Genomic DNA, 57,671 nt, shown 5'->3' with positions numbered 1-57,671 from the left:
CGCACTGATAGTATCGCGCGTCGCTCGGCGCAAACTGCGATGTACCATATCGGCGAGGCGCTGGTGCGCTGGATTGCGCCTATCCTCAGTTTTACCGCCGAGGAAATCTGGGAAAATCTGCCGGGTGAGCGCAGCGAGTCGGTGTTCCTGGAAACCTGGTACGAGGGCCTTTCCATCCTGGCGGACGATCAATCCATGGGCCGCGAGTACTGGCGCCAGATGGTAGCCGTGCGCGCCGCTGTGAACAAGGAAATGGAAGCGCGTCGCGCGGCCGGAGAACTGCGCGGATCGCTGGACGCGAATGTAACCCTCTATGCCGACACCGAGCTGGCCGAGCAACTCGCTGCGCTGGGTGATGAGTTGCGCTTCGTGCTGATCACGTCTGGCGCCAGCATCGCTGCGCTGGCTGAAGCCCCGGAAGGGGCCGCCTTTAGTGACGTTGAGGGGCTGCGTATCCTGGTTGATGTTTCCACTGCCGAGAAGTGCGAGCGTTGCTGGCATCGCCGTGAAGATGTTGGTCAGCACGCGGCACACCCGACCCTGTGTGGTCGCTGTGTTGAGAACGTGGACGGCGATGGCGAGCAGCGTAGCTTTGCGTAGCGGGGTAGGGGCGTGGCCCTGGTACGTGCTGGCCGCAGTAATTGTGATGCTGGATCAGTACACCAAGGGGCTGGCCAGCAATCAGCTCCACTACGGCGTTCCGGTCGAGGTGTTCTCCTGGTTTAACCTGACGCTGCAGCACAATACCGGCGCGGCGTTCAGTTTTCTCAGCGAAGCCGGTGGTTGGCAGCGCTGGTTTTTCACGGTGCTGGCATTGGTTATCAGTGTCGGGCTGGTGATCTGGTTGTTTGTCGCCGAGCGTAGTCAATGGCTATTGTCACTCAGTCTGGCATTAATCCTGGGCGGCGCGATTGGCAATGTCTGGGACCGGATGGTCCTCGGTTACGTTGTCGATTTTATCTCGGTCCATTACGGCGGCTGGTACTTCCCCGCCTTCAATATTGCGGACTCGGCCATCACCGTAGGTGCAGGCTGTATGCTGCTGGAGAGCTTTATGGTAGGTAGAACCAAAGAATGAGTACTGTAAACGTCCCCGTCAGTGAAGGCACCCGGGTGTATCTGAACTTTTCCGTGAGCCTGGAAGATGGATCCGAGGTAGACTCCAACTTCGGGGGTGACCCGGTAGACTTTGCCGTGGGTGATGGCAGTTTGCTGGCCGGTTTCGAGCACCGTCTTTTTGGCATGGTGGCGGGCGAGCGCAAGATGTTTGAAGTCCCCCCGAAGACGCATTTGGTCAGCCCAATGAAAACAACGTCCAGCGCATGAACGCGTCCCAGTTCGACGACGACGTCAACCTGGAGGTTGGTCTTGTGTTTTCATTTGCCGATGCCGGTGGTGGTGAGCTCCCCGGCATGGTGATCGCCATTGACGGCGACGAGGTAACCGTGGATTTCAACCATCCCCTGGCTGGCCGTACTATACTTTTCGATGTCCATATTCATCGGGTAGAACCGGCGGAGCTGCACTAATGGAAATTCAACTGGCCAACCCGCGCGGCTTTTGTGCCGGCGTAGATCGGGCCATTGATATTGTTAACCGGGCGCTGGAAGTGTTTGGCGCACCGATCTACGTGCGCCACGAGGTGGTGCACAATAAATTTGTGGTGGGTGATCTGCGTGAGCGGGGCGCCGTGTTTGTCGATGAGCTCGATGAAGTGCCCGACGACTGCATTGTGATTTTCAGCGCACACGGTGTATCCCAGGCGGTGCGCAATGAAGCCCAGCGTCGCCAGCTAAAGGTGTTCGACGCGACCTGCCCGCTGGTAACCAAGGTACACATGGAAGTCGCTCGCTACAGTCGCGAAGGTCGTGAGTGCATTCTTATCGGCCACGAGGGACACCCCGAAGTTGTAGGTACGATGGGGCAGTACGACCACACTGCGGGCGGCGAGATTTATCTTGTCGAGGACGAAGCGCAGGCTGCGACGTTGCAGGTAAGGGAGCCCGACAGTCTGTCTTATGTGACCCAGACCACCCTGTCGATGGACGATACGGCGCGAGTCATCGATGCACTGCGTGAGCGCTTTCCCCGGATTGAAGGGCCGCGCAAGAACGACATTTGCTATGCCACCCAGAATCGCCAGGACGCGGTCAAGGACCTCGGTGCCGGCTGTGACCTTATGCTGGTCGTGGGCTCACCCAATTCCTCTAACTCCAATCGCCTGCGCGAACTGGCCGAGCGTATGGGCGCTGAGGCCTATCTTCTCGACCGGGCAGCGGATATCGATCCCACCTGGCTGCAGGGCAAGCAGCGCATCGGTGTGACCGCCGGGGCCTCCGCACCGGAAATTCTGGTCCAGGAAGTGATCGATCGTCTTCAGGCCCTGGGTGCCGAGGCGCCTGTTGAAGTGCAGGGTATCCCTGAAAAAGTCACCTTCTCGCTGCCCAAAGAGCTGCGCATCGACGCCGTAAACCTGTAATACAGGAAATCGCGGCAGCAATAACGACCATCGTCGGTCGTATTCAGCCAATCACTCGAATCTGCACCTCCACTGAGCCATGCTTGGCTCAGCGGGAGGTGTATTGTGAAACGGAAATCGCGACCACTGGCTCAGGCCGGATTTACTCTGATCGAGTTGCTCGTCAGCCTCATTATCGTGGCGGTGCTGTTGGCAATATCACTCCCCGGGTTTGAGCGCCTGTCCACGCGCTATCAGATGCGCACCATTGCACTACAGCTTCACAGTGCTATGGAATATGCGAGGGTGGAGTCGATCATTCGCGGAGCGCCGGTTGAACTTTGCCCGCGCGCACCGGAGCCGGGTGTGTGCGGAGAGGACTACCGCCAGGGGTGGGTAGTGCGGGTCGCCTCACCTGGTGCGTCAGAGCTGCTGCGCATTTCGGATTCTCTTGCCTCAGGTATTTCAGTCAGCAATCGACAGGCCAGCCGCCCACTGCATGACGCTGTCCGGTGGCGGCCAGATGGCAGCGCCAATCGGAATGTCAGTTTTCAGCTGTGTGCCAAAGGTGTGAGCGGCAGTGATGCATTCGCCGTCGTACTCTCCCGGGCAGGGCGCAGTCGGGTTGCTCGCGGTGAGGGCCTTTGCCCCGGGGGAGCAGCGTGAACAGGCAGCGCGGGGCCGGACTTTTTGAAGTGAGTATTGCACTCTTGTTGGTGGCGCTTGCGACACTGGGATTGGCCCGAGCTCTGACTACCTCGCGTGAGTTGGGCGCGCTGGCGCAACATCAGATCGACGCTATAAGGGGGCTGCGGACGCTGTTCGAACTCGAGCGTGGTGGGAGCGAGTATGCCGATCTCCAGGGTCTGGTTGTAGTGCCCGGCGCTAAGCGTTGTATTTGGCGTGATTCGGGCACTCTGGAAATTAGCATCGCCTGGCCAGAGACGCCGCAGGCGGCGCAGTCCACATACAGTTGTGCGATACCGACACCGCCAGGTTGGCATCAACTCGCTGTGCAAACGACGCCAGGCACCGGTTGGTAATGCACATGCGTCGCGCCCAGAGTGCGGGCCTGGGCCTGATCGAGTTAATGGTGGCAGTGGCTCTGGGCGCGTTACTTTGCCTGGGCGTTGCCAGCTTGCTGCTGGCCGTGATGCGGCAGTACTGGCATGACGAGCAGCTTGCCATGATGCGTGACAATGGTCGTTACGCTATTCAGCTACTGGAGCGTGAGTTCAGTATGGCGGGCTTTTATGGACATGTCTGGCCCGCGGACGTGAAGCGGGTAATCGACAGTGATGATGGCTGTTACTCCTATCTGCTCGGACCAATGTCCATGTTGGAGCACTTTGATGACCTGGATAGTCACGGTGTAAGCCCTGGGGGTGAGAGTATTCCCGAGGTTTGTCGGCGCGAGAATTATTACCAGCCAGGGAGCGATGCTGTGCTACTGCGCCGGGTACTGGACCATCCGCTGCGCCTGCGCGGAGAGAGCCTCGGCACAGTGACAGACGGAGAAACCTACCTGCAGTCAGGCAATCATGAGCCTCGCCTGTCGCGAGGGGGTGGTGTGTCCCGGGACCTATGGCGTTTTGTGCCATCACTTTGGTTTGTTCGAAATTATTCTGTCAGGCCCGGTGATGATTTGCCAGGGCTGTGTCGCCTGCGATTGTCGCGGACCGCAGCACTCACCGCGCCTATCGAGTGTCTCGTAGAGGGCGTAGAGCAGCTGCAGATTGCGTATGCACTGGATGCGAATGGCGATCGGCGCGCCGACATGTGGAAGAGCACCCCTGATGTGGATCAGTTTCAGCAAACACTGCTTGTGAGCATTCGTCTTGGTATGCGTAGCCCCTTACCGCTATCACTTTCGGGAGATTTTCTCCGCACTGAGATGACGTCTGTTGTGTTGTTGAGAAACAGCGATGCGTGGCGTGGTTAACCCCCTGACTTTGAGGCAGCGCGGTACCGTTCTGATGTTTGCGCTCGTCTATCTTGGTCTATTGGCCATGGCCGTGGCCGCCGTTAGTGAGACCCATCTATTCCAGGTCCGGATTACACCGGCTCTGGAAGCTCGCTTACAGACGCGGCAGAAAGCACTGGGGCTTATCGAACAGTGGCTTACCTGTCTGGGATTGGAAGTGCCCCGCGGTAACCCCGGAACACGCTTCTTAACCATGCCCGGTTGTAGTCACCTTGAGGGGACAGCGAATGAACATGCACAGGCATACCTGAAGATCCTTAGCGATGATGGTGGTATCCCACCTCGACTCGGTGAAGCTAAGGCAAGCAGTGCCATTCATTACGAGGCTGTGCGCTATGAAGTTGTTGTGCGTGCGAGTGTCCCTCCTGCGATCTCCACATTGCACCAGGGGATAGTGGTGTTAGCACCGAGGTCGGATCAATGAGACCACTCTGGGTCTGCCTGGCCATTGTTGTTCTCGTGCAGTCGGCAAGTGCCGATGATGTCGATATTTATCTGCGTGAAATGAAGCGTGATACCGGTGCGCAGGTCGTTGTTGCAGTTGACTGGGCTGGTCTTGAGCAGGCCGGCCTGCTGGGCAAGTTACCCGTTGTACTCACTGATGCCCTGCGCCAGATAGGTCTCTCTGAAGAATGGCCGTGGGGGCCGCCGGCAATTGCTGTGAGTTTGCTGGCGCCCCGCGTTAGCGACTGCGATGGCCAAGTCTGTGACGGTTCGCAGTGGTTGCTGCGCAGTGTCTCTAATTTGCGCGATGAATCTTCACTGCAGGAGCTTGAGACATTCTTGGGGCGTGTCATTGCGACAGGCGTTGCAGCCCAGTTGCCCCGCGAACTGCCGACGGTTTTCGAACGAAGAATCAGCAGCATGTTAGCGAATGAGGCGATCGGTACGCGCTGTGCACCGCCGGTTGTCGTACACATCGGGAGTGAGGATCTGGTCCCGGGTGATGCAGAGATGAGCATTGCAGCCAAACTCTCAACTGGGTGGGTGACTGCGGTGACGAGAGGGGGTGGGCTCAATGCTGTGAGCTTTGCCGGTGTTGGCCTAAGTCCGGGGACGGTGCGCTTTCAACCGTTTTTTCGGCCGTCGCCGTCCAAGTTGTGGATGGGTGGCTTGCGGGTTACTTCAAGCGCTGGCGAGCAATTGATTGATACGGTGCAGGATCAGGCTCTGGGGGCGATAATGCACTCTCAGCCTATTCTTATTGATTACGGGGTGCCAGAGGACGCCCCCGCTCCGTCTGATATGCGCCTCGTTGTCGGCAGTAATACCGGTGCACTATTCATGCTGAAAGTATCTGAAACTGGCCTGCGGACGGATGCGTTGGCGTGGGCTTATGTGCCGCAGGCCTTACACCAACGCACTGACGACAGTGGTCCTGGCCAGTCTGACAAGGCGCGGCTGTACGGGATCGATGGATCACCGACGGTGTATCGTCAAGATCGGAACCGCGATGGCTTCATTGATCCCGAAGCGGGTGACAGGGTCTGGGTGTTTTTTGGTTTGCGACGCGGTGGCGCGGGGGTGTTTGGCATCGACGTCAGCCGCCCGGATTTACCTACGCCACTGTGGGAAATTACGGCAGATACGCCTGAGTTTGAAAATCTGGGGCTGACCTTTTCTGTGCCACAGCTGGTGCACCTGGATTTGGGTGAATCAAGCTTGCGGCCGGCCCTGCTGTTGGGCGGTGGCTACAACTTTGCGCGCGAGAGTGAGGTGACGTCTGCCGTCAAGGGCAATGCTGTCTACCTGATAGATGCCGAATCTGGTGCATTGCTTTGGCGTGCAAGTGGCGCTAGTGAGATAGACGCTGACTTAGCTCCGCCGGGGATGGATAGCGGTTTCGCCGCGCCAGCGGCGGTGCTGGACAGCGACGATAGCGGGGCGACAGATCGCGCCTACATCGCTGATCTGGGAGGGCAGTTATGGCGAATTGATTTTCCCGAGGCCGGCGCAGCATGGACTGGAGAAATCGCTGAACTATTGGCGGAGACGAGCATTCGACGCATCGCACGTCTGGGTTCTGACAGACCTGTTTTTCACCGGGCTGATATTGTCCGCGCCCGCGATGGTCACGGCGACTACGACGGCGTGCTACTGGTATCCGGAGATCGTGCCAGGCCGCTGGATACCGTCAGGGAGAACTTTGCCTATCTGATCAAGGACCGCGGTCAGTCCGGGACGGTCAGCCACACGGAGCTAGTAGACGTGTCAGACATTTGCCGCCAGCCAGCGAGTGAAGAATGTACCGGGGCCGATCTGGAAGCGGGTTGGTCTCTGTCTTTGATGCATGAGGGGGAGAAGGGGTTCTCGGAGGTGCTGACCAGGAGTGGGAAGGTTTTTTTCAGTACCTATACGCCAGCATCGCTACCCCTCGAGCGCTGCGAAAGCGGCCTTGGCCAGGGCCGTTGGTACGCGATCGACTTACACAACGGCGCGCCAGCGCTGCGTGAAGTACTGCGAGCTCGGTCCTGGGATGAGGATGCCACCCTCCCAATGGAGCTTGATCGTAGCTATGTGCTTGGCCATGGAATACCGGGGCGTGTCCTGCCCTACCGTGATGGATTGTTGCTGCCGCAGGCAGGGGAGAACGGTGGCGTGGTTATCGAGCCTGCCGGTGCGCTGCGATGGCGTGCGCACTGGCGTGAGAGCGGATTGGACAGCCGGTGAGACTGCAGCTCGGTTTCTCGCTACTTGAACTGCTCATTGCGCTTGTTATCACGGCCATATTGATGACGATAGCACTACCGGCTTATCGCCACATCCAGATCAGGTCTCATCGCGTGATCGGCATTGCGGTACTGCAGGACTTGGCAGCGCGACAGGAGCGTTTCTGGCTGGAGCACCGTCGCTATGCTCTTTCCCTGGTTGAGTTGGGGTTGGTGGAAGACTATTTCATTGACGGTGGTGCGAATCTCGTCCGCCCCTCACAAGCCGTATACCGAGTCGAATTGAAAATATCGGAGGGAGATTTTCTGGCAGTGGCTGCATGGCCACAAAATGACCAGCGCCTTGACCGCCAGTGCGGTATTCTCACGCTGGGTCGAGACGGCCAGCGCTCAGTGAGTGGTGAGCTGGCAGCGCATCCTCAGCAATGCTGGTAATCCGTGACGGGGCTAATCGTCGAGGCCCAGCTTCTTCAGTCGGTAACGCAGTGAGCGGAAGCTGATTCCCAGCTGTTTTGCAGCAGCTGTCCTATTCCAACGATTCTCTTCCAGCGCGGATGACAATACCTTGCGCTCGATGTCTTCGAGAAAACCTTCAAGGTCGCCGTCTGCGTCGCTGATGTTCCATATTTCGCTCCCGGGCCGATCGGTTTTGCGGGTGCGGGTGCCCGGGCTGCGCATGACCGGCGCGTTACTCGGGAATTGTAAATCATCGCCGGTAATGGTACCGCTGTCCGAGAGGGCGAAAGCGCGTTCCAGCACGTTCTCGAGTTCGCGAACATTGCCGGGGAAATCGTACGATGCCAGAGCGTCCAGAGCGCTGGCATCCAGAGTCGCCTTTGCCGTGCCTTCTTCGCTGGATATCCGTCCGAGTATGGTCTTGGCCAGTGCGGGCAGATCTTCGCGTCGCTCGCGCAGACTGGGCACCTGTACATCAATGACGTTAATTCGATAGTACAGGTCGTTGCGGAAACGCCCGACCTCAACCTCGGCAGCGAGATTCTTGTGAGTGGCGCTCAGCAGGCGAACATCCGTGGGCTGCTCTTCGCTGGCGCCCACCGGGCGCACCGATTTTTCCTGAATGGCGCGCAGCAGTTTGACCTGCATGCCCAGGGGTAGATCGGCCACTTCATCGAGAAACAGCGTGCCGCCCGCTGCCGCCTGGAACAGCCCCGGTTTGTCGCTGGTTGCGCCGGTGAAGCTGCCTTTGACGTGACCAAACAGTTCGCTTTCCATGAGGTCAGGGGGAATAGCGCCGCAGTTAACGGCGACGAAGCTGCCCGCTGCCCGCGGACCGTTATTGTGGATGAGTCGCGCGACAACTTCTTTACCACTACCGGATTCACCGCGGATATGAACCGGGGCCTGGCTGCGGGCAAGCTTGATGATTTGTTTGCGCAGCCTTTCCACTGACGGTGCAGAGCCAATCAGGTCGTGATCGACGGCGCTGTCAGCGCGACTGGTGTCGCCTTCCAGTTGCAGGGCACTGTTGACCAGGTTGCGCAGGGTCTCCAGTTCAATCGGCTTGGAAATAAAATCGAAGGCGCCTGCCTTGAGGGCGGAAATTGCCGTTTCCACGCTGCCATGGGCGGTAATCATCGCCACGGGCATCTGGGGAAAGTCGCGCTGAATATACTCAACCAGGCTGATTCCATTGCCGTCGGGTAGCTTCATGTCAGTCAGGCACAGGTCGGGAACAACCTCGCTGATCCGCGCCTGGGCTTCGCCCAGGCTCGCAGCGCTGTGGGTTTCGAGACCCATGCGGCTCAGGGTGATGTCCAGTAGTTCGCGAATATCAGGTTCGTCGTCAACGATGAGAACGCTTTGCGCTGCCATTTATCGTGCTCGCTGGCTAAGGGAAATGCGAAAACAGCTCGCGCCACTGTCGGTGGGGCGGTAGCTGAGGTTCGCATTGTTGATTTCACACAATTCTTTGCACAGGTACAAGCCCATCCCGCTCCCTTCTGCCACAGTCGTAAAGAAGGGTTCAAAAAGCTTAGCCTGATCAGCCGCCGGCACGCCGGCGCCGTTATCGACAATATCGATAATGCACAGGTGGTTAATGAAGTCGACTTCCACGCTGAGCTGCGCCGTTTCATGGCCGGTAGCCAGCTTGCTGTGGCGCAGCGCGTTGTCCAACAGATTGCTCATGACGCGGCGCAGGTTCTCCGGATCGAATTCGATCAACATGTCTTTAAACTGGCAATCGATAGTAATATCGGCAGGCCGGTTGAGGCTCTTCAGGTAGTCCTTAACATACTCCGTTATCCAGCTGTCCAGCTCAAGATACTCGGGTTTTGGCGGCGCCCTGCGGGAAATCTGCATGACACTCTCGACAATTTCGTTCACCCGCCCACAGTGGTGCTGGACGATGTCTGCCAGACGTTTGTCTGCCGTCGACAAATCATCGGATTCCTGCATGAGCTGTGCTGCATGGCTGATCGCGCCCAGAGGGTTGCGGATCTCATGAGCAATACTGGCAGTCAGGCGGCCCAGCGACGTGAGCTTGAGTGATTGGGCGTACTGGGTGACGGGAGAGTAGTCCTCGACGAAAATCAGCGCCTCACCGTGGGGGCTGGACTGTAGGTCGCGGAAGTTGGCGATCACGGGGGCTGAATCTTCTGCCGGTGAAAACGGCTGTGCGCGGTGCAGGCCCGTCTTGCGCCAGTTCTCGAACTGAAACGCCAGTTCCGGACAGTAGTCGGCGAGGGCGCGCCCCTGTTCCAGCAGCACCGGGCGGTCCGGCACCAGCAGGCTGGAGGCGGCCTTGTTCATCACCCGTACCACACTCTTGTCATCCACCAGCAGAATGCCGGTTTCCATGTGCTGGACAATTTGCTCGTTCAGCCGCTGCAGTTCATACAGGTCACTGGCCCGGTTGCGGGCGAGCTCCTCGGCTCTGCCCAGGCGTTGGGCCACAGCCTGCACCAGCAGGGACACAATAAAAATGAGCGCCCCGATAATGCCCGCCGGGAACAGGGCGTTCATATTGAGCTCGCCGCTATAGGCCAGCCATATCGTATCCAGCAGCAGCGCCATGGCACTGAGTGCGGCAATCAGTGTGGCTATGGTGCGATTGCTGATCAGTACTGCGCTGGCGGCCACCGTGATGACCAGCAAGACCGGCAGGCCGCTGGCGATACCGCCGGAAAAGTCCGACAGCAGGGTGATGGCAATAATATCCAGCACGAACACAGCGAGCATGACCCGCTGGTTCAGGTGACGGGAGAAAAAGCCTGCCAGGGGCACATTGGTCGCTAGATGTGCCAATGCCACCAGGGCATAGAGGGCCGGGTTAAGCGAGCCTACAAGCTGGCGGGTATTGGGGCTGACCAGCATGATGAGCAGCACCACCGACAGCAGCGAACGATAGGCAATATAAATCCTGAACAGGGTCAGGTTCTGTTGCGAGGTCGCTCCCGTGACGGGCTTGGTCAGGATAGCGGGCGGGTTCACGCGATGGCCTGGGCTCAGTAGCTGTTATTAAACTTAGTGTAACAGGCATTGTTGGCCGGGGGGCTGGCTTAAAGGGCTGGTTTTTCGGAAAATAGCGCCCCGTTTGTAGAGACAATGCAGTGAGATGGTAGCCCCATGACAACCCTGAATATCCTGATGGCCCAGATGAATACGCTGGTCGGTGATTTCGATGGCAACACCGAGCGTGTTATCGAGACCGTCCAGCGCGCCGAGCAGGAACACGCTGCGCCTGTGGTGGTTTTTCCTGAGCTGACGCTGAGCGGGTATCCCCCTGAAGACTTGCTGCTGCGGCCCAGTATCGAACTGCGGGTCAATCAGTCACTGGAAAAAATCTGTGCGGCGCTCAGCGGAGATGCCTATGCCGTTATCGGCTACCCCAGAAAAGACGGCGACGCTCTGTACAACGTGGCGGGTGTTGTGCACCGCGGTGAAATCATCGCCGAGTATCGCAAGCAATGTCTGCCCAATTACCAGGTATTTGATGAGAAGCGCTATTTTGAAGCCGGGCATGAGCCCTGCGTTGTTGATATCCATGGCATTCCGGTAGGTCTGTCCATTTGCGAGGATATCTGGGAAGAAGCCCCAACCCTCGATGTCGCCGAGGCCGGCGCCGCCCTGCTGCTCAACCTGAACTCCTCGCCCTACCACCGGGGCAAGCGCTCTGAGCGCTGGGAGCTTATCGCGGCGCGGGCCAAAGCCGCTGGATTCCCGATTGTCTACGTCAATCAGGTCGGCGGCCAGGATGAACTGGTCTTCGACGGTGGTTCATTTGCGGTGAGTGCGGAAGGCGAAGTGGTGGCCGCGGCCCCCAGCTTCGAAGAGGGCGAATACTGGCTGCACTACGATGCAGAACAGGCCGAGGCGCCCTTTAGTGGGGTGTCGGTGGTTGAGCCCCTCGAAGAGATGGAAGCAACCTGGCGCGCGCTGGTACTGGGCGTGCGGGATTACGTTAACAAAAACCGCTTCAAGGGCGTGGTACTGGGCCTGTCCGGCGGTATTGATTCGGCCCTGACACTGGCGGTGGCCGTTGAGGCCCTGGGGCCGGAGCGTGTTGAGGCGGTGATGATGCCCTTCCGTTACACCTCCCAGATGAGTGTTGAGGATGCGGCGGAGCAGTCGCGTACGCTGGGTGTGAGCCACAAGGTGATATCCATCGAACCGATTTACGAGTCGTTCATGGCGGCACTGGCGGATGAATTCGCAGGCGCCGCTGCCGATACCACCGAAGAGAACCTGCAGGCCCGCTGCCGCGGTGTGCTGCTTATGTCGATCTCCAACAAGAAGGGCTACCTGGTGCTCACCACCGGGAACAAGAGCGAAATGGCGGTGGGTTACTCCACCCTCTACGGCGATATGGCCGGTGGCTTCGATGCTCTAAAGGATGTTCCTAAAACGCTCGTGTTTGATTTGTGCCGCTACCGCAATACCCTCGGGCCCTGCATTCCCCAGCGTGTTATCGACCGGCCGCCCTCGGCTGAGCTGGCACCAGACCAGAAAGACGAAGATTCACTGCCGCCCTACGACGTGCTCGACCAGATTCTGGAGATGTACGTTGAGCAGGACATGTCAGCCGAGGCGATCATCGCCAGCGGCATGGACAGGGAACAGGTGCAGCGCGTGTTGCGCATGGTCGACATCAACGAGTACAAGCGCCGTCAGGCCCCGATCGGAGTGCGCATCACCCGGCGTGGGTTTGGTCGAGACCGCCGTTACCCGATTACGTCAGGCTGGCGGATTGGCGAATAATCGCGGGCGCATCTGCCGATGCGCCCCAAGGTAGGGTATTAGCTGTCGCGGGAGTCGAACTGCGGCGGGGTCGGCGGGAAGAACAGGCCGAAGGTGGCTTTGTTAATCCAGTTGCGCTGTAAGCCATCGAGCGTATACACGCTCTTGAACTCACCGTTTTCGTCGATGTTCGGGTGCTCCGGGTAATTCATGGCGAGCACTTCAATCGTGTCTCGTGCCAGGTCGTCCATACCCATCAGGATATAGCCCTGTGCCATCACCGCCAGGCCGTCGGCAACGGCCGGCGTGCGCTGGAAGTTTTCAACCACGTAGCGCCCGCGGTTGGTCGCTGCCAGCCACGCGCCGCGACGGAAGTAGTAGTTGGCCACGAGAATCTCGTGCCGAGCCAGCAGATTGCGCAGGTGTACCATGCGCGCCTTGGCATCGGCGGCGTAGGGGCTGTCCGGGAAGCGCGAGACCAATTGCGCGAACTCGGCAAAGGACTCTTTGGCAGAGGACACATCGCGCTCGGCCGCGTCGGTGGGCAGGAAGCGCGATAGCAGGTCTTCATTGGCAGAGTAAGCCGCCAGCCCCTTCATATAATAGGCGTAATCCACGTTGGGGTGCTGTGGGTGCAGGCGGATAAAGCGATCCGCGGCCTCAACGGCGGCCTCCTGCTCGTAGCCCTGGTAGTGGGCATAGATGATTTCCAGCTGGGCCTGCTCCGCGTAGCGGCCGAACGGGTAGCGCGATTCCAGCGTCTGCAGGCTGCGTACCGCCAGATCCCAGTTGCTGGCCCTCAGGTAGCGTTGAGCCTGCTCGTAGATTTGTTGCTCGCCTGTATCGGCAGCAATTTCAGGGGTTTCGTCGTTGCCCGCGCAGCCAACAATAGCCAGGCTGAGCAGCAGGACCAGGGCGTATTTCAAAGATCTCACCGGTGTTATTTCCTTCGGCGTGCTACCATGCACGCCTTAATCAAGGCGGCTATTTAACCACAGCCCGAAAGCGGCATAAACAGGAAAAGTCATGGGCGAAAGAATCCAGATATCGGCATCGGTGCCGGCTGAGATGGACGGCGACAGGCTGGACCAGGTGGCCGCGCGTCTCTTTCCAGACTATTCCCGCTCGCGCCTGCAGGCGTGGATCAAAAAAGGCGAACTGCTCGCCGATGGCAAGCAGCTGCGAACCCGTGAAAAGGTAGTCGAGGGCATGGAGCTGTCTATCGATACCGAGCCTGAGGAAGTCGTAGGCTGGCAGGCGCAGGATATCGCCCTGGATGTCATCTACGAAGACGAGCACATCATCGTTATCAACAAGCCCGCGGGTCTGGTGGTCCACCCGGCCGCCGGGCATGCCGACGGTACCCTGGTCAATGCCCTGTTGGCCCATGCGCCGCAGATGGCGCAGCTGCCCCGGGGCGGTATTGTCCACCGCCTCGACATGGAGACCTCGGGCATTATGGTGGCCGCCAAAAGCCTGCTCGCCCACGGCGACCTGGTTGCTCAGCTACAGGAGCGCACCGTCAGGCGCGAGTACTGTGCGGTGTGCATTGGCGTGATGACCGGCGGTGGGACCGTCAACGAGCCGATGGGTCGTCACCCCAAACAGCGCAAGAAAATGGCAGTGCTGGCGGTTGGCGGTAAACCCGCCATTACCCACTACCGTGTGGAGAAGCGCTTCGGCCATCACACCAGCATCGCGGTCAATCTGGAAACCGGGCGCACTCACCAGATCCGCGTGCACATGGCGCATCGTCACTACCCGCTGGTGGGCGACCCTACCTACGGTGGCCGCCCGCGTATTCCCAAAGGGGCATCGACCGAACTGGTTGAAGTATTGCGCGGCTTTCCTCGCCAGGCGTTACACGCCCGGGCGCTGGGCCTGTTTCATCCCGAAACCGGTGAAGAGGTGCATTTTGAGTGCCCGCTGCCTGAAGACATGGAGCAGCTGCTGGCAGTGCTCGAACGCGAAGACCCGGTTATCGCCAGTGACGATCCCCTGTATTGAGCCCGACTGGCCGGCGCCGCCCCGGGTAAGGGCGCTATCCACAACCCGGGCCGGAGGCGTCAGCATCGGCCCTTATCAGGGATTGAACCTGGGACAGCATGTGGGAGATGACCCCGCCGCTGTCGACGCCAATCGCGCCCTGGTTCGGGCGCATCTCGGTGGCGCGCAGCTACAGTGGCTGCAACAGGTTCATGGCACCGCTGTGGTGTTGGCCGGAAACCAATTTCTCCCTGAAGCGGATGCCAGCTGGGCAGCGACACCTGATTACGCCTGCGCCGTCATGACAGCCGATTGCCTCCCGGTATTGTTCTGCGACGAGGCCGGTACGCGGGTGGCTGCTGCGCATGCCGGCTGGCGCGGGCTGTGTGCGGGCGTTCTCGAGGCAACGGTGGCATCCATGGACTGCGCGCCCGAACGGACTCTGGCCTGGCTGGGGCCCGCCATCGGCCCGCGGGCATTTGAGGTTGGCCCGGAGGTCAAGGCGGCCTTTGTGGCGGCCGATAATAAACTGCCCCTTCGCGTCGCCGGTGAGGCTGGCAGCGCTGCGTGTTTCGTACCCAGTGAGGGGCGCCAGGGCGCGTTCATGGCCGATTTGTACGCGCTGGCGCGTCATCGCTTGCGTGTGGCGGGTGTGCAGCAGCTCTTTGGCGGGGATTTCTGCACCTTCAGCGACGGCGCGCGCTTTTTCTCCTATCGGCGCGACGGCCAAACCGGCCGGATGGCCAGCTTAATCTGGTTGTCGGATTGAATCTCCCCCCTTGAAGTCGGGTTATTTGGCCCAATATAACCCCCCCCAAGAGACAAATTTTGCCGGGGAGAATGCCCCGGGAAGGAGACTTCACACAATGCGTATGGACAAACTGACCAACCAGCTGCAGTCCGCGCTGGCGGACGCTCAGTCACTGGCACTGGGTAAGGATCATAACTTTATTGAACCCGTACACCTGCTCAGCGCGCTGCTGGAGCAGAGCGGTGGTTCCGCGCGCCCGTTGCTGCATAAGGCGGGTGCAGAGCTCACCGCTTTGCGAGCCGAGGTACACGCAGCGGTCGACGCGCTGCCCACGGTAAGCGGCGCCGCCGGTGAGGTGCACGTTTCCCAGGATCTGGGTCGCATACTGAACGTCACGGATAAGCTCGCACAGCAGGGCGGGGATGCCTATATCTCCAGTGAGCTGGTGCTGCTGGCTATGCTTGAGAGCAAGAACCGCGCCGGTGAATTGCTCAAACAAAGCGGTGTGACCGCAGCAGCACTGAAAACAGCGATTGAGGACGTGCGCGGCGGCGAGGCCGTGAGCAACCCTGAGGCCGAAGAGGCCCGTCAGGCCCTCGACAAGTTCACCATCGATCTCACCGAGCGTGCCGAATTGGGCAAACTCGATCCGGTGATTGGCCGCGACGATGAAATTCGCCGCACCATTCAGGTGCTGCAGCGTCGCACCAAGAACAACCCTGTGCTTATCGGCGAACCGGGGGTGGGTAAAACCGCCATCATCGAAGGCCTGGCGCAGCGTGTCATTAACGGTGAGGTGCCGGAGGGTCTCAAGGACAAGCGTATTTTGTCATTGGATCTCGGGGCGCTTCTGGCTGGCGCTAAATTCCGCGGTGAATTTGAGGAGCGCCTCAAGGCAGTACTCAATGAGCTCTCCAAGCAGGAAGGGCGCATCATTCTGTTTATCGATGAGCTGCACACCATGGTAGGTGCCGGTAAGGCCGAGGGCTCCATGGATGCGGGCAATATGCTTAAGCCTGCGCTGGCTCGCGGTGAATTGCACTGCGTGGGTGCGACGACGCTGGATGAATACCGGCATTACGTGGAGAAGGATGCGGCCCTTGAGCGGCGTTTCCAGAAGGTGTTGGTCGATGAGCCCAACGAGGAAGACACCATTGCCATTCTGCGTGGCCTGAAAGAGCGTTATGAGGTGCACCATGGTGTTGATATTACCGACAGTGCAATCATCGCCGCAGCCAAGTTGTCGCAGCGTTACATCACCGATCGACAATTGCCGGACAAGGCAATTGATCTTGTAGACGAGGCGGCCAGCCGCATCCGAATGGAGATTGATTCCAAGCCCGAATCCATGGACCGCCTCGAGCGGCGCCTGATTCAGCTGAAGATCGAGCGTGAGGCTGTGGCCAAGGACGAGTCTGCCAAGGAGCAGGTCAAGCATCTGGATGAGCAAATCGAGCTGGTTGAGCGAGAGTTCTCTGATCTCGAGGAAATCTGGAAGGCCGAGAAAGCGTCCTTGCAGGGCAGTGCCCAGATCAAGTCGGACCTGGAGCAGGTCAAGCTGGAGCTTGAAGCGGCGCGTCGCGCCGGAGACCTGACGCGCATGTCCGAGTTGCAGTACGGCAAGTTGCCTGAACTGGAAAAGCGACTCGAGCAGGCCGATGAGGCGGAGACCGTGGAGCGCACGTTGCTGCGCAACAAGGTGACTGAGGAAGAAGTCGCGGAAGTGGTGTCGCGCTGGACGGGTATTCCCATCTCCAAGATGCTCGAGGGCGACCGTGAGAAGTTATTGCGCATGGAAGAGGCGCTGCACAATCGCGTCGTCGGTCAGGATGAGGCTGTGGTGGCAGTGTCTAACGCTGTGCGTCGCTCTAGGGCGGGGCTCTCGGACCCGAATCGTCCTAATGGCTCGTTTCTGTTCCTCGGCCCCACCGGCGTGGGTAAAACCGAGTTGTGTAAGGCGTTGGCAGAGTTTCTGTTTGATTCTGAGCAGGCCATGGTGCGGATCGATATGTCCGAATTCATGGAAAAGCACTCTGTTGCTCGTCTGATCGGCGCGCCTCCCGGGTATGTGGGTTATGAGGAAGGCGGCTATCTGACCGAGGCTGTGCGCCGCCGTCCATACTCGCTGTTGCTGTTGGACGAGGTGGAGAAGGCGCATCCGGATGTGTTCAATATTCTCCTGCAGGTGTTGGAGGACGGTCGCCTGACTGATGGCCAGGGTCGTACGGTCGATTTTCGTAATACCGTAGTAGTGATGACCTCCAACCTGGGCTCGGAGTTTATCCAGGAGATGGCCGGCGACGAGAACTACGACGCCATCAAGGCGGCCGTCATGGGCGCGGTGGGCAACCACTTCCGTCCGGAGTTCATCAATCGTGTGGATGAGTCGGTGGTATTCCACCCACTGCAGCAAAGCCAGATCCGCGGTATTGCTGATATTCAGCTGCGCGGCCTTGAGGCGCGTCTGGCCGAGCGGGAACTCTCGCTGGATATTTCAGAGGCGTTCATGGAGTACCTCGTAGCTGCGGGCTTCGATCCTGTGTACGGCGCGCGCCCGCTGAAGCGAGCCATTCAGCAGGAGCTGGAGAATCCGCTTGCACAGCGAATTCTGGCCGGAGAGTATGCCCCTGGGCAGACGATTGCGGTGGATTACGACGGCGAGCAGGCGAGCTTCGACGCTCGCTAGTCGGTTCCCGAAAATGAAAAAGGCCCCGCTAGGGGCCTTTTTTTTGCCGGTGCTTTGGCGCTAGCAGTTCTGGTCGATTACCGCCTGGGCGCGGGTCATCTGGTCGGCTTTTTCTTCTTCGCTCAGGAAACGGAACTCGCCGTTCTCATCGCGCAGTCGAATGCGACCGCCGTTCTGCAGTGTCGCCAGGTTCTCCTGGGCGCGAGCGCACACCTCGGCGCTCTTCTTGGGTGCAGTTTCTTCCTTGGGGAAGGTTTCAAATTCGTTGCCAGGCTCGGGGGTCGTATCCAGTGGTACGGCGCCTTCATCGCCCTCGACGCGTCGGATATCGTACGATTTAGTGGACACAACTTCGTACTCCGTGCCCTTCGGCGGTGGCCGGTCGCTGTGGTAAACATTGCCGCGGTCGTCCTTCCAGCGGTAGTAGGTCTGGCCGGCGGCCATGCTGAGACTACTGGCGAGCATGCCTGCAGCGGTGGCAAGCACAATGGCTTTGGGAATAAACGAGGTCACGGTGCCCCCTTGGCTCCTGTGGGTCGATTCCTGAAACATATCCAAATTCCCGCGGGGGAGCAATCCCGCATTATTCACAGAACAAATACCATCCATCGCCGCCTGCGGTTGACTTTGCAGCCGGTTCTGCCAAGATTCCCCCGTCTTACAGATGGCAACGGCTAACGGCGAGTACCCTCGTCCCCTGGCCTACTGGCGTGATCCGATTATTTATGTCAGCTGTTTGTGAGTCCCGTATTCAGTCGCACAGTACCTGTGCGATTGAGGGCCAGACACTGCGCTACCCCGCAGGGCGACCGATACACGGGCTTCGTGGTCGATTTTTCCCTGGAGGAGCGTCTCCTCAGGGGGCGTTTGCGAAGTGTATCGAGCTGATAAAGGGGGTGGCGTGGAAAGTCGAATACCGGTTCCTGGTATTCGTTCTCGACATGTCCACACAAACTGAAGCAATGCACCGGCGAGGGTTACGCGTCGGGCAGCGTTTATTTTTGGAGATTTGCTGTGGAACTCTTATCCGGCGGTGAAATGATTGTCCGCGCCCTGGAAGACGAGGGCGTTGAGTACGTGTTCGGTTATCCGGGCGGTGCTGTACTGCACATTTACGATGCCATGTTCAAGGAGAACAAGGTCCCTCATGTCCTGGTGCGCCACGAACAGGCGGCTACCCATGCGGCTGACGCCTACGCCCGAGCCACCGGTAAGCCAGGCGTGGTGCTGGTGACCTCAGGTCCCGGCGCTACCAATGCGATTACCGGTATCGCGACTGCGTACATGGATTCCATTCCCATGGTGGTACTGTCCGGCCAGGTACAGAGCCACTTGATTGGCGAAGATGCGTTCCAGGAAACCGACATGGTCGGTATTTCCCGCCCAATCGTGAAGCACAGCTTTATGGTGCGCAAAGCCGAAGACATTCCCGGCATGATTAAAAAGGCCTTCCATATCGCCTCTACCGGCCGCCCCGGCCCAGTTGTGATCGATATCCCCAAGGATGTCACCCGGCCTGATGAAAAATTCGAGTACCAGTACCCCGAAGCGGTGAAGATGCGCTCCTATGCGCCCGCACAGCGCGGTCACACTGGCCAGATCAAAAAAGCGGTACGTATGCTCTTGGGCGCCAAGCGTCCCATGATTTACGCCGGCGGCGGTGTGGTGCAGGGCGAGGGTAGCGAATTGCTTACACGCCTGGCGAAAATGCTCAATTACCCAGTGACCAATACCCTAATGGGGCTCGGTGCTTATCCGGGAACGGATCGCCAGTTCCTGGGCATGCTGGGCATGCACGGCTTCTATGAGGCCAACATGGCAATGCATTACTCCGATGTGATCCTCGCCGTAGGCGCGCGGTTTGATGATCGGGTGACCAATACTGTGGCAAAGTTTTGCCCGGGCGCGAAAATCATTCATATCGATGTCGACCCGGCGTCGATTTCCAAGACTGTACAGGCAGATATTCCGATCGTGGGGCCGGTGCAATCGGTGCTCACCGAAATGATCGCCCAGATCGAGCAAGTTCAGGAGAAAGATGCGGACCTTCCCGATGCAGGTGCGCTGGCGAGCTGGTGGGAGCAGATCGATGATTGGCGCGCCAATCACGGCCTAATGACCGGCCGTCGCTATCGCGAGAGCGATATGATCATGCCTCAGCAGGTGATTGAGAGCCTGTTCCGGGCCACGAACGGCGATGCCTATGTCACGTCAGACGTGGGGCAGCACCAGATGTTCGCAGCGCAGTACTATCCGTTCGACAAGCCGCGTCGCTGGATTAACTCCGGTGGCCTGGGAACGATGGGTTTTGGTCTGCCTGCCGCTATCGGTGTAAAGCTCGCGTTTCCCGATGCTGACGTGGCCTGTGTCACAGGTGAGGGCAGTATCCAGATGAACATCCAGGAGTTGTCTACAGCGACCCACTACAACGCGCCAGTGAAGGTCATCAACCTGCGTAACAACTACCTCGGTATGGTGAAGCAGTGGCAGGACATGCAGTACGAAAGCCGTTACTCGCAGGTGACCTATGCAGATTCGCTGCCCGACTTCGTCAAGTTGATGGAGGCCTATGGCCACGTGGGTATTCAGGTCACTCGCCTGGAGGATCTGGACGACGCGATGAAAGAGGCCTTTGCCCTCAAAGATCGCACCGTATTCCTCGACGTGCTCATCGACCGGATGGAACACGTGTACCCGATGCACATTGCCCCGGAAGGCTCCATGAAAGATATGTGGCTTTCCAAGAACGAGAGGACCTGATCATGCGACGCATCTTATCAATGCTCATGGAAAACGAGCCTGGTGCGCTGTCTCGCGTGGTGGGTCTGTTTTCGCAACGTGGTTACAACATCGAGACCCTGAACGTGGCGCCGACGGATGACTCGACCTTGTCCCGTCTGACGCTCACCACCGTGGGTGACGATCTGCACATCGAGCAGGTCACCAAGCAGCTCAACAAGCTGGTAGACGTGGTCAAGGTGGTTGACCTCACCGAGGGTGCTCACGTGGAACGTGACCTGATGCTGATCAAGGTTCGCGCGACCGGTGCAGCCCGTGATGAGGTTAAGCGCACCACAGATATCTTCCGTGGCCAGATCGTGGACGTAGGCCCAAACGTTTACACCATTCAATTGGTGGGTACGTCAGACAAGCTGGATTCCTTTGTCGCCGCCATGGTCGACGTGGATATTCTCGAGGTCGTTCGTTCCGGTGTGGCAGGCATTGCCCGCGGCGAAAAAGTACTCTCTCTGTAAACTGCGCGCGGCGGGTAGCCGCGCTCAGACTTCCGGCGTCCGCAAGGGCGCCACAATCATCTGATCGAGCCGGCTGTCCCTGGTCTGGCGCATATACTCCAGTACCAACTCCATGTCCTGCTGCTCGTTCACCGGCCGCGTTCTGGCGGTGCCGAACAGGTAGTCGAACCAGGGCACCACACTGCCGTAGTTGCTGTTGGTGAACGATTGTTCTGAACAGTGGTGCACACGGTGAAAATCTGGCGTGAGAATAATACGGCGCAATATCTTCTGCGCAGTGGCCGGTATTTCCACGTTGCTGTGGCTGAAGACGGTTGCAGATATGCTGAACAGGTGCACAGCCATGGCGACCTCCATGGGTGCCCCCATGAACAGCGCTACGGGGCGAAGATGGGTAATGTGGCCAGTGCTTCGACCGGATGGTGACGGAAACTGGTGGTGACATCGATATCGGTATCAGTGTGATGCACCGCATGCAGACGCCACAGCAGGGGGAAGCGATGAAAGGTGTAATGCACCCAGTAGTTGATGAACTCAATCACCAGCAGCAAGAGTAGGCCGCTCAACGCCGGACCAGAGCCCAGCCGTGCCAGCAGCCCGAATTCATTGAGATGACTCCAGCCCGCCAGCCAGGTGATGAACAACGTGCCCAGCAAGAGATTGAGATACCAGGTCAGGCCGCTGAGACCGAGGTTGTTCAGCCAGCGCCAGGCGGTGTGTGGGCCAGGTTCGCGTCGCGGCGCGAACGTCTCGGCGGCAATACACAGGGCGAAGATCAAGGCGGTGGCAATGTAAGCCAGTTGGCTGTAGCTGTCTGTGGGTATCATGCATTGATGGTACACAAAAAAAAGGGCCCGAAGGCCCCTTTGAACGCATCTTGTAGTGTTACACGATTCGTTTCATGGCGGTCATGTAGCCACGCAGTTCTTCGCCGATGACTTCAACCGGGTGGGTGCGGATGGCTTTGTTGACGGCGATCAACTCCTGGTTGTCGACGCCGGTTTCACCGGCAATGCCCTTGCCGATAACATCGGTATCGATCTTGGTCATAAAGTCTGCCAGCAGCGGACGACAGGCGTGGTCGAAGAGGTAGCAACCGTATTCGGCGGTGTCGGAGATCACCACGTTCATCTCATAGAGCTTCTTGCGGGCAATGGTGTTGGCGATCAGCGGCGTTTCATGCAGTGACTCATAGTATGCAGATTCTTCCTTAATGCCTGCCTGAACCATGACTTCAAAGGCCAGCTCTACCCCGGCTTTGCACATGGCGACCAGCAGAATGCCGTGGTCGTAGTACTCCTGCTCGGGAATGTCCTGGTCCGTGTTCTCCTGCTTCTCGAACGCGGTGTCCTGGGTGGCGGCGCGCCAGCCCAGCAGGTTGGCGTCGTCGTTGGCCCAGTCGGCCATCATGGTGCTGGAGAATTCACCGGACATAATGTCATCCTGATGCTTCTCGTACAGCGGACGCATGATGTCCTTGAGTTCTTCCGCCAGGTGGAAACAGCGAATCTTGGCGGGGTTGCTCAGGCGATCCATCATGTTGGTAATGCCGCCGTGCTTGAGGCCTTCGGTGACAGTTTCCCAGCCATACTGGATCAGTTTGGAGGCGTAGCCGGGGTCGATACCTTTTTCTACCATCTTGTCGAAAGACAGAATGGCGCCTGTCTGCAGCATGCCGCAAAGAATGGTCTGCTCGCCCATCAGGTCGGACTTCACTTCCGCAATCGGTGAAGATTCGAGAACACCTGCGCGGTCGCCGCCGGTGCCTGAGGCCAGTGCCTTGGCGATGTCCATGCCTTCGCCCTTGGGGTCGTTCTCGCGGTGAACCGCAATCAGGGTGGGAACGCCAAAGCCGCGCTTGTATTCTTCGCGGACCTCAGTGCCGGGGCATTTGGGGCACATCATGACAACGGTCAGGTCCTTGCGGATCTGCATGCCTTCTTCAACCAGATTAAAGCCGTGGGCGTAGTCCAGGCACGCGCCTTCTTTCATCAGCGGCATGACGGCGGTGACAACGGCGGTGTGTTGCTTGTCCGGGGTGAGGTTCATCACCACGTCTGCCGTGGGAATGAGTTCTTCGTAGGTGCCCACGGTAAAGCCATTCTCGGAGGCATTTTTCCAGGACTGGCGCTGCTCGCTGATGGCGCTTTCACGCAGGGCATAGGAGACATCCAGGCCGGAGTCGCGCAGGTTCAGGCCCTGGTTGAGGCCCTGTGCACCACAGCCGACGATGACGATTTTCTTGCCCTTGAGATAGTCGCAGCCGTTGGCGAATTCGCTGCGGTCCATAAAGCGGCACTTGCCCAGTTCTTCCAGCTGCAGGCGCAGTGGAAGGGTGTTGAAGTAGTTCTGTCCCATGGGAATCTCCTGTAGGGGTGTTCAAAGCCTGCGCAGAATACGCATTTCTAATACTTGCGTAAAACGCTGAATAGGTAATACTGTGTTGCAATAAACGCAAAAGGTGGTGTGTGGATACGAGAGCCCTGACGGTCTTTCTCTCAGTAGCGGAGACCCTCAATTTTAGTCGCAGTGCAGAAAAGCTCCACATGAGCGTATCGGCCGTGAGCCGCGCGATTGCCCGCCTCGAAGAAGAGGTGGGCCAGCCGCTGTTGGAGCGCGATCGGCGCAGCGTGCGGTTGTCTCCTGCGGGCCGCGAGTTTCACGATTTTGCCCGCCGTTCGTTGGCGCAGTGGCAGGCGCTGCAGCGCAAGCTGGGGAGTGAGGGCGAACTCGCCGGTGAGGTGAGCTTGTACTGTTCGGTCACTGCCTCACACACCTTGCTGGCGCCCATTCTTGCAGCGTTTCGTCACGAGTATGCAGCGGTTGATATTATGATGCATACCGGTGACCAGGCCGATGGTGTTAACCGGGTTCTGTCCGGGCAGGACGATGTGGCGGTAACCATCAAGCCGTTACACTCGCCATCTCGATTGGAATTCCTGCCGTTGGTGGAGTCGCCGCTGCAATTCTTTATGCCGGCGGCCAATTGCCAGGTGCGTGACCGCGTGCTGGAAGCCCGCGACGGTCCCCTGGATTGGGGGGTGCTACCTCTTATTGTCCCCGAACGTGGAACCACCAAGGAATTGTTTGACGACTGGATTCGCGACCAGCGCATCAGGCCTCGAATTTACGCCCAGGTCGCGGGGCACGAGGCGATTGTAGCCATGGTGAGCCTGGGTCTGGGGGTGGGCATCGCCCCGCAGCTGGTGATCGAATCCAGTGGATTGCGTGACCAGGTGGAGGTTTTCGAGGTGGACGCTGCCTTGCCATCGCTGTCGATTGGTCTGGCGAGCCTGCGCCAGCGGCTGGCCAGCCCATTGCTGGGAGCCCTGTGGCGAGTGGCCGGGCAGACCTATCCGGGTTCGAATGATACAATCGCCGCGCTTACGCAGGGATATGACCAATGAGCGATAATCCAGATCAGCCAGAAGTTCCTCAGGCGCAGGACAGCCCCTCATCTGTGAGCGCGGCCCTCGACATTCTGATCGATGAACACGAAGAAGAAGTGTCAGAAAACGGTCAGGCCGTGCGTCGCCAGGGGATCTACCTGCTGCCCAACCTGTTTACCACCGGGGCTCTCTTTGCGGGTTTCTATGCCGTGATCGCCGCTATGCGCGGCGATTTCGAGAGTGCGCCCATTGCCATCCTCGCGGCACTGGTACTCGATGGCCTGGACGGCCGGATTGCGCGTTTGACCAATACCCAGAGCAAGTTTGGTGCCGAGTATGACAGCCTCGCGGACATGGTGTCCTTTGGTGTGGCGCCGGCACTGGTGATGTTCAGTTTTGCGCTTGGTGACTTGGGCAAATTTGGCTGGAGTGCCGCGTTTATATACGTTGCCTGCGCGGCATTGCGCCTCGCGCGGTTCAATACCCAGGTAGACACTGCAGACAAGAATTTCTTCACTGGCCTGGCCAGTCCCTCCGCGGCGTGCATCGTTGTCAGTGCCGTCTGGGTGTGCAATGACCTGGGGCTGACCGGAATGGCGCTCTCGCTGGAACTCAAAGTCGTACTGGCGGTACTCACCGCCGTCATCGGGTTACTGATGATGGCCAACTTCCCTTACTACAGCTTCAAAGACATTGATCTGCACGGTCGGGTGCCCTTTGTAGTGATGATCGCTGTGGTGTTGGTGTTCGGTCTGGTCACGCTGGACCCGCCGCTGATTTTGCTGCTGGGCTTCCTGGGTTATGCCCTGTCAGGTCCGGTCATGTTGTTGCTCAAGAAAAAATGAATCGCCGGGGGTGCCCGGCGATGTGCTACACAGATAGGTCGTTACACCTCACAGACGTCTTCCTCGATATAGTCTGGAATACAGGTCTGAGCCGTCTATAGAGCGGTGCCGGCGGGACAGGTGCCCTCTACGATCGAATCGCAGAACCTTGGGACCACCTCGTCCTTCTCTGTCACCTCATAAGTCTCGTCACAGGTGTTCTTGATCGGCGGCATGGTCGGATCGTAGGGGTTGTATTGAATTTATGTGACCGAACCACAATTTGGGTCCTCCGTCAGATACTTTTCAATTAACGCCTCTGCGTGACGGGCGCCAAATCCACCGATTGCAACCCCAGTGCACAGTACTGCTACCCCAAGCAGCTTGTCGGCGATGTTGGACTTGCGTAGCACCCGCACGGCAATCGTGACGAGGGTGATACCCAGCACTACCATTAACAGATCTGACATTACCGGTACGGGGGCGGCGGGGCGACAGCATCGGCGACGGGCGCTGCAGCTTCGGGCGGTGGAGCCGGTGGGTCTGCCTGTGGCGTCAGAGTGATCACAGGATTGGACACGCCCGCGAAGGAGCTGCTGGACGCTAGTAAGAGCAGGCCTGTTGTCACCGATTGGAGATGTAGGCAGGTGAGTTTCATGAGTGATTCCTTTCGCATTATTAGTTATATATTGATCAGGCCAGCGCTGAGCGGTCAGTCTTGCAATATCTGGCTGGTCAAAATGTAGGCAATATTGCCGCTCGCTGGTAGGCGCTTCTCGCCATCCAACGAGGTTGTGGAACCTTTAATGTTGGGCGGGTTCATAGTTTTATCGATAGTAGGGAGCAATGCTTGTGAGAGAGCGATTCAAGGTGCCGCACATTCCGTCTTCGGAAATTACTCCGGAGTCCATTTACATGCGCCGTCGGCAGCTGATGAAGGCTGCCGGTTTGCTCGGGGGTGTGGCAGCGGGTGTCGCTTTTGACGCCGGAGCTGCTGTAGCAACCGGTGGCAAACCGCTGCAGTTTGCCCCCGCAACAGCGGGCTCCGACGGCTTTCACACAGGCGAAGATCAGACTCCCTTCACTGATGCCAGCCAGTACTGCAACTTCTATGAGTTCGGTACCGGCAAGAGCGATCCGGCGGACTATGCCCATGAGATGAGCACGGACCCCTGGTCATTGGAGGTGACAGGTGAAGTAGCAAAACCTGGCAAGTTGAGCCTGGAGGATATTCTGGGGCGTTACCCTCTGGAGGAGCGGATTTATCGGCTCCGTTGTGTCGAGGCCTGGTCCATGGTGATTCCCTGGGTAGGTTTCCCCCTGGCTTCACTGCTCAGAGAATTTGAGCCCACCAGCAAGGCCAAGTACGTGGCCTTTGAAACCCTGTATCGCCCCAAGGAAATGCGTGGCACCCGTTCTTTCGGCAGTACCATTGACTGGCCGTATCGTGAGGGGTTGCGCCTGGACGAGGCAATGAACCCGCTGACCCTCATGGCGGTTGGCATGTATGGCAAGACCTTACCCAACCAGAACGGCGCCCCATTCGCCTGGTGGTGCCCTGGAAGTACGGTTTTAAGAGTATCAAGTCGGTGGTGCGGATTCATCTGACAGACAAGCAGCCCGCGACGTCCTGGCAGGACCAGAATGCGCGTGAGTACGGTTTCTATTCGAACGTAAACCCGGAAGTAGATCACCCCAGGTGGAGTCAGAAGTACGAGCGGAGGCTGCCCTCGAGCTTATTTAGCCCCAACCGCATCCCCACAACCATGTTTAACGGTTATGGGGAGCAGGTGGCCCATCTCTATACAGGGATGGATCTCAAGAAATACTACTAAATACAGACACCTGAGTCCTCTGGGGTGAAGATATCGGTCTCACAAATCTCGCCCGGGGCGAGTGTGAGGCCTGCTTCACATGTCCCCTCATTCTCCGGCCGGACCTGCAGCTCTGTGCACTCCTCGAAGTTCACGGTTTCGCTTTCTATGTTCAGGACCTCCTGATCGCTTTCGCAATTGTTGGTAACTGAATTGGCAGTCGTCGCATCGGAGACAGTGATATCAACGCCTTCACAAGTCGGTGCGATCGGGTTGTCCATGATCCCGTTAGCTATGGAGCGATCGGCGCCCACGCCGACCAGGGTCAGGCTGCCACCGAGGGCAGCGATGCTCAGTAACTTCTGAGCGTCTTTGCTGTAGCGCAGAGAACGGAAGGCGACGGCCATGAGCATCAACCCCACTACGATCAATAGCAGGTCGTCCATCACCGGAACAGGCAGTGCTGGTTCTATGGCACCTGCATTTGGTGCAGCTACCGGCGGCGCCGTGGGTGGTGGTTCCGGGGTTGGCGCCGGGGCAACGGTGACGGTGCTAACCGCGGTGCCCACAGGAGCGCTCGCGTGAGCGAGTGTACTGACTAGTCGCGTGGCCAGGGCCGGGATCGCCGTCAGAAGAACGCGTTTCATGATTATTCTCCTTTACTGAGGGCAGCTATTGTTGTCGGAATAACTGTAGGCGTCGTGCGTACACATTTCGTCAGGCGCCCGTTGGGTGCCTACCATACATGTGCCCTCGTCAGTGACTTCGAGATCGACGCAGGGACTGGTGAAATCCTCAATCTCGATGGCAGTAATTTCCTGGGGGTGCTGCAATCGTTTGTGATCTGGTAGAAATTGCTGATCAGATCGGGGGCGTTGATGTCTGTGCCATCACAGTCGGGCGCGATAAAGACGTCTTCATAGTCGATGAGCGCAATCGTTCGCTCAGCCCCAAGGCCGCCGACCAGCAGGCCGGTGCCGAGCACGGCAATACTCAGCAGCTTTTGTGCACCCTTGCTCTTTTGCACGAACCGCATTGCGATAACGACCAGTACGAGCCCGAGGACTATGAACAACACGCTGTCCATGACGGGAATGGGGGCTGCTGGCTCCATAGCGCCTGCGACGGGTGCGGCCGCTTCGGGTGGGGTTCCGCGGGCGGCGGTGGTGGGGGTGCCGGCGCCATCGTAATGATAGCGTTGGCGGAATTTCCTGCGTGGCTGAGCATGGCGGTGCATTGCAGAGCGATAGCGTTGCTCAACGCTAAGATGTGCTTGACACTCATGGTGGACTTCGTTGTTTATTGGTTATTTCTTACGCGCCATAGCGCACCAAACGGCGTGGATTGGCCAGTGGGGGAACCTATAGCGGGGCCCGTGTTCTTACAGTTATGGCAACTTTATTTGATGGAGCTGGCGGTGGGCGCTAATAGACTGCCCTTGTGGGTCAAACCAATGGTGTTTGTTGTGTGTTTGGCGCCCTTCGCATGGCTGGCATATCAAGCCTTCGCCGGCGGGTTGGGGCCTGACCCTGCTGAGGCCATTCTTGCCTCCACGGGCGTGTGGGCTTTGCGCCTATTGGCACTGACGCTATTCGTGACGGTGCTGCGGCAATGGTTGGGTAAACCCTGGCCGATCCGGTTGCGCAGGATGTTGGGGTTGTACACATTTTTTTATGCCTCTCTCCACTTCCTGACCTTCGCCAACTTTTACCTGGGGTGGACGCCAGCCATTCTTGCAGAGGAGCTGCTGGAGCGACCGTATATTACGGTTGGGTTTCTTGCCTGGCTGTTGATGCTGCCGCTTGCGGTGACGTCTACCCAGGGGTGGCAGCGGCGTCTGGGGCGCTCCTGGCGCAAGTTGCATAAGTTGGTATACCCGGCGGCGGTGCTCGGATGTATTCATCTGTTCTGGCAGGTCCGTTCTGATGTCACCGAGGCATTGGTTTACTGCCTGGTTTTTGCCCTGTTATTGGGTTGGCGGGCGCGAGTTTGGCTGCCTGCTAAAAAAGTTTGAAAAAGCGCTTGCCCCGGCAAAGTGCCTCTGTATAATGCGCCGCTCTCGAGGGATGACGCCCGGCGAATCAGCCCCTCCTGAAGGCCAAATTTCAGCCAATTTTTGAAGCCTCGAAAATTTGCAGAAATTAATTTGAAAAAGGCCTTGCAGGGGGCAAAACGATCCGTATAATGCGCACTCCTCGGTTGGGGGTGACCCCTCGACGAGATCTCAAATCCTGGCGATTTGAGAGTTGCTTAACAAGAAGACGAAGACAGATGTGTGGGCACTTGTTGGGATAGTTGTACACGACTATTCAGACACAACAAGTGACCATTGATTCATAAGTTTTATGGAACATTGATTTCGAATTGTGTCTGAGCCGAGATTTGATTGTTATCGCGAGGTAATCGCGCAAACAATCCCTCTTACAGCCGGTAAGGTGTAGAGGTAAAAGATTTAAACTGAAGAGTTTGATCATGGCTCAGATTGAACGCTGGCGGCAGGCCTAACACATGCAAGTCGAGCGAGAAAGCACTTCGGTGTGAGTACAGCGGCGGACGGGTGAGTAACGCGTAGGAATCTACCCAGTAGTGGGGGACAACAGTCGGAAACGGCTGCTAATACCGCATACGCCCTACGGGGGAAAGCGGGGGACCTTCGGGCCTCGTGCTATTGGATGAGCCTGCGTAAGATTAGCTAGTTGGTGAGGTAAAGGCTCACCAAGGCGACGATCTTTAGCTGGTCTGAGAGGATGATCAGCCACACTGGAACTGAGACACGGTCCAGACTCCTACGGGAGGCAGCAGTGGGGAATATTGCACAATGGGGGAAACCCTGATGCAGCCATGCCGCGTGTGTGAAGAAGGCCTTAGGGTTGTAAAGCACTTTCAATTGGGAGGAAAAGCTTGTCGTTAATAGCGGCAAGCCCTGACGTTACCTTTAGAAGAAGCACCGGCTAACTCCGTGCCAGCAGCCGCGGTAATACGGAGGGTGCGAGCGTTAATCGGAATTACTGGGCGTAAAGCGCGCGTAGGCGGTTGCCTCAGTCGGATGTGAAAGCCCCGGGCTTAACCTGGGAACTGCATCCGATACTGGGCGACTAGAGTACGAGAGAGGGGGGTAGAATTCCACGTGTAGCGGTGAAATGCGTAGATATGTGGAGGAATACCAGTGGCGAAGGCGGCCCCCTGGCTTGATACTGACGCTGAGGTGCGAAAGCGTGGGGAGCAAACAGGATTAGATACCCTGGTAGTCCACGCCGTAAACGATGTCTACTAGCCGTTGGGAAACTTGATTTCTTAGTGGCGCAGCTAACGCACTAAGTAGACCGCCTGGCGAGTACGGCCGCAAGGTTAAAACTCAAATGAATTGACGGGGGCCCGCACAAGCGGTGGAGCATGTGGTTTAATTCGATGCAACGCGAAGAACCTTACCAGGACTTGACATCCAGAGAACTTTCTAGAGATAGATTGGTGCCTTCGGGAACTCTGAGACAGGTGCTGCATGGCTGTCGTCAGCTCGTGTCGTGAGATGTTGGGTTAAGTCCCGTAACGAGCGCAACCCTTGTCCTTAGTTGCCAGCACATAATGGTGGGAACTCTAGGGAGACTGCCGGTGACAAACCGGAGGAAGGTGGGGACGACGTCAAGTCATCATGGCCCTTACGTCCTGGGCTACACACGTGCTACAATGGAACGCACAGAGGGCTGCAACCTCGCGAGAGTGAGCGAATCCCACAAAACGTTTCGTAGTCCGGATTGGAGTCTGCAACTCGACTCCATGAAGTCGGAATCGCTAGTAATCGTGAATCAGAATGTCACGGTGAATACGTTCCCGGGCCTTGTACACACCGCCCGTCACACCATGGGAGTGGGTTGCTCCAGAAGTGGTTAGCCTAACCTTCGGGAGGGCGATCACCACGGAGTGATTCATGACTGGGGTGAAGTCGTAACAAGGTAGCCCTAGGGGAACCTGGGGCTGGATCACCTCCTTAAACGATAGTGGCACTATTTCTTCAAGTGCTCACACATTTGTCTTTGTCTTATTCGGTTGATGCGTAGTTATGGGGCTATAGCTCAGCTGGGAGAGCGCTTGATTTGCATTCAAGAGGTCTGCGGTTCGATCCCGCATAGCTCCACCAGTATTGGGAAACCATAGGCCTGTAGCTCAGTTGGTTAGAGCGCACCCCTGATAAGGGTGAGGTCGGCAGTTCAAATCTGCCCAGGCCTACCAATTCTGTCTTTCGCATCAATTGAAGTTAGAACAGAGCGCATGGTTGTGCGCTGTGTTCTGGTTTCAACAACCGGAAAGTTCTTTAACAAGGTAAATCAAGCTGAGTCTTTGGACTGACATATAGCACCAGATTGTATCGGTGGGATATGCGGTTCATAGATAAAATTGTTCTGATGGCGGGTTTCAATTCCCCGCCATCAACGAGTTGTAATACAACACTGTGACTTAAGCGTCACAACATCCGGCGGACATACATTTTGATCGATGTATGTCTACTAAGTATCCAACCTATGCTTAAGGGGGTTGGGTACAGTCTTCTTGATAAGGCCTTCGGGTCTAAACAGATAACTTCGGTTATATGGTCAAGTGACTAAGCGTATACGGTGGATGCCTTGGCAGTTGGAGGCGATGAAGGACGTAGGAGCCTGCGAAAAGCATCGGGGAGGTGGCAACCAACCTTTGATCCGGTGATGTCCGAATGGGGAAACCCACCTGGTATAAGCCAGGTATCTTGCACTGAATACATAGGTGTAAGAGGCGAACGAGGGGAACTGAAACATCTAAGTACCCTTAGGAACAGAAATCAATTGAGATTCCCCCAGTAGCGGCGAGCGACCGGGGATCAGCCTGCAAGTGATAGCTTGAATGTTAGTGGAACGCTCTGGAAAGTGCGGCGATAGAGGGTGATAGCCCCGTACACGAAAACATTCTTGTGGTACTAAGCTTGCGATAAGTAGGTCGGGACACGTGATATCTTGACTGAAGATGGGGGGACCATCCTCCAAGGCTAAATACTACCAACTGACCGATAGTGAACCAGTACCGTGAGGGAAAGGCGAAAAGAACCCCGGAGAGGGGAGTGAAATAGAACCTGAAACCGTGTACGTACAAGCAGTGGGAGCCCTTCGGGGTGACTGCGTACCTTTTGTATAATGGGTCAGCGACTTATTGTCTGTAGCAAGCTTAACCGTTTAGGGGAGGCGTAGGGAAACCGAGTCTTAATAGGGCGTTTAGTTGCAGGCAATAGACCCGAAACCGGGCGATCTATCCATGGGCAGGTTGAAGGTTAGGTAACACTGACTGGAGGACCGAACCCACTAACGTTGAAAAGTTAGGGGATGACTTGTGGATCGGAGTGAAAGGCTAATCAAGCCCGGAGATAGCTGGTTCTCCTCGAAATCTATTTAGGTAGAGCGTCGTGTCTTACCCTGGGGGGTAGAGCACTGTTTGGGCTAGGGGGTCATCCCGACTTACCAACCCCATGCAAACTCCGAATACCCAGGAGTACAATCACGGCAGACAGACGGCGGGTGCTAACGTCCGTCGTCGAGAGGGCAACAACCCAGACCGCCAGCTAAGGTCCCAAATACCAATTAAGTGGGAAACGATGTGGGAAGGCTTAGACAGCTAGGAGGTTGGCTTAGAAGCAGCCATCCTTTAAAGAAAGCGTAATAGCTCACTAGTCGAGTCGGCCTGCGCGGAAGATGTAACGGGGCTAAATTGGTAACCGAAGCTGCGGATGCATGCTTGCATGCATGGTAGAGGAGCGTTCTGTAAGCCGTTGAAGGTGAACCGGGAGGTTTGCTGGAGGTATCAGAAGTGCGAATGCTGACATGAGTAACGATAAGGGGGGTGAAAAACCTCCCCGCCGGAAGATCAAGGTTTCCTGCGCAACGCTAATCGGCGCAGGGTGAGTCGGCCCCTAAGGCGAGGCAGAAATGCGTAGTCGATGGGAAGCAGGTTAATATTCCTGCACTTCTTATTATTGCGATGGAGGGACGGAGAAGGCTAGGCCATCAGGGCGTTGGTTGTCCCTGTTTAAGGTTGTAGGCTGGTGACTTAGGTAAATCCGGGTTGCTAAGGCCGAGAGCTGATGACGAGCTCAAGGAGAAATCCGCGAGTGAAGTGGTTGATGCCATGCTTCCAAGAAAAGCTTCTAAGCTTCAGATAATGAGGAACCGTACTGTAAACCGACACAGGTGATCAGGTAGAGAATACCAAGGCGCTTGAGAGAACTCGGGTGAAGGAACTAGGCAAAATGGTACCGTAACTTCGGGAGAAGGTACGCCGGCTTTGGTGATGGGACTTGCTCCCTAAGCTGAGGCTGGTCGAAGTGACCAGGTGGCTGCGACTGTTTATTAAAAACATAGCACTCTGCAAACACGTAAGTGGACGTATAGGGTGTGACGCCTGCCCGGTGCCGGAAGGTTAATTGATGGGGTTATCTTCGGAGAAGCTCTTGATCGAAGCCCCGGTAAACGGCGGCCGTAACTATAACGGTCCTAAGGTAGCGAAATTCCTTGTCGGGTAAGTTCCGACCTGCACGAATGGCGTAACGATGGCCACACTGTCTCCACCCGAGACTCAGTGAAATTGAAATCGCTGTTAAGATGCAGTGTACCCGCGGCTAGACGGAAAGACCCCGTGAACCTTTACTACAGCTTCACACTGGACTTTGACCTTACTTGTGTAGGATAGCTGGGAGGCTTTGAAGCGGTGGCGCCAGCCATCGTGGAGCCAACCTTGAAATACCAGCCTGGTAATGTTGAGGTTCTAACTTAGGTCCGTAATCCGGATCGAGGACAGTGTGTGGTGGGTAGTTTGACTGGGGCGGTCTCCTCCCAAAGTGTAACGGAGGAGCACGAAGGTGCGCTAATCATGGTCGGAAATCATGAGGTTAGTGTAAAGGCACAAGCGCGCTTGACTGTGAGTCTGACAAGACGAACAGGTACGAAAGTAGGTCTTAGTGATCCGGCGGTTCTGTATGGAAGGGCCGTCGCTCAACGGATAAAAGGTACTCCGGGGATAACAGGCTGATACCGCCCAAGAGTTCACATCGACGGCGGTGTTTGGCACCTCGATGTCGGCTCATCACATCCTGGGGCTGAAGCCGGTCCCAAGGGTATGGCTGTTCGCCATTTAAAGTGGTACGCGAGCTGGGTTTAGAACGTCGTGAGACAGTTCGGTCCCTATCTGCCGTGGGCGTTGGAGAATTGAGGGAAGCTGCTCCTAGTACGAGAGGACCGGAGTGGACGAACCTCTGGTGTTCGGGTTGTGTCGCCAGACGCATTGCCCGGTAGCTATGTTCGGACAGGATAACCGCTGAAAGCATCTAAGCGGGAAGCCCCTCCCAAGATAAGTTCTCCCTGGGAATTTAATTCCCCTGAAGGGCCCTTGAAGACTACAAGGTTGATAGGCTGGGTGTGGAAGCGTTGTGAGGCGTTGAGCTAACCAGTACTAATTGCCCGTGAGGCTTGACCATATAATCCAAGTTATTTGCTCACCACCAGGTGAGACAAAAGAAGACAGTTGGATGTTGTGACAAGTCCAGTGTTGAGAAACACGAAGAACAGACAGTTTGATTTACCACCCTATTTGTTGAGACGAGGCAGCGCAAAGTGCGCGTGAGACCAACGACAGCAAGCCAGTTTGCCTGGCGACAATAGAGCAATGGAACCACCTGACCCCATCCCGAACTCAGAAGTGAAACGTTGCATCGCCGATGGTAGTGTGGGGCTTCCCCATGTGAGAGTAGGTCATCGCCAGGCTTCTAACTCAAAATCCCGTTACTCGACTGAGTAGCGGGATTTTTTTATGCGAGCAGATAATAGAAGAATAGATTGCCCAGGCGATAACCTGTTCTCACGGGTGAGGTTAGGGATGAGTTAGCCCGGGAAAGGGGACAGACTACGGTTAATCTCTGGGCCACTAGTCGAAACAGCCCCCGATCGTGTACTGTTTGTTCATCTCGTATGAATGTTGCTGAAGAGGGGGAAAAGCTTTAGCAAGTGATGGCGAAATCTGGGGCAGGCCCGATTAGGCGTAGCCCAAAATAATAAGAGTAATCTAGGAATACACATGGACTTTGATACAAATAAAATTATCGATCTGACAAGACATGGTCTAGCCAATCCGATTGTCGGTTGGCACAAATATTTTAAGGGAGGCTCTAGCTGGCTTGTCACTGCCCAGGAATTCACTGCCCCTGTAATCATCGTTTACGCATTGTTGTCGACGGTATTTGGCAGCCTGTCCGGCGCCTATTCGGGTTTTTTCAGCACGCTGATGATGTCCCTGTGTGGCACTGCCATCAGTTTGGTGGTGGCCGCTTTCCTGTTCTCTGCCATCGGTGGTGTAATGGGTGGCAACTCCAACTTCAGCAATAGCTTCGCCGCTTTCTCCCTTGCCATGATACCGGCTTACTTGGGAAGTCTGCTCAGCCTTATTGTGCCTTTAATCGGCCTCCTGATCGCGCTAGCCGCTGCCTTAGTCACGTTGGTCTATCTCTACCGGCTTATGCCCTTGGCGCTCGGGGTACCCGACCGCAAACGCGCTGCACACTTTGCTGTTTCACTGGTCACGGTAGTGGTGTTACACGCCTTAGTTGGCGGCATTTTGGGTACATCTGCTCACGATACACATCTCGCTGGCGGGGCCGAGGTCAGAGGCACAGGCGGTAATGGTGGCTATCACGGTGGTGCCATGGGACAAATACAGCACCAGGCGACAATTATAGAAAAGGCAGAACAGTCCACTTTCGATCCGCCTGCCAATGGCAGGGTCACTAGGGAGCAGCTTGAATACCAGTTGGAGGTTCAGCGAAAGGCTGAGAAAGTTCGCAAACGCCTTGAAGAATCTGTGGTGCAGGCGGAAGAAAAGCTAGGGGCAGAACCGCAATCGACTTCCTCGGCTTTTTCCGCCATAAGCTCCGGTTTTTCCAGTGTTTTGGAAGCCGCTAATGCTGAGATGAACATCGTCGTTACCGGGGAGGTAACTGGGCTGAATACAGTTGGGTGAAGAACCAGCTATTTACCGCATCTATTCATGGCGGGGATGGTAGCCCTGCCAACGCGCACAATTTTAAACTGCTTGAGCCTTATCGAAGCGAACTGGGTCTTTGAGTTTGTCTGTCAGTAGAACTATATCGCTACTATTCACTAAAAATCCGGTTTGCTTGTAAACCCCACTGTCATCGAATGCTTGCATGTGCCAAGCTATAGGCTAGCTTGCAGTCGCAAATCTGACCTGCAAGAAACTGATGTTTTAGAGTCGCGCGTGGCTTCAAGCTCATACGTTTCAGTCCGTGCGAAAGAGTAATAATAACTACAGTGGATTAACGATGATCATTGAAATAGCCGCCCGCCGGGCTCGTTCCGTATTGAAGTTGATGAGCCTTCTATGTTTTGTGTCTCTGTTCGTGTCACCTCAGGTGTCCGCCAGCAACAACCAGCCACCGAACGTACAGTTCAAAGAGTTCTTGGCTGAAGTTCCTTTTTCGGCCACGCGCACCCAAACCGTCACTATGGAGGGCCAAGCACCCTTAGAAATGGTTTTTGCGCTGTCCTATGAGCCCCGTAAGGAGTACAGCGAAGCCATTATTTCCATGGATGGTGCTGGCGACATGAAGATGCGCATGTTGATACTGCACGATGAAGGAGTGGTGTACTCGGATGTAGCCGGTTTTGTCAGCAAGGTAGATACCGTAGTGCCTGGCTCCCTTGACGAAACGGATGGCGGTTTAAAGAGCAGTTCGCTGAAAAAAATGGGAAGCAAAACCATCGCAGGAGTTAAGACTACTCATTATGCGTTCAGCTTCGAGGCCGATATGGAGGGCAAACCTCTCATCGGCAGAGGGAACCTCTATTCTGACAAGAACAAGATCCCCTACCGGGTGGACATGGTTATGGAGCCGGCCGATGGTGCCTCTGGTGATAGGATCGAGATGGTCCAGACTTTAGATAACGTGCAGCCGGGTCCGCAGGATCTCACAAAATTTGAACCTTTCCAAGCTACGTCAATGGGTGGCTTGAAAGGTTTGATGGGCGGGTTGATGGGAGATAATGCTCCGGGCACCGCTCCTGCCAGCGGTGACATTAGTGACAATGAGGATGAACAGGGAGAAGCCGTTTCCGATGTCCTCGGGCGCATGGGTCAATCTGCCGGTGACGCCGCGGAACAAGCCGCCTCCGACGAATTAAAGGAGAAGGTGTATCAAGGTTTGCGTGGTTTGTTTGACTGACGCAGAGCAGTCTCAACAGGGTTTAAACAATAGGCATACATAGTGTCTTGGAAATTCTGTCCCCGGCAACTATCCATAAAAAACGCCGCGACTTGAGATCGCGGCGTTTCTAGTAGAGCGTTCTAGATCTAACGACGAGTAGCGCGTCCACCCAGTAGCAGTATCAGGCCCGCTATGATGGCCAGACCAAAGCCAGGCAGGGCGGGGATGGGCTTCGCGGGCTCTGCACTGGCTGCATCATCGCGAGCACCGCCTTCACCGGCAACAGCTTCTCCGCGTATTCCTTCGGTATCCACCGGGGCTCTGGCTCCGCCTCAACGTAGGTGCAGATATAGGCGTCAGCTACCGAATACTTGAAACCATTGCCGACACTCTCATCGGATCTGCCACTCTCCCAGTTCAGCGTCGCATTGGCGCTGAGATCGGTAATCGGATCGGCCTCGCTGTTGCCAAAGATCACGTAATTCATTTGATCGCTGCGGTCGGGAGCGTCACTCAAAATGTATGCCCGAGTTTTTATAAACTTTTCGTGGGGTAGCAGTGACAAATCGCAATTAAGCTATTGAAAAGCATTGGAATACCGAAACTGTTACCTTGTTCACACAAGACCTGGGGCTCAGCATAGCCAGGTAGGTGACTTGGCCTTGGCGGGAAGTTGGCCCAAATGACTTCTTTGGACTAGTCTGTGAGCAGGAAGAATAAAGGAGAAAAATGGATGCGCTCTTTAGTATTTATCGTAGTTGCGGCCGCCTTGGCCGGCTGTTCCACCCACGGTGTGGTTCACTACTCGCCATATGATCTGGATCGCGACGGCGTTATGGATGCCCGTTGTCCCGGAATGACCTATGACACGTCGGATAATACGCTGTATGGCTGGCGGTCACGGGGTTCCAAGGAATGTGAGCAGCAGAGCAGCTAGCTCAGGTATTTCGCAACATCCACCTCATCGATCTGTTCCGGGGCCAGATAGGTCTCGGCATATTCCATGTGCACGCCTTCACGGATGAATAGCTCGAAACAGTCACGATCAATGTGCTGATCTTCCACCATCTTGTGCAGAATATCGATAGCCACGGAAACAGGCTTGGCTTTCTTATAAGGTCGATCTGCAGCCGTCAGTGCCTCGAAGACATCGGCTACCGCGAGGATACGCTCGGGGATGGAAAGTTCTTCTCCAGGCAGCTTGCGCGGATAGCCAGAGCCGCGCATGGTCTCGTGGTGCGTCGATGCATAGCGGGGCACTTTGCTGAGCTCTGGCGGGAACGGCAGGCTCTCCAGCATTTTAATCGTGCTGATCATGTGTTCATTGATCTTGAACCTGTCTTCAGCCGTCAGCGTCCCCCTTGATATCGAGAGATTGTAGATTTCGCCCTGGTTGTACAGGTGCACCGGGATATCCATGTTGATGCCAAGGCTGTGGTCATAGTCGGTGGAGCGGGTGCGTTCGATAATATGCTCAGGCTTGTCACTTAACAGCGGCTCCTCAGCCGGAGTGGGTACTCCTTCACCCTGCAGTCTCAGCTCTTCCACAGGTGACAGTCCTATCCGATCATCAAAATAGCGGGTCCAATTGCGGCCGGCAATGGTCCGTAATCGCTCCTGGGACTCTTCATCGAGGAATTCACCCCCCACGTTGCATTGCGCGACAAAGGTATAGTCTTCCTGCAGCTGCCGCTGCATTGCCTGGAGCTCGGCCGCGTACGCGCTCTCCTGTTCCGGGTTGGCTGTACGCTGTTCCCAGTAGTGTATTTCAGCGTCGCGCCACAATACCTCGAACCGCATTCTCACTTCGTGAATCCGGTTATAAATGGTTTCGAGTTTGCTGCCCTTGTCCACGATATGCTCGGGTGTGGTGATCTTGCCGCAGTCGTGCAGCCAGGCGGCGATACGATACTCACGCCACTCGTCGTCCGTAGTCAGGCTGAAATGTTGGAATGGACCCGAATCGCTGTCGGAGGCATGCCTGGCGAGCATGAGTGCCAGTTCAGGGACGCGCTCGCAATGGCTGGCGGTGTAGGGCGACTTCTGGTCAATGGCTTCGGCGATCAGGCGGATAAAGGCATCCATGAGCTCGCGCTGGGCCTCTTCGTGGGCGCGGATGGAGGTCACCATGCTGACCATGGATTCACTCAGCTCATCGAGCTCCTTCACCCGCGAGGTCACGGGGGCCACGCTGTCATACTCCCGGCGGCGCACCTTGTCGTTCTCTCGAGCCAGTTGGCGAACGGGGTTGACGATAGGGTTGGCAAATAACCAGGAAAGCGGCAGGATTAGCAACAGCAACCCGCAAGTGACGAGAATCGATAGCCGGACTTTTTCCAGGTACGGTGCCATGACCGTATCCAGCGGCGTGACAATCCCCAGCATCATGCTGCTGTTGGCCGAGGATATCGGCATGCCGAACACAATATGATCCCGCTCTGACAGGGTTGTCTCATGCAATTGATCCTGCATCGCTGGCGTATTGGCTATATCAACCATCAACTGGCCCGGGAGCGTCTCTGAGGTCGTCTCATCGAGTTGGGAATCGAAGTTCAGCCAGCTGGCAGCGAGCCGCGCCTGGTGTTGTTCGTCGATAGCAAGAATGGCCCGGTCCAGAAGTTCGCGTAATCTGGGTTCGTCCGCGCTCGTCAGTATGTGGAGCTTATCCGGGATTTGACCTGCGCCCAGGTCGATATCTTTATGGTATTGCAGGCCGGGGATGAAATAGTGGCGCGTGATGTAGCGGAGAATGACCTCGCTGTCCAAGGCCGCGTACACCTCGCCGCTAGCCACCTTGTGCACGGCGTCCAGCGTACTGCCGACCTCGACAATGCTAATTTCGGGGAAGTTTTTGCGCACCACATCGATAACGGACCAGCCCTCTGGTATCGCCAGTTTTCGCTCGCCCACAAACGCCAGACGGCTCAGGTTGGGCTCACCCTCCCTGGTCAGCAAGGCGTAGGGAATTTGCACGTAAGGTTCACCGGGCAAGCCCCAGTTACTGTTGCTGTCAGTGAGAATGACGGATTGGAGCAAATCGATATCGCCGGCCTGGAAGGCTGCCACCAATTCGTTCCAGGTCATGCCGTCCACGTACTCGATGTTCAGGTTGAGCATTTCCGCCAGGAGGTTGATCGTGTCTACGGAGTAGCCCCTTGGCTCGCCTTCCTGGCTGTAGTCAAACGGTGGCCAGTTGGTTTCGTTAGAGACTTTCAGCGTGGGTAGGCGGGTGAGGAAGGAGCGATCACTCGGGGTTAGCTGCACCTCCGGTAGCGGCAGCTGGGCAGCGTCATCGGCGTGAGTAACGCTGGAGGCGATAATCGTCCCGTCTGCTTTATAGAGGTAGATTGAACTGTCGCCCGCGACATTGCGCGTGGCCAGAAACTCCGATGTGGTGGCCATGGTCATATCCATGCCCACAACCGCATCCGAGCCGACAATGCGGCGGGAGATGCTGCGCCCGGGCGCACCAAGATGCGCGAACAGATAGGGAGCAGAGGTCTCTACTTCGCCACTAGCGAAAGCCGCCTGATACCAGGGGCGCGACACAACATTGTAGTCGCTAGGTTCACTGCGGCTGGTTCGGATCTGGTGATTGGCATCGAGATAATCGTAGGTGCGCACGGCGCCTGTCGGGGTTTTGTCGACCCGTATCACCACCCAGCGGTCGGACGGCACTGCGAGTAGTTTGGCGCGCGCGGTTTCACTGACCTGCAGGTTCACCACCTGGAAGAAGTGCCCATCCCGGTGGCCCACGTAGGCACCGTAAATCATGGGATTGAGTTCCAGCACCTGGGCGAAAATCTTGAGTGTGGCTGCTTCTCGGTCGCGCTCGGCCAGGTCCTGATTTTCTGCCAGCAGGTCGATGACATTGGTATTTACCATGCCGATTCCCTGCAGTTCTGCGGCCACACTCTCGGCGGTACTTTTATAGAGGTCAGCGGCCGCATTGCGGGCCATCGCGTGGCTGAAATAATACTGCAGGCCGATAGCCAAGGCAGCTGTGAACACGGTGGCTAATACGAAAACGGTGACCACCGTCATCCGGATGGTGGTATGTACCCTTCTTATGCTCAAGTCGCGCAATCCTTTATGTTGGGGCGACTATAAATAAAGCACATATTCGCCATTTCTACAGGCAAAAAAAAGCCGCGGCTGGTGCCGCGGCTTTTATTGAGTGCTGTTAATTAGCCGCCGTTGGAGAGGCCGTCATCGCCACCGCCGTCACCGCCGTCACCGCCACCTTCATCGGGGCATGGTGTAGGGCCAACATTGACGGGGGTTGCGCTGCATGCCCAAGTCTGGGTATATGGACCTCCCTCGCTTTCGAAGGGGTCGAGTGTAATTTTGATTTCTCCCTCAAGTTCAGATCCCGAGGGCGCAGACTCGGTACACCCATCGTATTCTACTTCACCTCCTTGACTGAATCGTATCGGGAAGGCGCCATATGATGTGGTATTAGGCACGCTCTCATTTCCTAACAATGTTGCAGTACAGGGGCCGGTACCTTCCACGGTCACAGTGGAGCCGCCGGTTGGTTTGTTGTTAAACAAATCAGATACGTACGCAACATATTGGTTCCCCTCGGTTGTCATCGAAGCAAGATTTCCGTCTTGGTCATACAAGGCCATAGTCCAGTTGGGGTCTGTAGATAAAACAAGGACCAAGCTTGCACGAACATTAAGAAGTTCCCGACTGCACCAGACTCCATCCCCTTCTTGTGGGCATAGCAATCCGTTGTAAACGGCTGTTAAGCCCTCATCAGGGTAGCCATTGGCTGGGTCATCGCCGTTCGCATCGAAGCGGCCATTCGAATTGAAATCCACGAAGATTTCTTCAGAACCCGCCTTGCATGTCAGGGAGTTTGGACTATCGAGGCAGTCAATCGTCGCTGGGTCATAGCGATTTCTACCCAATTTCCCGTTTCCATCTTCATTGTGGTCCAGAAAAGCTTCGGTTAGGTTTGCCCAGAGTCCGTCATCTGCCTCTTCTTGATCAAATACGCCATTGCCATTTCTATCGATGAAAGACTCTTCACCAATGGCTGTAACTAAGATAGTTGAACGACCTCCGCGAATCATTCCTAAATCATCGGGGCATGGCCCTGAGGTTCCGTTGTGACTAGGGCAATTGTAACCTGATGGATATGGTTGATCGTGTCTCACTACAAGTGCCTGGTTTTCCTCCAAGGTAGGTTGGCGAGGTGCTTGCGATATCCAGCCAACGCTGCACCTGCCTGGTACTGGCGCTTCACATCCAGCCAGACCGGCTCGGTCACCATTTGATCTGCCAGTTTCACAGGATGGGTCAATAGAACCGTATTCAGTGGTAAAGACAGCAGCAGTGCCGTTTGGCACTGGGTTGTTAAATTTGTCGGCCATCCTCACAGTTAGGCACCTCGGAACTCCGTCTTTGGTCATGCCTTCTTCTACGACAAACGTCTCGCTTACCGATAGCGAGATGGAGTTTTGGTCTGGTAGGCCTGTGCTGATAGTAAGCACATCTGAAATGGCCGAGATTTCGCCTGATCCATCTCCAGTGTCCATAGTTGCAATGACCCGCACTACAGTAGCAACATCACCAGAGTTTACATTTGTAGACACTAGTCCAGCTTCGTCAGTGAAGGCTGAAGAAGGGGCGATTGTGACCCCACCTACATCAGTGCTTAGAGAGAAGGTTACTTCTACCCCTGCCTGTGGGTTACCTAGTGAGTCCAAGGCTTCAAAAGTAACTTTAGACTGTTCTTTTCTATCCGGGCCGCCACCGGTGCCCTTCAAAACTATGAGAGTGGGGTCCGCGCTGATGAATGTAAGGGCGTCAGCGGATGGGGCGGCAATCTCGACGATGCCAAACGCTTGGAGACCATCACCGACAAGCTCTGCTGTCAATTGATCGACACCAGCGCAACTGACCACGGTGTAATCGACTTGTACGATTCCATCCACGACGGGCACAGGGTTCTCAGCTGAGAGCACCGACGCTCCGGTGGCAATGCATGAGCTAGTAATGCTTACGCTTTCGGCACCACCCACAGGTTGATCATTTTCATCAACGATCGCCAACGAAAGAATGGCCGTGCCTTGAGCCGGAATTGCGCCGCCCGGTTCAATTCCAATTTCACTCTCAAAGAAGACACCATCTATCAGATGGCCAAGACGGAGACCGTCGATGCCCAATTGGAAGTTGACGCTAGCCGTAACTGTAGTTCCGCTTGGGTCATCAACAGAAATATCGATCGTACCTGCCCCGCGATCTGTCGGGCCGGACTCGATTCGAAAGGTAACCACGCCATCCGCGTTGGTCAATTTAGATCCACTAGACGGAAATAGGAGACCGCTGCTGGTTGATGCTGTAACGATCACATCAGCGATTGGATTTCCATTGGGGCCATTTTGCGTAACAAGAACTTGAAGAGTCCCTGGAGAGTTGGTGCTTACCGTGCTGGTCTCGTTGCCGTCTGAATCCTTCAGTACGACCTGAATAAAGTAGGTATCGCTGCTGCCCCCGGAGTCACCGAGGAAGCCGCCGCCTCCACCGCCGCCGCCACCGCCACAGGCGGTAATGGCAAATAGCGCGATTAAAGTAGCAGCCAGTCGGCTGCTGAGAGAGGCGAATCGAGTAATCATCTTGTTCCCCTGTAGCTCACATCCTGCGAGTCTTAATATTGTGATCCGGCATCTACTGATTCTGGTGATATGCACCAGTGTGTCAACGTTCCGCTAACACTTTTCACAGCTTAACATGGGGTTTTGTAAAAACCCCATAAAAACATGGTGATAGCCGTGTTTTGTGATTTTTAACACAAAGTCTTAGCCACCCCCAATTAGCACGATAATAGCCCTGTGGAATGGGAAGAAAAGAAAAATAGTGTAAAAAGTTATGAAACGCTGTTTTTGGCACTAAATAGCCCACAAATCTGTCCTGATCGGCAGTAACTGCTACCATGCGCCGATGAATTTGACCGTGTCGATTGTCACTTACCACAGTTCTCTGGACTATTTGCGCAAAACGCTCGCCAGCCTGGCCCAGGCAGCGGAGAACGCCCGTGCCGCGGAGCTGGTCTCGACAGTGGCGGTGACTGTAGTGGACAACGCCTCAAGCAGTGTGTACCGGGCCCAACTGAGCGCCCTTTTGGCTGAATTCGAAACGGCCTGCGCCGATGGCCCCTGTCAGCTTCACTACCTCCCCCTGGCAGCTAACTGCGGCTTCAGTGCCGGGCATAACGCTGCCCTGGGCCGTGTCCGGGGTGACTATCACCTGATCCTCAACCCCGACGTGGAAATTGGCCCGGCGGCGTTGCGAGTTGGCCTCGCCCGGTTGCGCGACGAGCCCGAGGTGGTGCTGCTCAGCCCAGACGCCACGGGAAGCAATGGCGAGCGCGAGTATCTGTGCAAGCGATATCCGTCGGTACTGGTGCTGGCGCTCCGGGCTTTTACGCCCGGGCTGGGAAGGCGTTGGTGCCCCGAGCGGATGGCTGATTACGAAATGTCGGATGTGTGCCGGGGCGACCGCGAGGTTGAGGTACCCCTTGCCAGTGGCTGCTTTATGCTCGCGCGCGGCGAGCAGTTAGCGGCTGCGGGTGATTTCGACGAGCGTTACTTCCTCTATTTCGAGGATTTTGACCTGTCGTTGCGCATGGCCACGCTGGGTCGTGTGTTGTACCTGCCTGCCATGCGGATTGTTCACCACGGCGGATATGCGGGCAGCAAGGGCTTCGCCCACGTGAAAATGTTTGCCAGTGCCGGGATTCGCTTTTTCCGCCAGCACGGCTGGCGTTGGGCGTGATAGGATAACGCCGTGAACTCCCCGCTATCCACCGCCGCTGACACCATTCGCCGCTCGCACTATCTGCAGGCCATGGGCATTGATGCCTATGTGTCCCGCAGGCAGCTGCCCGGGGCGGCGCCGACGCAGCGCCTGGCGGTGATAGCAACTATGGCACCTGCGCCGCAGTCCGCACCGGCACATGGGCGGCCAGACATGCGTGCGGAAGTGCCGCCAATGCCCACTCTCGAGGTGGATGTCGGCTCCCGCGGCAGTGCCGTAGCAACTGAACAGGCCGCCGCGCCGGCGGCGCCTGCCAGGCACGCTTCACCCGGTGTGAAATTCAGTCTGGGTGTCATCATTTGTGGCGATGTTGCCTGGCTGGAAGTGCTTCAGGGGATGCCCCTGGCCAGAGAGCAGGTGCAGTTGGTGCACGCCATGGCTCGCGCGGTAGGGGCTCAGCAGGCCAAGCCCCGGGTGGCGCAGTTCGATTGGCCAATGCACAGTAACCCCCAGCTGGACCAGGGGGAGGATGCGGCTCGCGCCAGCCTGACGGCATACCTGCAGCGTCACCTGGGTGAGGCCAGGTGCCGCGCCCTGGTCTCTCTCGGTGCGCCGGCGGCGCACTGGGTCAGCGCCGATATGCTTCAGGGCGTTGCGAGTGTCGCTACCCTCAGTACCCGGGAGATGCTGGATACACCCGCCTGCAAACGCCAGGTCTGGGCTGACTTACAGCCGATAGTCACTGCCTGACATGGTGCGGCCTGGCGCTGACGCCGATGTTGCGGTAGCGGCTGGCATCGATGCCCTGGTGTCTGATCAGCCCTGGCAACCCGACTCTCTGTCGCGCTACTTTAATCACGAATCGCATTGTCATGCCCTGGTGCTTGAGCAGTCAGGCGATGTCTGGGGGTTCCTGATTTACGTGCTGGTACTCGACGAGGCAAGCGTGGACAATGTGGCCGTGCTTCCCGAGGCTCAGGGAATGGGATACGGGCGGTTGCTGCTCGATACGGCACTCCAGCAAATGCAGGCATTGGGCGCCGTGCGATGCATGTTGGAAGTGCGTGAGAGCAATGTGGCGGCCAGAGGCCTTTACGAGAAACGCGGCTTCCAGTTGGACGGCCGGCGCCGTGATTATTACAAGACAGCCGAAGGGCGCGAGGACGCCCTGTTAATGTCCAGGAGATGGTGAATTGTCGATAAACATACTCGAGACAGAGTGGTGGAGCCTAGCGCTGCCGCCGGAGTGGTGGGCTGAAGCCCAGGAAGAGAGCATTCTGGTGGGCGACCACGACGGTGTTGGATGTATTGAAATATCTACCCTGCACAAGGAAACCGGGGCATTTGACCCCGCTACCGTAGAGCAGATCGTGCGCGAGGAATCAGACCCTCAGCAGGTGTGGAAATCTGCCAGTCTGGGGCCGTTCAAGGGATTGACGAGCAGCTATGTGGAAGAAGAGGCCGCCATTCGCGAGTGGTATGTGGCGCTCGGCGGGATGCTGCTATTTGTGACCTACAGCTGCGAAGAAGAAAACCGCGGCATGGACGACGCCGCTGTCGATGAAATTCTGGATACGCTGGAGGCTCTGTAGCACAGAGCCCCGACTCAGCTGATGGTGCCGGTGACCCGCACTCGACGCGAACCGCTTTCAGGCTTCTCCCGGGCCGCGTCGATACGGGCCTGAATGCGACCGTCGATGATGTTCTTCATGGCGATAATGAGCCCCGTGAAGATGAATGCCCCGGGCGGCAGTATCGCCAGCAGAAACGACTCGTAGTCCTCAAATACCACGATTTTCCAGTCCACGGCGGCGGGGCCCAGCAGCAAATCCATATCTGCAAACAGTGCTCCGGTGCCTGCCAGCTCGCGCATCGCTCCCAGTAATACCAACACCACGCCAAAGCCGACACCCATGATCAGGCCGTCATAAATAGAGGGCAGCAGGCTGTTCTTACAGGCAAAGCCGTCAGCGCGTCCGAGAATGACACAGTTGGTGGTGATCAGAGGCAGGAAAATCCCCAGTATCTGATACAGCTCATAAGCGAAGGCTTGCATGAGGAGCTCGGTGCAAGTCACCGCTGCGGCAATAATCATGACAAAGACGGGCAGGCGAATCGCATCAGAGACAATGTTGCGGATCAGTGATACGCAGGTATTGGAGGTCACCAGTACCAGAGTGGTTGCCAGTGCCAGGCCGATGGCGTTTACCACGCTGCCTGTCACGGCCAGCAACGGGCACAGGCCAAGCAGCTGCACAATGGCAGGGTTGTTTTTCCACAGCCCGTTTAGCGACAGGTCTTTATAACTTACATCTGCAGCCATCAGCTTTCCTCCGCAAAAAGACGCGCGTGATTGGCTTGGGCGTACTCTAGCACCTGACGTGTGGCATTAACGACCGCGCGAGGTGTAATGGTCGCTCCGGTGAAGGCATCGAATTCGCCCCCATCTTTTTTAACTGCCCAGGTATTCGCCAGGGTCTTGTTCTCGAAGTCCAGCACCCAATCCGACTTGTTCAGGTCGACCTTGTCGCCAAGTCCGGGTGTTTCCTTGTGTGCCAGCACCCTCAGGCCGGCAATGCTGCCATCGGCATTGACGCCGACAATCAGGTCGATATCACCGCTATAGCCGTCGCGTGCGGTGGCCGGAATAATGGCCGCTACAGTGCGACCCTGCTGGCGGGCCAGGTAGATCTGTTTATCGCTGCGCAACCCCAGTTCGCTGACCTCCGGGCCGACAGCCAGGGTGTCGTCAAGCATGGAATTGTCATGCCGATCTCGCGGCACAATTTGCAGCAGGGCTTTCTCCTCGGCCTTGCGGATTTCCGCGGCAATACGATCTTTAGTGCCCAGGTAGCTGCCCGCCAGGGTGAGTGCGGCCGCGATGCCGAATGCCGCCAGTAGCAAGGAGTTGCGAGTGATGGACTGCCCCAGCATTACTTGGTGCCTCGTGCGTTGTGTCCATAGGTGCGCGGCTGCGTGTACTGATCAATAAAGGGTGCTGCCAGATTCATGATCAGCACGGCAAAGGCCACGGCATCGGGGTAGTTGCCCCAGACGCGAATCAGATACACCAGCAGGCCGATCATACCGCCGTAGATCAGGCGGCCACGGTTGGAGACCGCCGATGAGACGGGATCGGTGACGATGAAAAACGCGCCGAACATCGTCGCACCAGAGAGCAGGTGGAATAGCGGTGAACCGCCGCTGGCACTGGAACCGCCGTCGTAGAACAGCGCGCTCATCAAGGCCAGAACCACCAACATGGCCACCGGGGCGTGCCAGGTGAATACGCGCTGATAAATCAGCCACAGGCCGCCGGCGAGAAACGCAATGTTCACCCACTCCCAACCCAGACCACCCCAGCGGCCGAACTGCGGGTTGGCCTGCCAGAGGTCTTCCATGAGCAGGCTGTTGTTCTGTTTCAATACATCCAGCGGTGTCGCCATGGTGACGGCGTCAAATGCGGCCGGGGTAAACAAGGCCTGAAACGAGGCCATGAGATCGGGGAGTTCGCCTGCACCCCGCGGCGCTGCCCAGGACGTCATCTGTACCGGGAAAGAGATGAGCAATACCACGTAGCCGACCATGGCAGGGTTGAAGGGGTTGTAGCCCATGCCGCCGTAGAGGTGCTTGGCCAGCAGAATAGCCGAGCCCATGCCGACGGCAATCAGCCACCAGGGCGAGTAGGGCGGCAGGGCAATGCCCAGCAGCACTGCCGTCACCAGCGCACTGCAGTCCTTGAGATAAAACGCCAGGGGGCGGCCGCGCAGCTTTAGCGCCAGGCTTTCGAATGCGATTGCCAGCACGCAGGCCCAGGCAATATTGAGCAGGGTGCCGAAACCGAAAAAGTACGTGAGCACGAGCACGCCGGGCACGGTAGCCAGCAGCACGTTTTGCATCAGGTCGGATGTGGAGCGCGCGGTATGCGCGTGGGGAGAAGTGATACGCATCAGTGCCATGTTATGCGTCTCCCATCTCGGCAACTTTCGCGCGGGCGTCGTCAATTTTGGCGTTCATTTTTTCCAAGGATGCTTCCAGTGCCTCGACCACGGTATCGTCGCCTGCCTCGCGTGCGGCGGCGAGCTTCTCTGTCGATTTCTGCAGCCGGGCCTCGAGCTTTTGCAGGTTGTCGCGAGCCTTTTCTGCCGGCGACATGGCGGCAGTAGCCTCCCGGGCTGCCTTGGCGCGGGCAATTGCTGCATCGGCCGCACTCGGCGGTTCAGCTGCCGCTGCTGCGGGTTCAGCTGCAGGTGCGAGTTTGGCAAGTTCCGCGCGGGCTTCTTCGACCTTGCCGGTGAGGCGTTCAACCGTCGACACCAGCGCATCAATGATTTTTTCCTCGTTGCCTGCGTCGCGGCTCTGGGCTAGTTTGGCCTGCGACTTCGCCAGTCGGGATTCCAGTTTGGTCAGGTTGTCCCTGGCTTTTTCCTCGGGGCTCTTACTGGCGTCTGCCTCGCGCGCCGCCATCGCTTTCTGGATGGCGAGTTGCGCGGCATCGGCTGGCTCTGCCGCGGCTGATGCTGACTCCAGCGCATTGGCCTGCTGGTAATCTTGCAGTGCCTTTTCGGCTGCTGCGAGCTTGGCCCTGGTTTTGTCCACGCCGGTTTGCAGTGCGTCGACCAGATCCGGGTTTTCCGATTTGGCGGTCTCCAGCTTGGCGGTGGCTGTGTCGAGCCGCTTGCGCGTGTTGACTACCGCCTTTTCCAGTTTTTCCAGCTCATTCTCGCCGCTAGCCCCTTTGGCCTGTGCGGCTTTCTTGGCCTTGGCGCGCTCGATCGCTGCCTGGATAGGATCTTCTTCAGTAGCACCCTGTTCTGCGGCTTGTTTGGCTTTCGCTTCAGCGGCCTTCTTGCGAGCGGCACGCTTGGCTTCTTTCTCGGCTTCTTCCCTGGCCAGGCGCTCCTGCCGTGCTTCGAACCGCTTGAGCGAGTACTCGGATTTCTCCGCGTCCTTGCGCTGCTGCAGTATCTCTGCTTTGGAGGCGCGATAGTACTGCACCAGGGGGATGTGGCTTGGGCACACGTAGGAACAGGCGCCGCACTCGATGCAGTCAAACAGATTGTGCTGCTCGAGCTTCTCGTATTCCTGGCCCTGGGCGAACCAGAACATTTGCTGTGGCAGCAGGCTCGCCGGGCATGCTTCGGAACAGGTACCGCAGCGAATGCAGGCCTGGGCGGGCGGCGGGGTGGGTAGCTCGGCTTCCGTGGGCGCCAGTACACAGTTGGTGGTTTTGACGATGGGTACGTCTGCCCGGGGCACGGTAAAGCCCATCATCGGGCCGCCCATGATCAATCGGTTGTTCTTTTCCGGCGCATAGCCTGCCTGTTCCAGCAGGTAGCCCATGGGGGTGCCCAGCAGGGTTTCAAAATTCTGCGGTTCGGCCACGCTGTCGCCGGTGACCGTGGTAACCCTTGATACCAGTGGTCTGCCATCGATGACAGCGTCGCGAATCGCCACCGTGGTGCCAATGTTTTGACAGACAATGCCCACATCAGACGGCAGGCCACCGGAGGGAACCTGCTTGCCGGTGAGAATCTCGATAAGCTGCTTCTCACCGCCGGAGGGGTACTTGGTTGGGAAGATGACGATTTGAATGTCGGTGTCTGCTGCGGCTTCCGTGAGTGCAGCAATACCTTCCGGCTTGTTGTCTTCCACACCAATCAGGGTTTCACCGGGGCTGATCAGATGGCTGAGAATCTGCGCACCGGCAATAATCTTGTCCGCCCGTTCGCGCATCAGAATATCGTCAGCGGTGATGTAGGGCTCACACTCTGTGCCATTGATAATCAGCGTATCAATGCGGGTATCCGGGCGTACGGAGAGTTTTACGGCAGATGGAAAACCCGCGCCGCCCATGCCGGCGATGCCTGCATTGCGAATGCGATTGATCAATTCGCTCTTGTCTAATTCCCGGTAGTTGTCCGTACCGCTGTGAGCTATCCACTCGTCCTGACCGTCGGTATCAATCACGATACAGCGCGCTGTGCGGCCAGAGGGGTGTGCTATTTGCCGATCCTCAATGGCGGTGATCAGGCCGGAGCTGGGTGCGTGCAGAGGAACACTGACAAAACCCACTGGCTCGGCGATGACCTGCCCTTTGAGGACTTTTTCACCGACCTCAACAACAGGCATTGCCGGTGCACCAATGTGTTGCGCCAGCGGCAGAATCAACTGCGCGGGGATGCCGGCCTGGGCAATAGGTGTGCGCACCGACTGATACTTGTTCTCGGCCGGATGGATGCCGCCGTGAAAATCAAAAATCTTTCTCACGCGGCTCTCTCGCTCTCAGGCTTGGCATCGGTGGCAATAATGTCCACCTCGCGGCTCACTGGGTCGGGCAGGTCCCATACCCAGTTCTGCAGGCTGGCGGCCTCTGCCGGACGCATTTCAATGCAATCTACAGGGCAGGGTTCAACACACAGATCACAGCCCGTGCACTCGCTGGCGATGACCGTGTGCATCTGTTTTGCTGCGCCGAGGATGGCGTCCACCGGACACGCCTGAATGCACTTGGTGCAGCCAATACATTCGGGCTCGCGAATGTAGGCCACCATGGTTTCAGTTTCTTCGCCGTGTTCTGCATCCAGCTCCGGTGCTTCCATATCGAGCAGGTCGGCAAGTGCCTGCACACCTGCCTGGCCGCCAGGGGGGCACTTGTTGATTGCTTCGCCTTCGTTGGCGATCGCTTCGGCGTAGGGCCGACACCCAGGGTGACCACATTGACCACATTGGGTTTGGGGCAGAATGGCGTTGATCTCGTCGACGATAGGGTTGCCTTCAGCCTTGAAGCGCACCGCGGCGAACCCCAGCAGCGCGCCGAATACCACACCCAGCGCTACCAGGGCGAACAGCGCGGCGAACAGCGGGTATTGTGCAATCAGTTCATACATGTAGAGTTACACCAGACCCGCGAAGCCCATGAATGCCAGAGACATCAGTCCAGCCGTAATCATGCCGATTGCCGCCCCTTTAAACGGTGTGGGCACATCCGCTACGGCAAGGCGCTCGCGCATGGCGGCGAACAATACGAGCACCAGCGAAAACCCGACCGCGGCGCCGAAACCGTAAAACAGCGCCTGGGTAAACGTATGTTCCTGGTTAATGTTAAGCAGGGCGACGCCGAGTACGGCGCAGTTGGTGGTGATCAGCGGCAGATAAACGCCGAGCACCCGGTGCAGCAATGGGCTGGATTTGCGCACCACCATTTCAGTGAACTGCACGACCACGGCGATGACCAGGATGAAGGAGATCGTCTTCAGGTAGGCGAGCCCCAGCGGCTCCAAAAGAAAATGGTAGGTGATATTGGACAGGGCTGAGGCCAGCGTCAGCACGAAGGTGGTGGCCATAGACATGCCCATGGCGGTTTCCAGTTTGTTGGACACACCCATGAACGGACACAGTCCGAGGAACTGCACCAGCACAAAGTTGTTCACCAGGATCGCCCCGACCAACAGAATGGAATAATCAGCCAACATGAGGTTATCTTACCGCAAGATTGCAAAACAGTCAGTACTGACTTTTTTGCTGCATTGTCCAATCACTCATTCTAACCCGTCACCGGTGCAATGGCAGTATGTAAACCCAAACTAACGATCATTAGTCCAGTATTTTTTCGCAACGGCGGCGAGCATGACGGGGAACCGCAAAACCGCTATAGTAGCGCCCCATTTTTTCGAGCATACGGACACCCAACCCCATGGCTGCTGACGCCCCGCGCAAAATTCTCGTGACCAGTGCACTGCCCTACGCTAACGGCCCCTTGCACCTGGGGCATATGTTGGAGCAGGTGCAGACCGATATCTGGGTGCGGTTCCAGAAATCGCGTGGCCACAACTGCCTCTATGTGTGTGCTGATGACGCCCACGGCACGGCGATTATGCTGGCAGCTGAAAAACTGGGCATTACCCCTGAGCAGCACATCGATAATATGCGTCAGCTGCACATGGCAGACAGCGAAGGCTTCCTAATCGACTTTGCGAATTTTCACTCCACCCATTCCGAGGAAAATCGCAAGTGGAGCGAGGAAATCTACAAGCGCCTGAAAGCTAACAACCACATTGCCAGCCGTGAGATCACGCAGGCCTTTGACCCTGAAAAGGAACTGTTTCTGGCGGACCGTTTCATTAAAGGCACCTGTCCGCGCTGCAAAACGCCGGATCAGTACGGCGACAACTGCGAGAACTGTGGCGCTACTTACAGCCCGTCTGACCTGATCGACCCCGTATCGGCGATTTCCGGTGCGACCCCGGTCGATCGTGAGTCCACGCACTTTTTCTTCCGCTTGCCAGAATTTGAAGACATGCTCAAGGCGTGGTTGGACTCCGATACCCTGCAGCCACAGGTCGCGAACAAATTACGTGAGTGGACGGACGCGGGCCTGCAGGAATGGGATATCAGTCGCGATGCGCCTTATTTCGGCTTCGAGATCCCGGGTGAACCCGGCAAGTATTTTTATGTCTGGCTGGATGCCCCGATCGGCTACATAGCCAGCTTTGAGAACTACTGTGAGCGCACCGGGCACGCGTTTGACGAGTACTGGCAACCCGGTGGTGATACGGAGCTGTATCACTTTATCGGTAAGGACATTATCAATTTTCACGGCTTGTTCTGGCCGGCCATGCTCGACTCTGCGGGCCTGCGCACGCCAACCGCGATCTTCGCTCATGGCTTCCTGACCGTAAATGGCACCAAGATGTCCAAGAGTCGCGGCACCTTTGTGAATGCCAGTACCTACCTTGAACACCTGCAGCCAGAGTACCTTCGCTATTACTTCGCCGCGAAACTGGGTGATTCGGTCGACGATATCGACCTGAATCTGGAGGACTTTGTGCAGCGCGTCAATTCTGACGTGGTGGGTAAGGTGGTTAACATCGCCAGTCGTTGCGCCGGGTTCCTCAAGAAGGGTTTTGCCAATCGCCTGGCGCCCGAGTGCGCTGAACCGGAGCTGGTAGGTGAAGCTATTGCAGCGGGCGAGCAGATTGCCCAATTGTATGAGAGCCGCGAATTTAACAAAGCCATTCGTGAAATTGTGGCTCTGGCCGACAAGGCCAACCAGTACATCGATGAGAAGAAGCCCTGGGTACTGGCGAAAGAGGAGGGTCGCGAAGCCGAAGTGCACGCGGCCTGTTCCGTGGGCATTAATCTGTTCCGGGTGTTGATGACGTACCTGAAACCCGTGCTGCCCGTGATGGCGGAGAAGTCAGAAGCCTTCCTTAATGTGTCGCTGGACTGGACTGAACTGAAGGCGCCGCTGGTTGACCACGAGTTGACGAAGTTCAAACCCCTGATACAGCGCGTCGATCCCAAGGACGTGGAAGCGATGGTAGAGGCCAGCAAGCCTGCGGAGGCTCCGGTGGAGAAAGCGCCGGCCAAAGCTGCCAAGGCCAAGCCCGCTGAACAGGCCCCAGGCATCATAGAGTTTGATGATTTCGCCAAGGTGGATTTACGGGTGGCAAAAATTGTCGCCGCCGATCATGTGGAAGGGGCAGACAAGTTGTTGCAGCTGACCCTGGATGTGGGTGAGTTGGGTACCAAGCAGGTATTTTCCGGCATCAAGGCGGCGTATCAGCCCGAGGATCTGGAAGGCAAGCTGACGATTCTGGTGGCCAATCTCGCGCCGCGCAAAATGCGCTTCGGTGTTTCTGAAGGTATGGTGCTGGCGGCAGGGCCGGGCGGTGAAGATATCTACCTGTTGGAGCCCCACGCTGGCGCCCAGCCGGGTATGCAGGTTAAATAAGGGCACTCATGAACGAAGTTAAACATATTATTGCTGTCGCCTCCGGCAAGGGTGGTGTTGGCAAATCGACTACTGCCGTCAATCTGGCATTGGCCCTGAAGGCGCGCGGTGCCGAGGTCGGCCTGTTGGATGCCGATATCTACGGCCCCAGTCAGCAGTTGATGTTGGGGGTGGCAGACGATGTGCGCCCCGAACAGCAGGGGGGGCAGTTCCTGCTGCCGGTGAAAGCCCAGGGGCTGAAAACCATGTCCATGGGATACCTGGTGACGGACAAAACGCCCATGGTGTGGCGCGGTCCTATGGCCGGTGGCGCCCTGGCGCAAATGCTCGAGCAGACATTGTGGGGGCCGCTGGACTACCTGATTATTGATATGCCTCCCGGCACCGGTGATGTGCAGTTAACGCTGTCGCAGAAGGCCCGGGTTGCCGGAGCGGTGATCGTGACCACGCCCCAGGACATTGCCCTGCTAGACGCCCAGAAAGGTGTGGAAATGTTCCGCAAGGTGGATATCCCGATCCTGGGTATCGTGGAGAATATGGCGATGCATGTGTGCAGTAACTGTGGCCATGCTGAGCATATTTTTGGCGAAGAGGGTGGCCAGAGAATGGCGGCCGAGTACGGCGTACCCTTGCTGGGAAGCCTGCCACTACAGCGCAGTATTCGTGAACAGACTGACGCAGGTAACCCCACCGTTGTCGCCGAGCCAGACTCAGCGGTCGCTGGGCTATACCTGGCGATGGCGGACAAGATTGCCGCCAGCCTGGCAAACCGTTACGACAGCGCGGTGAAACAGTTCCCCGAGATCAAGATTTCAGACGACTAATTAACAAGAGCGATCAGGATGAGCATCAAAGCAGATAAATGGATTCGCCGGATGGCGCAAGAACAGGGCATGATTGAGCCGTTTGAGTCCGGCCAGGTTCGCGCCGGTGAGGACGGCAGTCGCCTGATCTCCTACGGGACGTCCAGCTACGGCTATGACGTTCGTTGTTCTAACGAGTTCAAGGTGTTCACCAATATCAATTCTGCAACGGTTGATCCGAAGGGGTTTGACGAGGGCAGCTTTGTTGATGTCACCAGCGATGTCTGCGTGATTCCGCCAAACTCCTTTGCCCTGGCCCGCACCGTCGAGTACTTCCGTATTCCGCGGAACGTACTGACGATTTGCCTGGGTAAATCCACCTATGCGCGCTGCGGCATTATCGTGAATGTGACGCCACTGGAGCCCGAGTGGGAAGGGCATGTCACCCTGGAATTTTCCAATACCACCACCCTGCCGGCGAAAATCTACGCCAATGAAGGCGTCGCACAAATGCTGTTCTTCGAGTCAGATGAAGTGTGTGATGTGAGCTACAAGGACCGTGGTGGCAAGTATCAGGGACAGACGGGTGTGACGCTGCCCAAAGCCTGATAGCGAGTCTTTGATCAAAAACGGGGCCAATGGCCCCGTTTTTGATTGCGCTTCATTTACTTACCGATGTCAGCGTTGAGCAGGACCATCTCTACCGGCTTGCCGTCTTCAATATGGACGGTTTTTACCATAAGGTAATCCAGCTCGGGGGCAATCCAGGTGTTCGATGAGCGGTCCGGTTCGTCGTGAATACGCTCGAAGTGCAGGGTATTGAACTTGCCCATGGGGGTTTCGATCTCTTCCTCGCCGCGGAAGGTCAGCGTGTAGTCCTTAACCCGTTTACCGTCGGCCACGCGGATGGTGATGTCTTCCTTGGGGGTGGGATCATTGAGCAGAAACAGCCGCAGTTGTTCCTGTTGGCTCATGCGGTCCAGCGTGCCCTCGGTATAGGGCAGGTCGTACCATTGGTCCTTGTACAGGCTGCGGATAACGTCGGAGCCTGGCGTAAAGTGCACTTCGCGACGCCGATTGATCAACCCCGACCCCTGATAGACATAGGATTTAGGCAGGACTTTTTCTTCGTCGGTATTGAAGACACTGATCTCCTGGAAGCCGACCACCATGATCTTGCCACCATTGGTCAGAGTGTAGCTGCCATCCTTGTTCGCCTGCAGTTTGCGGGTGAGGTTCAGGCCAATGCCGCGAGCGGTGGTTCGATATTGGGCAGTGTAGGGTTGCAGGGTGGTTTCAGCGGCATAGGCCACTGGAGAGCCCGTAGCAAGCGCGACGCCCAGCGTGAAGGCCGGGAGAGAGAAAAACGTTTTAGCGAGTACCTTCAGCATAATCGATACCTGTTGCGGGAACGGTCTCGCCATCAAGGCGGGCGCCGGTCGCCGTCAGTTGCAGTCGCCCCTCAAGCTGCCAGCGGGCGGCGATGGGGTATATCATGTGTTCCTGCACAATCACCCGTTGTGCCAGTGTCTCGGCGGTATCTCCCGCTTCTACCGGAACCCGGGCCTGGATAATGGGCGGGCCGCCATCCAGTTCCGGCGTCACGTAGTGTACCGTGACGCCCGCTTCGGTGTCGCCGGCATCCAGGGCACGCTGGTGGGTGTGCAGACCCGGATACTTGGGCAGCAGTGATGGATGAATGTTCAATAATTTTCCGGCAAAAGGTTCGATAAATACCGGCGTAAGAATACGCATAAACCCGGCCAGAATGACCAGATCGGGCTCATAAGGTGCCAGTGCATGGACGAGGGCCGCGTCGAAGGTTTCGCGGGAATCATAATCCCGATGATTGACGCATACCGTGGTGATGCCGGCCTCGGCCGCCCGCCCGAGACCGGCCGCATCAGGGTTATTGCTCAAGACCAGGCAGATATCGGCCTGGAGGTCGCCCTTGGCACAGGCGTCGATGAAGGCTTGCATATTGGAGCCGCGACCCGAAATCAGGATCGCAATGCGGGCTTTTTCGCTCACGATGACAGCACAACCTCGTGGTTTCCTGCGGCGATGCTGCCGATACGCCATGCGGTGTGCCCTGAGGCCTCGAGAGAGGCCAGGGTGGCGGC

Annotated in this window: 51 protein-coding genes, 2 tRNA genes, 3 rRNA genes and 2 pseudogenes (2 of these 58 running past the window's edge); 36 read left to right on the top strand and 22 right to left on the bottom strand. The window is 57.1% G+C overall.

The annotated features are described in order from the left end of the window. The 10 genes and pseudogenes from ileS to BST95_RS18355 all read left to right on the top strand — a co-directional run. A protein-coding gene (ileS, locus tag BST95_RS18400; protein ID WP_084200873.1) for an isoleucine--tRNA ligase crosses the window boundary here: on the top strand, window positions 1-600 show its 3' end. It extends 2,205 nt beyond the left edge of the window; 600 of the gene's 2,805 nt are visible here — the last part of the coding sequence; the start codon falls outside the window, past its left edge; the stop codon is at window positions 598-600. A gap of 46 nt (window positions 601-646) precedes the next feature. Beyond that, on the top strand, window positions 647-1,078 hold the full coding sequence (gene lspA, locus BST95_RS18395; protein ID WP_229801922.1) for a signal peptidase II: 432 nt from the start codon (window positions 647-649) through the stop codon (window positions 1,076-1,078). Further along, window positions 1,075-1,529, top strand: a pseudogene (locus BST95_RS18390) (FKBP-type peptidyl-prolyl cis-trans isomerase). The gene lspA and the pseudogene BST95_RS18390 overlap by 4 nt, the downstream one beginning before the upstream one ends. Beyond that, window positions 1,529-2,479, top strand: a complete 951-nt coding sequence (gene ispH / locus BST95_RS18385; RefSeq protein WP_084200871.1) for a 4-hydroxy-3-methylbut-2-enyl diphosphate reductase — start codon at window positions 1,529-1,531, stop codon at window positions 2,477-2,479. Before BST95_RS18390 ends, ispH begins: the two are co-directional and overlap by 1 nt. A 105-nt stretch (window positions 2,480-2,584) precedes the next feature. Beyond that, window positions 2,585-3,124 carry a GspH/FimT family pseudopilin gene (locus BST95_RS18380; RefSeq protein ID WP_084200870.1) on the top strand — a complete coding sequence of 180 codons (540 nt, stop codon included), beginning with the start codon at window positions 2,585-2,587 and terminating at the stop codon, window positions 3,122-3,124. A 29-nt stretch (window positions 3,125-3,153) separates the two neighbouring features. Further along, entirely contained in the window at window positions 3,154-3,501 is a 348-nt protein-coding gene (locus BST95_RS18375; RefSeq protein ID WP_146004270.1) for a hypothetical protein, read from the top strand. A 5-nt stretch (window positions 3,502-3,506) separates the two neighbouring features. Next, window positions 3,507-4,400: a PilW family protein gene (locus BST95_RS18370; protein ID WP_169843996.1), complete on the top strand. Its 894-nt coding sequence runs from the start codon at window positions 3,507-3,509 to the stop codon at window positions 4,398-4,400. Then, window positions 4,384-4,866, top strand: a complete 483-nt coding sequence (locus BST95_RS18365) for a hypothetical protein (protein ID WP_084200867.1) — start codon at window positions 4,384-4,386, stop codon at window positions 4,864-4,866. Before BST95_RS18370 ends, BST95_RS18365 begins: the two co-directional genes overlap by 17 nt. Beyond that, window positions 4,863-7,112, top strand: a complete 2,250-nt coding sequence (locus BST95_RS18360; RefSeq protein WP_084200866.1) for a pilus assembly protein — start codon at window positions 4,863-4,865, stop codon at window positions 7,110-7,112. The genes BST95_RS18365 and BST95_RS18360 overlap by 4 nt, the downstream gene beginning before the upstream one ends. Next, the gene (locus BST95_RS18355; RefSeq protein WP_146004269.1) at window positions 7,109-7,546 is read left to right on the top strand and encodes a type IV pilin protein; all 438 of its coding nucleotides are present in this window, start codon (window positions 7,109-7,111) and stop codon (window positions 7,544-7,546) included. Before BST95_RS18360 ends, BST95_RS18355 begins: the two co-directional genes overlap by 4 nt. Window positions 7,547-7,558: 12 nt before the next feature. On the opposite strand, the gene BST95_RS18350 is transcribed toward BST95_RS18355, so the two are convergent. Both BST95_RS18350 and BST95_RS18345 read right to left on the bottom strand, forming a co-directional pair. Beyond that, the gene (locus BST95_RS18350; RefSeq protein WP_084200864.1) at window positions 7,559-8,944 is read right to left on the bottom strand and encodes a sigma-54-dependent transcriptional regulator; all 1,386 of its coding nucleotides are present in this window, start codon (window positions 8,942-8,944) and stop codon (window positions 7,559-7,561) included. Continuing rightward, window positions 8,945-10,564: a sensor histidine kinase gene (locus BST95_RS18345; protein ID WP_229801917.1), complete on the bottom strand. Its 1,620-nt coding sequence runs from the start codon at window positions 10,562-10,564 to the stop codon at window positions 8,945-8,947. Between the two features lie 135 nt (window positions 10,565-10,699). Between BST95_RS18345 and BST95_RS18340 the strand changes: the two genes are divergently transcribed. Beyond that, window positions 10,700-12,331 (top strand): NAD+ synthase, encoded by a 1,632-nt coding sequence (locus BST95_RS18340; RefSeq protein WP_084200863.1) that lies wholly within the window; start codon window positions 10,700-10,702, stop codon window positions 12,329-12,331. Window positions 12,332-12,369: 38 nt separating this feature from the next. Here BST95_RS18340 and BST95_RS18335 read toward each other — a convergent pair whose 3' ends face one another. After that, window positions 12,370-13,236 carry an outer membrane protein assembly factor BamD gene (locus tag BST95_RS18335; protein ID WP_084200862.1) on the bottom strand — a complete coding sequence of 289 codons (867 nt, stop codon included), beginning with the start codon at window positions 13,234-13,236 and terminating at the stop codon, window positions 12,370-12,372. Between the two features lie 100 nt (window positions 13,237-13,336). Here BST95_RS18335 and rluD point away from each other — a divergent pair, with 100 nt between their 5' ends. The 3 genes from rluD to clpB all read left to right on the top strand — a co-directional run bounded on the left by rluD (window position 13,337) and on the right by clpB (window position 17,733). Beyond that, window positions 13,337-14,317 carry a 23S rRNA pseudouridine(1911/1915/1917) synthase RluD gene (gene rluD / locus BST95_RS18330; protein WP_084200861.1) on the top strand — a complete coding sequence of 327 codons (981 nt, stop codon included), beginning with the start codon at window positions 13,337-13,339 and terminating at the stop codon, window positions 14,315-14,317. Further along, a complete protein-coding gene (gene pgeF / locus BST95_RS18325; protein WP_084200860.1) occupies window positions 14,298-15,065 on the top strand; it encodes a peptidoglycan editing factor PgeF in 768 nt (255 codons plus the stop codon). Before rluD ends, pgeF begins: the two co-directional genes overlap by 20 nt. A gap of 97 nt (window positions 15,066-15,162) precedes the next feature. Beyond that, window positions 15,163-17,733 (top strand): ATP-dependent chaperone ClpB, encoded by a 2,571-nt coding sequence (clpB, locus tag BST95_RS18320; RefSeq protein ID WP_084200859.1) that lies wholly within the window; start codon window positions 15,163-15,165, stop codon window positions 17,731-17,733. A gap of 60 nt (window positions 17,734-17,793) precedes the next feature. On the opposite strand, the gene BST95_RS18315 is transcribed toward clpB, so the two are convergent. Continuing rightward, window positions 17,794-18,285 (bottom strand): DUF4124 domain-containing protein, encoded by a 492-nt coding sequence (locus tag BST95_RS18315; protein ID WP_229801918.1) that lies wholly within the window; start codon window positions 18,283-18,285, stop codon window positions 17,794-17,796. Window positions 18,286-18,747: 462 nt separating this feature from the next. On the opposite strand from BST95_RS18315, the gene BST95_RS18310 reads away from it, so the two are divergent. Next, window positions 18,748-20,493 (top strand): acetolactate synthase 3 large subunit, encoded by a 1,746-nt coding sequence (locus BST95_RS18310; RefSeq protein ID WP_084200857.1) that lies wholly within the window; start codon window positions 18,748-18,750, stop codon window positions 20,491-20,493. Between the two features lie 2 nt (window positions 20,494-20,495). After that, window positions 20,496-20,987 carry an acetolactate synthase small subunit gene (ilvN, locus tag BST95_RS18305; RefSeq protein ID WP_084200856.1) on the top strand — a complete coding sequence of 164 codons (492 nt, stop codon included), beginning with the start codon at window positions 20,496-20,498 and terminating at the stop codon, window positions 20,985-20,987. A gap of 24 nt (window positions 20,988-21,011) precedes the next feature. Here the strand turns inward: ilvN and BST95_RS21075 are convergent, their stop codons facing one another. From BST95_RS21075 to ilvC, 3 genes are read right to left on the bottom strand one after another with little or no spacing between them, the layout of a single operon-like run. Continuing rightward, window positions 21,012-21,332 carry a sterol desaturase family protein gene (locus BST95_RS21075; protein WP_169843995.1) on the bottom strand — a complete coding sequence of 107 codons (321 nt, stop codon included), beginning with the start codon at window positions 21,330-21,332 and terminating at the stop codon, window positions 21,012-21,014. A 32-nt stretch (window positions 21,333-21,364) separates the two neighbouring features. Continuing rightward, complete coding sequence (locus BST95_RS21070) at window positions 21,365-21,814, bottom strand: sterol desaturase family protein (protein ID WP_084200854.1); 450 nt, start codon at window positions 21,812-21,814, stop codon at window positions 21,365-21,367. 58 nt (window positions 21,815-21,872) lie between these two features. Continuing rightward, window positions 21,873-23,345 carry a ketol-acid reductoisomerase gene (gene ilvC / locus BST95_RS18290; RefSeq protein WP_084200853.1) on the bottom strand — a complete coding sequence of 491 codons (1,473 nt, stop codon included), beginning with the start codon at window positions 23,343-23,345 and terminating at the stop codon, window positions 21,873-21,875. A 110-nt stretch (window positions 23,346-23,455) separates the two neighbouring features. Here ilvC and ilvY point away from each other — a divergent pair, with 110 nt between their 5' ends. Both ilvY and pssA read left to right on the top strand, forming a co-directional pair. After that, complete coding sequence (gene ilvY / locus BST95_RS18285) at window positions 23,456-24,394, top strand: HTH-type transcriptional activator IlvY (RefSeq protein ID WP_084200852.1); 939 nt, start codon at window positions 23,456-23,458, stop codon at window positions 24,392-24,394. Beyond that, a complete protein-coding gene (gene pssA / locus BST95_RS18280) occupies window positions 24,391-25,221 on the top strand; it encodes a CDP-diacylglycerol--serine O-phosphatidyltransferase (RefSeq protein ID WP_084200851.1) in 831 nt (276 codons plus the stop codon). Before ilvY ends, pssA begins: the two co-directional genes overlap by 4 nt. A 242-nt stretch (window positions 25,222-25,463) precedes the next feature. On the opposite strand, the gene BST95_RS18275 is transcribed toward pssA, so the two are convergent. Continuing rightward, the gene (locus BST95_RS18275; RefSeq protein ID WP_157114517.1) at window positions 25,464-25,670 is read right to left on the bottom strand and encodes a hypothetical protein; all 207 of its coding nucleotides are present in this window, start codon (window positions 25,668-25,670) and stop codon (window positions 25,464-25,466) included. A gap of 376 nt (window positions 25,671-26,046) precedes the next feature. Here BST95_RS18275 and msrP point away from each other — a divergent pair. Beyond that, window positions 26,047-26,774: pseudogene (gene msrP, locus BST95_RS18270) on the top strand (protein-methionine-sulfoxide reductase catalytic subunit MsrP); the annotation flags it as partial. Window positions 26,775-26,789: 15 nt separating this feature from the next. Continuing rightward, window positions 26,790-27,035, top strand: a complete 246-nt coding sequence (locus BST95_RS21455) for a molybdopterin-binding protein (protein ID WP_420866365.1) — start codon at window positions 26,790-26,792, stop codon at window positions 27,033-27,035. Here the strand turns inward: BST95_RS21455 and BST95_RS18265 are convergent. Further along, window positions 27,032-27,661: a hypothetical protein gene (locus tag BST95_RS18265; RefSeq protein ID WP_084200849.1), complete on the bottom strand. Its 630-nt coding sequence runs from the start codon at window positions 27,659-27,661 to the stop codon at window positions 27,032-27,034. The two genes, BST95_RS21455 and BST95_RS18265, sit on opposite strands and share 4 nt — an antisense overlap. Before the next feature lie 89 nt (window positions 27,662-27,750). Then, window positions 27,751-28,128: a hypothetical protein gene (locus BST95_RS18260; protein ID WP_084200848.1), complete on the bottom strand. Its 378-nt coding sequence runs from the start codon at window positions 28,126-28,128 to the stop codon at window positions 27,751-27,753. Window positions 28,129-28,203: 75 nt separating this feature from the next. Between BST95_RS18260 and BST95_RS18255 the strand changes: the two genes are divergently transcribed. From BST95_RS18255 to BST95_RS18220, 8 genes are all read left to right on the top strand, one after another. After that, complete coding sequence (locus BST95_RS18255; protein WP_240500231.1) at window positions 28,204-29,028, top strand: protein-methionine-sulfoxide reductase heme-binding subunit MsrQ; 825 nt, start codon at window positions 28,204-28,206, stop codon at window positions 29,026-29,028. A 440-nt stretch (window positions 29,029-29,468) separates the two neighbouring features. After that, window positions 29,469-31,002 (top strand): 16S ribosomal RNA (locus BST95_RS18250). A gap of 71 nt (window positions 31,003-31,073) precedes the next feature. Continuing rightward, a tRNA-Ala gene (locus BST95_RS18245) sits at window positions 31,074-31,149 on the top strand. Window positions 31,150-31,164: 15 nt separating this feature from the next. Next, window positions 31,165-31,241: transfer RNA gene (locus tag BST95_RS18240), tRNA-Ile, on the top strand. Between the two features lie 360 nt (window positions 31,242-31,601). Next, window positions 31,602-34,503: ribosomal RNA gene (locus tag BST95_RS18235) — 23S ribosomal RNA — on the top strand. 170 nt (window positions 34,504-34,673) lie between these two features. Further along, window positions 34,674-34,789: ribosomal RNA gene (gene rrf / locus BST95_RS18230) — 5S ribosomal RNA — on the top strand. The 16S, 23S and 5S rRNA genes sit together here with 2 tRNA genes alongside, the layout of an rRNA operon. 310 nt (window positions 34,790-35,099) lie before the next feature. Further along, window positions 35,100-36,038 (top strand): Yip1 family protein, encoded by a 939-nt coding sequence (locus BST95_RS18225; RefSeq protein WP_084200847.1) that lies wholly within the window; start codon window positions 35,100-35,102, stop codon window positions 36,036-36,038. Between the two features lie 322 nt (window positions 36,039-36,360). Next, a complete protein-coding gene (locus BST95_RS18220) occupies window positions 36,361-37,260 on the top strand; it encodes a hypothetical protein (protein ID WP_084200846.1) in 900 nt (299 codons plus the stop codon). A 172-nt stretch (window positions 37,261-37,432) separates the two neighbouring features. Here BST95_RS18220 and BST95_RS18215 read toward each other — a convergent pair whose 3' ends face one another. After that, complete coding sequence (locus BST95_RS18215) at window positions 37,433-37,729, bottom strand: hypothetical protein (protein WP_084200845.1); 297 nt, start codon at window positions 37,727-37,729, stop codon at window positions 37,433-37,435. A 246-nt stretch (window positions 37,730-37,975) separates the two neighbouring features. Between BST95_RS18215 and BST95_RS18210 the strand changes: the two genes are divergently transcribed. Beyond that, on the top strand, window positions 37,976-38,179 hold the full coding sequence (locus BST95_RS18210; protein WP_084200844.1) for a hypothetical protein: 204 nt from the start codon (window positions 37,976-37,978) through the stop codon (window positions 38,177-38,179). On the opposite strand, the gene BST95_RS18205 is transcribed toward BST95_RS18210, so the two are convergent. Then, window positions 38,176-41,319, bottom strand: coding sequence for an HD domain-containing phosphohydrolase (locus tag BST95_RS18205; protein WP_205737302.1), 3,144 nt, complete (start codon window positions 41,317-41,319; stop codon window positions 38,176-38,178). The genes BST95_RS18210 and BST95_RS18205 overlap by 4 nt on opposite strands. A 110-nt stretch (window positions 41,320-41,429) precedes the next feature. Continuing rightward, window positions 41,430-43,868 carry an Ig-like domain-containing protein gene (locus BST95_RS18200; RefSeq protein WP_084200842.1) on the bottom strand — a complete coding sequence of 813 codons (2,439 nt, stop codon included), beginning with the start codon at window positions 43,866-43,868 and terminating at the stop codon, window positions 41,430-41,432. Window positions 43,869-44,205: 337 nt separating this feature from the next. On the opposite strand from BST95_RS18200, the gene BST95_RS18195 reads away from it, so the two are divergent. Genes BST95_RS18195 through BST95_RS18180 form a run of 4 tightly spaced genes read left to right on the top strand, consistent with a single transcriptional unit; the run spans window position 44,206 to window position 46,601 of the window. Further along, on the top strand, window positions 44,206-45,027 hold the full coding sequence (locus BST95_RS18195; RefSeq protein ID WP_169843994.1) for a glycosyltransferase: 822 nt from the start codon (window positions 44,206-44,208) through the stop codon (window positions 45,025-45,027). Window positions 45,028-45,039: 12 nt separating this feature from the next. Further along, window positions 45,040-45,759, top strand: a complete 720-nt coding sequence (locus tag BST95_RS18190; RefSeq protein ID WP_084200840.1) for a hypothetical protein — start codon at window positions 45,040-45,042, stop codon at window positions 45,757-45,759. A gap of 1 nt (window position 45,760) precedes the next feature. Then, on the top strand, window positions 45,761-46,201 hold the full coding sequence (gene rimI, locus BST95_RS18185) for a ribosomal protein S18-alanine N-acetyltransferase (protein ID WP_084200839.1): 441 nt from the start codon (window positions 45,761-45,763) through the stop codon (window positions 46,199-46,201). Window position 46,202: 1 nt separating this feature from the next. Continuing rightward, complete coding sequence (locus tag BST95_RS18180) at window positions 46,203-46,601, top strand: hypothetical protein (RefSeq protein ID WP_229801624.1); 399 nt, start codon at window positions 46,203-46,205, stop codon at window positions 46,599-46,601. Between the two features lie 14 nt (window positions 46,602-46,615). Here the strand turns inward: BST95_RS18180 and BST95_RS18175 are convergent, their stop codons facing one another. The 6 genes from BST95_RS18175 to rsxA are packed head-to-tail and all read right to left on the bottom strand — an operon-like array spanning window position 46,616 to window position 52,484. Continuing rightward, entirely contained in the window at window positions 46,616-47,332 is a 717-nt protein-coding gene (locus tag BST95_RS18175) for an electron transport complex subunit E (protein ID WP_084200838.1), read from the bottom strand. Beyond that, a complete protein-coding gene (gene rsxG, locus BST95_RS18170; protein WP_084200837.1) occupies window positions 47,332-47,943 on the bottom strand; it encodes an electron transport complex subunit RsxG in 612 nt (203 codons plus the stop codon). Before rsxG ends, BST95_RS18175 begins: the two co-directional genes overlap by 1 nt. Then, window positions 47,943-48,968 carry an electron transport complex subunit RsxD gene (gene rsxD, locus BST95_RS18165; RefSeq protein ID WP_084200836.1) on the bottom strand — a complete coding sequence of 342 codons (1,026 nt, stop codon included), beginning with the start codon at window positions 48,966-48,968 and terminating at the stop codon, window positions 47,943-47,945. Before rsxD ends, rsxG begins: the two co-directional genes overlap by 1 nt. 1 nt (window position 48,969) lies before the next feature. Continuing rightward, a complete protein-coding gene (gene rsxC / locus BST95_RS18160) occupies window positions 48,970-51,279 on the bottom strand; it encodes an electron transport complex subunit RsxC (RefSeq protein ID WP_084200835.1) in 2,310 nt (769 codons plus the stop codon). Beyond that, window positions 51,276-51,899, bottom strand: coding sequence for an electron transport complex subunit RsxB (gene rsxB, locus BST95_RS18155; RefSeq protein ID WP_066050803.1), 624 nt, complete (start codon window positions 51,897-51,899; stop codon window positions 51,276-51,278). The genes rsxC and rsxB overlap by 4 nt, the downstream gene beginning before the upstream one ends. Window positions 51,900-51,905: 6 nt before the next feature. After that, window positions 51,906-52,484 (bottom strand): electron transport complex subunit RsxA, encoded by a 579-nt coding sequence (gene rsxA, locus BST95_RS18150; RefSeq protein ID WP_066050800.1) that lies wholly within the window; start codon window positions 52,482-52,484, stop codon window positions 51,906-51,908. 221 nt (window positions 52,485-52,705) lie between these two features. Between rsxA and metG the strand changes: the two genes are divergently transcribed. Genes metG through dcd form a run of 3 tightly spaced genes read left to right on the top strand, consistent with a single transcriptional unit; the run spans window position 52,706 to window position 56,157 of the window. Further along, window positions 52,706-54,745: a methionine--tRNA ligase gene (gene metG / locus BST95_RS18145; protein WP_084200834.1), complete on the top strand. Its 2,040-nt coding sequence runs from the start codon at window positions 52,706-52,708 to the stop codon at window positions 54,743-54,745. Between the two features lie 8 nt (window positions 54,746-54,753). Further along, entirely contained in the window at window positions 54,754-55,569 is an 816-nt protein-coding gene (gene apbC, locus BST95_RS18140) for an iron-sulfur cluster carrier protein ApbC (protein WP_084200833.1), read from the top strand. Window positions 55,570-55,587: 18 nt separating this feature from the next. Further along, on the top strand, window positions 55,588-56,157 hold the full coding sequence (gene dcd, locus BST95_RS18135) for a dCTP deaminase (RefSeq protein ID WP_066050794.1): 570 nt from the start codon (window positions 55,588-55,590) through the stop codon (window positions 56,155-56,157). Window positions 56,158-56,213: 56 nt separating this feature from the next. Here dcd and BST95_RS18130 read toward each other — a convergent pair whose 3' ends face one another. The 3 genes in view from BST95_RS18130 to purM are tightly spaced (each overlapping or abutting the next) and all read right to left on the bottom strand, a layout consistent with a single transcriptional unit that may run on beyond the window. Continuing rightward, window positions 56,214-56,939, bottom strand: a complete 726-nt coding sequence (locus BST95_RS18130) for a DUF3108 domain-containing protein (RefSeq protein WP_084200832.1) — start codon at window positions 56,937-56,939, stop codon at window positions 56,214-56,216. Further along, window positions 56,920-57,582: a phosphoribosylglycinamide formyltransferase gene (gene purN, locus BST95_RS18125; RefSeq protein ID WP_373295062.1), complete on the bottom strand. Its 663-nt coding sequence runs from the start codon at window positions 57,580-57,582 to the stop codon at window positions 56,920-56,922. Before purN ends, BST95_RS18130 begins: the two co-directional genes overlap by 20 nt. Then, window positions 57,576-57,671, bottom strand: partial view of a phosphoribosylformylglycinamidine cyclo-ligase gene (gene purM / locus BST95_RS18120; RefSeq protein WP_084200830.1) — the end only. The gene runs 945 nt beyond the window's last position; only the last 96 of its 1,041 coding nucleotides appear in the window; its start codon lies off the right edge, out of view — the gene reads right to left on this strand; its stop codon occupies window positions 57,576-57,578. The genes purN and purM overlap by 7 nt, the downstream gene beginning before the upstream one ends.

This window comes from Halioglobus japonicus (genome assembly GCF_001983995.1).
In the GTDB taxonomy this organism is placed as follows: Bacteria; Pseudomonadota; Gammaproteobacteria; order Pseudomonadales; family Halieaceae; genus Halioglobus; species Halioglobus japonicus.
This window is presented reverse-complemented; position numbering and strand designations above follow the sequence as displayed.

Coding starts and splice junctions, on each gene's coding strand:
- BST95_RS21070 (WP_084200854.1), bottom strand. CDS start 21,814: ATGATACCCACAGACAGCTACAGCCAACTGGCTTACATTGCCACCGCC.
- BST95_RS18275 (WP_157114517.1), bottom strand. CDS start 25,670: ATGTCAGATCTGTTAATGGTAGTGCTGGGTATCACCCTCGTCACGATT.
- BST95_RS18175 (WP_084200838.1), bottom strand. CDS start 47,332: ATGGCTGCAGATGTAAGTTATAAAGACCTGTCGCTAAACGGGCTGTGG.
- rsxB (WP_066050803.1), bottom strand. CDS start 51,899: ATGTATGAACTGATTGCACAATACCCGCTGTTCGCCGCGCTGTTCGCC.
- apbC (WP_084200833.1), top strand. CDS start 54,754: ATGAACGAAGTTAAACATATTATTGCTGTCGCCTCCGGCAAGGGTGGT.
- BST95_RS18265 (WP_084200849.1), bottom strand. CDS start 27,661: ATGAAACGCGTTCTTCTGACGGCGATCCCGGCCCTGGCCACGCGACTA.
- BST95_RS18220 (WP_084200846.1), top strand. CDS start 36,361: ATGATCATTGAAATAGCCGCCCGCCGGGCTCGTTCCGTATTGAAGTTG.
- BST95_RS18315 (WP_229801918.1), bottom strand. CDS start 18,285: ATGTTTCAGGAATCGACCCACAGGAGCCAAGGGGGCACCGTGACCTCG.
- BST95_RS18260 (WP_084200848.1), bottom strand. CDS start 28,128: ATGGAGCCAGCAGCCCCCATTCCCGTCATGGACAGCGTGTTGTTCATA.
- BST95_RS18210 (WP_084200844.1), top strand. CDS start 37,976: ATGCGCTCTTTAGTATTTATCGTAGTTGCGGCCGCCTTGGCCGGCTGT.
- BST95_RS18365 (WP_084200867.1), top strand. CDS start 4,384: ATGCGTGGCGTGGTTAACCCCCTGACTTTGAGGCAGCGCGGTACCGTT.
- lspA (WP_229801922.1), top strand. CDS start 647: ATGCTGGATCAGTACACCAAGGGGCTGGCCAGCAATCAGCTCCACTAC.
- BST95_RS18340 (WP_084200863.1), top strand. CDS start 10,700: ATGACAACCCTGAATATCCTGATGGCCCAGATGAATACGCTGGTCGGT.
- BST95_RS18225 (WP_084200847.1), top strand. CDS start 35,100: ATGGACTTTGATACAAATAAAATTATCGATCTGACAAGACATGGTCTA.
- ispH (WP_084200871.1), top strand. CDS start 1,529: ATGGAAATTCAACTGGCCAACCCGCGCGGCTTTTGTGCCGGCGTAGAT.
- pssA (WP_084200851.1), top strand. CDS start 24,391: ATGAGCGATAATCCAGATCAGCCAGAAGTTCCTCAGGCGCAGGACAGC.
- BST95_RS18350 (WP_084200864.1), bottom strand. CDS start 8,944: ATGGCAGCGCAAAGCGTTCTCATCGTTGACGACGAACCTGATATTCGC.
- BST95_RS21075 (WP_169843995.1), bottom strand. CDS start 21,332: ATGGCTGTGCACCTGTTCAGCATATCTGCAACCGTCTTCAGCCACAGC.
- rluD (WP_084200861.1), top strand. CDS start 13,337: ATGGGCGAAAGAATCCAGATATCGGCATCGGTGCCGGCTGAGATGGAC.
- BST95_RS18255 (WP_240500231.1), top strand. CDS start 28,204: ATGATAGCGTTGGCGGAATTTCCTGCGTGGCTGAGCATGGCGGTGCAT.
- dcd (WP_066050794.1), top strand. CDS start 55,588: ATGAGCATCAAAGCAGATAAATGGATTCGCCGGATGGCGCAAGAACAG.
- rimI (WP_084200839.1), top strand. CDS start 45,761: ATGGTGCGGCCTGGCGCTGACGCCGATGTTGCGGTAGCGGCTGGCATC.
- BST95_RS18370 (WP_169843996.1), top strand. CDS start 3,507: ATGCGTCGCGCCCAGAGTGCGGGCCTGGGCCTGATCGAGTTAATGGTG.
- BST95_RS18360 (WP_084200866.1), top strand. CDS start 4,863: ATGAGACCACTCTGGGTCTGCCTGGCCATTGTTGTTCTCGTGCAGTCG.
- BST95_RS18130 (WP_084200832.1), bottom strand. CDS start 56,939: ATGCTGAAGGTACTCGCTAAAACGTTTTTCTCTCTCCCGGCCTTCACG.
- metG (WP_084200834.1), top strand. CDS start 52,706: ATGGCTGCTGACGCCCCGCGCAAAATTCTCGTGACCAGTGCACTGCCC.
- clpB (WP_084200859.1), top strand. CDS start 15,163: ATGCGTATGGACAAACTGACCAACCAGCTGCAGTCCGCGCTGGCGGAC.
- BST95_RS18215 (WP_084200845.1), bottom strand. CDS start 37,729: ATGAATTACGTGATCTTTGGCAACAGCGAGGCCGATCCGATTACCGAT.
- rsxA (WP_066050800.1), bottom strand. CDS start 52,484: ATGTTGGCTGATTATTCCATTCTGTTGGTCGGGGCGATCCTGGTGAAC.
- BST95_RS18200 (WP_084200842.1), bottom strand. CDS start 43,868: ATGATTACTCGATTCGCCTCTCTCAGCAGCCGACTGGCTGCTACTTTA.
- rsxG (WP_084200837.1), bottom strand. CDS start 47,943: ATGCTGGGGCAGTCCATCACTCGCAACTCCTTGCTACTGGCGGCATTC.
- ilvN (WP_084200856.1), top strand. CDS start 20,496: ATGCGACGCATCTTATCAATGCTCATGGAAAACGAGCCTGGTGCGCTG.
- ilvC (WP_084200853.1), bottom strand. CDS start 23,345: ATGGGACAGAACTACTTCAACACCCTTCCACTGCGCCTGCAGCTGGAA.
- rsxD (WP_084200836.1), bottom strand. CDS start 48,968: ATGGCACTGATGCGTATCACTTCTCCCCACGCGCATACCGCGCGCTCC.